Annotated in this window: 48 protein-coding genes and 1 pseudogene; 21 read left to right on the forward strand and 28 right to left on the reverse strand. The window is 66.5% G+C overall.

What is annotated here, in order from left to right; translation table 11 throughout:
* Window positions 1-159: 159 nt before the first annotated feature.
* A complete protein-coding gene (locus tag ACWEWT_RS32750) occupies window positions 160-375 on the reverse strand; it encodes a biotin/lipoyl-binding carrier protein (protein WP_452564721.1) in 216 nt (71 codons plus the stop codon).
* Window positions 376-519: 144 nt separating this feature from the next.
* Here ACWEWT_RS32750 and ACWEWT_RS32755 point away from each other — a divergent pair, with 144 nt between their 5' ends.
* Window positions 520-594 (forward strand): 50S ribosomal protein bL37, encoded by a 75-nt coding sequence (locus tag ACWEWT_RS32755; RefSeq protein ID WP_022597109.1) that lies wholly within the window; start codon window positions 520-522, stop codon window positions 592-594.
* A gap of 95 nt (window positions 595-689) precedes the next feature.
* On the opposite strand, the gene rsrA is transcribed toward ACWEWT_RS32755, so the two are convergent.
* Window positions 690-965: a mycothiol system anti-sigma-R factor gene (gene rsrA / locus ACWEWT_RS32760; RefSeq protein WP_452564758.1), complete on the reverse strand. Its 276-nt coding sequence runs from the start codon at window positions 963-965 to the stop codon at window positions 690-692.
* A gap of 20 nt (window positions 966-985) precedes the next feature.
* Window positions 986-1702 carry a sigma-70 family RNA polymerase sigma factor gene (locus tag ACWEWT_RS32765; protein ID WP_452564759.1) on the reverse strand — a complete coding sequence of 239 codons (717 nt, stop codon included), beginning with the start codon at window positions 1700-1702 and terminating at the stop codon, window positions 986-988.
* Window positions 1703-1960: 258 nt separating this feature from the next.
* On the opposite strand from ACWEWT_RS32765, the gene ybaK reads away from it, so the two are divergent.
* Both ybaK and ACWEWT_RS32775 read left to right on the forward strand, forming a co-directional pair.
* Window positions 1961-2452: a Cys-tRNA(Pro) deacylase gene (ybaK, locus tag ACWEWT_RS32770; RefSeq protein WP_452564722.1), complete on the forward strand. Its 492-nt coding sequence runs from the start codon at window positions 1961-1963 to the stop codon at window positions 2450-2452.
* A gap of 141 nt (window positions 2453-2593) precedes the next feature.
* A complete protein-coding gene (locus ACWEWT_RS32775) occupies window positions 2594-2896 on the forward strand; it encodes a hypothetical protein (RefSeq protein WP_452564723.1) in 303 nt (100 codons plus the stop codon).
* Between the two features lie 50 nt (window positions 2897-2946).
* Here the strand turns inward: ACWEWT_RS32775 and ACWEWT_RS32780 are convergent, their stop codons facing one another.
* Window positions 2947-3801 (reverse strand): SOS response-associated peptidase, encoded by an 855-nt coding sequence (locus tag ACWEWT_RS32780; RefSeq protein ID WP_452564724.1) that lies wholly within the window; start codon window positions 3799-3801, stop codon window positions 2947-2949.
* 160 nt (window positions 3802-3961) lie between these two features.
* Here ACWEWT_RS32780 and ACWEWT_RS32785 point away from each other — a divergent pair, with 160 nt between their 5' ends.
* From ACWEWT_RS32785 to rsgA, 3 genes are all read left to right on the forward strand, one after another.
* Window positions 3962-5494, forward strand: a complete 1533-nt coding sequence (locus ACWEWT_RS32785) for an aldehyde dehydrogenase family protein (RefSeq protein ID WP_452564725.1) — start codon at window positions 3962-3964, stop codon at window positions 5492-5494.
* Between the two features lie 81 nt (window positions 5495-5575).
* Window positions 5576-6886: a 3-phosphoshikimate 1-carboxyvinyltransferase gene (aroA, locus tag ACWEWT_RS32790; protein WP_452564760.1), complete on the forward strand. Its 1311-nt coding sequence runs from the start codon at window positions 5576-5578 to the stop codon at window positions 6884-6886.
* Window positions 6841-7884, forward strand: coding sequence for a ribosome small subunit-dependent GTPase A (gene rsgA, locus ACWEWT_RS32795; RefSeq protein ID WP_452564761.1), 1044 nt, complete (start codon window positions 6841-6843; stop codon window positions 7882-7884). The genes aroA and rsgA overlap by 46 nt, the downstream gene beginning before the upstream one ends.
* A 19-nt stretch (window positions 7885-7903) precedes the next feature.
* On the opposite strand, the gene ACWEWT_RS32800 is transcribed toward rsgA, so the two are convergent.
* Window positions 7904-8275 (reverse strand): TfoX/Sxy family protein, encoded by a 372-nt coding sequence (locus tag ACWEWT_RS32800; RefSeq protein ID WP_452564726.1) that lies wholly within the window; start codon window positions 8273-8275, stop codon window positions 7904-7906.
* 109 nt (window positions 8276-8384) lie between these two features.
* On the opposite strand from ACWEWT_RS32800, the gene ACWEWT_RS32805 reads away from it, so the two are divergent.
* A complete protein-coding gene (locus ACWEWT_RS32805) occupies window positions 8385-9359 on the forward strand; it encodes a hypothetical protein (protein WP_452564727.1) in 975 nt (324 codons plus the stop codon).
* A gap of 4 nt (window positions 9360-9363) precedes the next feature.
* Complete coding sequence (locus ACWEWT_RS32810; protein ID WP_452564728.1) at window positions 9364-9717, forward strand: GntR family transcriptional regulator; 354 nt, start codon at window positions 9364-9366, stop codon at window positions 9715-9717.
* Window positions 9718-9767: 50 nt separating this feature from the next.
* Here the strand turns inward: ACWEWT_RS32810 and ACWEWT_RS32815 are convergent, their stop codons facing one another.
* The 3 genes from ACWEWT_RS32815 to ACWEWT_RS32825 are packed head-to-tail and all read right to left on the reverse strand — an operon-like array spanning window position 9768 to window position 12829.
* Window positions 9768-11117 (reverse strand): LLM class flavin-dependent oxidoreductase, encoded by a 1350-nt coding sequence (locus ACWEWT_RS32815; RefSeq protein WP_452564729.1) that lies wholly within the window; start codon window positions 11115-11117, stop codon window positions 9768-9770.
* A gap of 10 nt (window positions 11118-11127) precedes the next feature.
* Entirely contained in the window at window positions 11128-12006 is an 879-nt protein-coding gene (locus ACWEWT_RS32820; protein ID WP_452564730.1) for an ABC transporter permease, read from the reverse strand.
* Window positions 11999-12829 (reverse strand): ABC transporter ATP-binding protein, encoded by an 831-nt coding sequence (locus ACWEWT_RS32825; protein WP_452564731.1) that lies wholly within the window; start codon window positions 12827-12829, stop codon window positions 11999-12001. Before ACWEWT_RS32825 ends, ACWEWT_RS32820 begins: the two co-directional genes overlap by 8 nt.
* A gap of 310 nt (window positions 12830-13139) precedes the next feature.
* Between ACWEWT_RS32825 and ACWEWT_RS32830 the strand changes: the two genes are divergently transcribed.
* From ACWEWT_RS32830 to ACWEWT_RS32840, 3 genes are read left to right on the forward strand one after another with little or no spacing between them, the layout of a single operon-like run.
* Window positions 13140-15158, forward strand: coding sequence for a hypothetical protein (locus tag ACWEWT_RS32830; protein WP_452564732.1), 2019 nt, complete (start codon window positions 13140-13142; stop codon window positions 15156-15158).
* A 5-nt stretch (window positions 15159-15163) separates the two neighbouring features.
* Entirely contained in the window at window positions 15164-15655 is a 492-nt protein-coding gene (locus tag ACWEWT_RS32835; RefSeq protein ID WP_452564733.1) for a hypothetical protein, read from the forward strand.
* The gene (locus ACWEWT_RS32840; RefSeq protein WP_452564734.1) at window positions 15652-16449 is read left to right on the forward strand and encodes an ESX secretion-associated protein EspG; all 798 of its coding nucleotides are present in this window, start codon (window positions 15652-15654) and stop codon (window positions 16447-16449) included. The genes ACWEWT_RS32835 and ACWEWT_RS32840 overlap by 4 nt, the downstream gene beginning before the upstream one ends.
* A gap of 93 nt (window positions 16450-16542) precedes the next feature.
* Here the strand turns inward: ACWEWT_RS32840 and ACWEWT_RS32845 are convergent, their stop codons facing one another.
* Window positions 16543-16677, reverse strand: a complete 135-nt coding sequence (locus tag ACWEWT_RS32845) for a zinc ribbon domain-containing protein (RefSeq protein WP_452564735.1) — start codon at window positions 16675-16677, stop codon at window positions 16543-16545.
* A gap of 58 nt (window positions 16678-16735) precedes the next feature.
* A pseudogene (locus tag ACWEWT_RS32850) lies at window positions 16736-17431 on the reverse strand (RNA-guided endonuclease InsQ/TnpB family protein); the annotation flags it as partial.
* 25 nt (window positions 17432-17456) lie between these two features.
* Here ACWEWT_RS32850 and tnpA point away from each other — a divergent pair.
* A complete protein-coding gene (gene tnpA / locus ACWEWT_RS32855) occupies window positions 17457-17873 on the forward strand; it encodes an IS200/IS605 family transposase (RefSeq protein ID WP_452564736.1) in 417 nt (138 codons plus the stop codon).
* Between the two features lie 169 nt (window positions 17874-18042).
* Here tnpA and ACWEWT_RS32860 read toward each other — a convergent pair whose 3' ends face one another.
* Window positions 18043-19140 (reverse strand): ABC transporter substrate-binding protein, encoded by a 1098-nt coding sequence (locus tag ACWEWT_RS32860; protein ID WP_452564737.1) that lies wholly within the window; start codon window positions 19138-19140, stop codon window positions 18043-18045.
* Between the two features lie 363 nt (window positions 19141-19503).
* On the opposite strand from ACWEWT_RS32860, the gene ACWEWT_RS32865 reads away from it, so the two are divergent.
* A complete protein-coding gene (locus ACWEWT_RS32865) occupies window positions 19504-19890 on the forward strand; it encodes a hypothetical protein (RefSeq protein ID WP_452564738.1) in 387 nt (128 codons plus the stop codon).
* 82 nt (window positions 19891-19972) lie between these two features.
* On the opposite strand, the gene secA is transcribed toward ACWEWT_RS32865, so the two are convergent.
* Window positions 19973-22819: a preprotein translocase subunit SecA gene (secA, locus tag ACWEWT_RS32870; RefSeq protein ID WP_452564739.1), complete on the reverse strand. Its 2847-nt coding sequence runs from the start codon at window positions 22817-22819 to the stop codon at window positions 19973-19975.
* Between the two features lie 312 nt (window positions 22820-23131).
* Between secA and ACWEWT_RS32875 the strand changes: the two genes are divergently transcribed.
* The 6 genes from ACWEWT_RS32875 to bluB all read left to right on the forward strand — a co-directional run bounded on the left by ACWEWT_RS32875 (window position 23132) and on the right by bluB (window position 30337).
* Entirely contained in the window at window positions 23132-24541 is a 1410-nt protein-coding gene (locus ACWEWT_RS32875) for a WS/DGAT/MGAT family O-acyltransferase (RefSeq protein WP_452564740.1), read from the forward strand.
* A 10-nt stretch (window positions 24542-24551) separates the two neighbouring features.
* Window positions 24552-25055: a DUF6912 family protein gene (locus tag ACWEWT_RS32880; RefSeq protein ID WP_452564762.1), complete on the forward strand. Its 504-nt coding sequence runs from the start codon at window positions 24552-24554 to the stop codon at window positions 25053-25055.
* A gap of 184 nt (window positions 25056-25239) precedes the next feature.
* A complete protein-coding gene (locus ACWEWT_RS32885) occupies window positions 25240-26373 on the forward strand; it encodes a ferredoxin reductase (protein WP_452564741.1) in 1134 nt (377 codons plus the stop codon).
* A 231-nt stretch (window positions 26374-26604) separates the two neighbouring features.
* On the forward strand, window positions 26605-27978 hold the full coding sequence (locus ACWEWT_RS32890) for a fatty acid desaturase family protein (RefSeq protein ID WP_452564742.1): 1374 nt from the start codon (window positions 26605-26607) through the stop codon (window positions 27976-27978).
* Between the two features lie 212 nt (window positions 27979-28190).
* Window positions 28191-29447 (forward strand): fatty acid desaturase family protein, encoded by a 1257-nt coding sequence (locus tag ACWEWT_RS32895; protein WP_452564743.1) that lies wholly within the window; start codon window positions 28191-28193, stop codon window positions 29445-29447.
* 254 nt (window positions 29448-29701) lie between these two features.
* Window positions 29702-30337 (forward strand): 5,6-dimethylbenzimidazole synthase, encoded by a 636-nt coding sequence (bluB, locus tag ACWEWT_RS32900; RefSeq protein WP_452564744.1) that lies wholly within the window; start codon window positions 29702-29704, stop codon window positions 30335-30337.
* Between the two features lie 40 nt (window positions 30338-30377).
* Here the strand turns inward: bluB and hpf are convergent, their stop codons facing one another.
* The 16 genes from hpf to cofD form a co-directional block, all read right to left on the reverse strand.
* A complete protein-coding gene (gene hpf / locus ACWEWT_RS32905; RefSeq protein WP_452564745.1) occupies window positions 30378-31097 on the reverse strand; it encodes a ribosome hibernation-promoting factor, HPF/YfiA family in 720 nt (239 codons plus the stop codon).
* A 190-nt stretch (window positions 31098-31287) separates the two neighbouring features.
* Complete coding sequence (locus ACWEWT_RS32910) at window positions 31288-31920, reverse strand: ComF family protein (protein ID WP_452564746.1); 633 nt, start codon at window positions 31918-31920, stop codon at window positions 31288-31290.
* Window positions 31921-31962: 42 nt separating this feature from the next.
* Complete coding sequence (lpqB, locus tag ACWEWT_RS32915; protein WP_452564747.1) at window positions 31963-33768, reverse strand: MtrAB system accessory lipoprotein LpqB; 1806 nt, start codon at window positions 33766-33768, stop codon at window positions 31963-31965.
* A complete protein-coding gene (mtrB, locus tag ACWEWT_RS32920) occupies window positions 33765-35807 on the reverse strand; it encodes an MtrAB system histidine kinase MtrB (RefSeq protein WP_452564763.1) in 2043 nt (680 codons plus the stop codon). Before mtrB ends, lpqB begins: the two co-directional genes overlap by 4 nt.
* Before the next feature lie 97 nt (window positions 35808-35904).
* Window positions 35905-36582 carry an MtrAB system response regulator MtrA gene (gene mtrA / locus ACWEWT_RS32925; RefSeq protein ID WP_033243239.1) on the reverse strand — a complete coding sequence of 226 codons (678 nt, stop codon included), beginning with the start codon at window positions 36580-36582 and terminating at the stop codon, window positions 35905-35907.
* 79 nt (window positions 36583-36661) lie between these two features.
* Complete coding sequence (locus ACWEWT_RS32930; RefSeq protein WP_452564748.1) at window positions 36662-37336, reverse strand: dTMP kinase; 675 nt, start codon at window positions 37334-37336, stop codon at window positions 36662-36664.
* A 233-nt stretch (window positions 37337-37569) separates the two neighbouring features.
* Window positions 37570-37815: a hypothetical protein gene (locus tag ACWEWT_RS32935; protein WP_452564749.1), complete on the reverse strand. Its 246-nt coding sequence runs from the start codon at window positions 37813-37815 to the stop codon at window positions 37570-37572.
* A 164-nt stretch (window positions 37816-37979) separates the two neighbouring features.
* The gene (gene ahcY / locus ACWEWT_RS32940) at window positions 37980-39461 is read right to left on the reverse strand and encodes an adenosylhomocysteinase (RefSeq protein WP_452564750.1); all 1482 of its coding nucleotides are present in this window, start codon (window positions 39459-39461) and stop codon (window positions 37980-37982) included.
* Window positions 39462-39586: 125 nt separating this feature from the next.
* Entirely contained in the window at window positions 39587-40750 is a 1164-nt protein-coding gene (locus ACWEWT_RS32945; protein ID WP_452564751.1) for an alkane 1-monooxygenase, read from the reverse strand.
* Between the two features lie 221 nt (window positions 40751-40971).
* Window positions 40972-41592 (reverse strand): TetR family transcriptional regulator, encoded by a 621-nt coding sequence (locus ACWEWT_RS32950; protein ID WP_452564752.1) that lies wholly within the window; start codon window positions 41590-41592, stop codon window positions 40972-40974.
* A 41-nt stretch (window positions 41593-41633) separates the two neighbouring features.
* Entirely contained in the window at window positions 41634-41816 is a 183-nt protein-coding gene (locus ACWEWT_RS32955) for a rubredoxin (protein ID WP_452564753.1), read from the reverse strand.
* Between the two features lie 37 nt (window positions 41817-41853).
* A complete protein-coding gene (locus ACWEWT_RS32960; RefSeq protein ID WP_452564754.1) occupies window positions 41854-42027 on the reverse strand; it encodes a rubredoxin in 174 nt (57 codons plus the stop codon).
* Window positions 42024-43259 (reverse strand): alkane 1-monooxygenase, encoded by a 1236-nt coding sequence (locus ACWEWT_RS32965; RefSeq protein WP_452564755.1) that lies wholly within the window; start codon window positions 43257-43259, stop codon window positions 42024-42026. The genes ACWEWT_RS32960 and ACWEWT_RS32965 overlap by 4 nt, the downstream gene beginning before the upstream one ends.
* Window positions 43260-43503: 244 nt before the next feature.
* Window positions 43504-44022, reverse strand: a complete 519-nt coding sequence (locus ACWEWT_RS32970) for an NUDIX hydrolase (protein ID WP_452564756.1) — start codon at window positions 44020-44022, stop codon at window positions 43504-43506.
* Window positions 44019-45389 (reverse strand): coenzyme F420-0:L-glutamate ligase, encoded by a 1371-nt coding sequence (locus ACWEWT_RS32975; protein ID WP_452564757.1) that lies wholly within the window; start codon window positions 45387-45389, stop codon window positions 44019-44021. The genes ACWEWT_RS32970 and ACWEWT_RS32975 overlap by 4 nt, the downstream gene beginning before the upstream one ends.
* Window positions 45386-46363, reverse strand: a complete 978-nt coding sequence (gene cofD / locus ACWEWT_RS32980) for a 2-phospho-L-lactate transferase (RefSeq protein ID WP_452564764.1) — start codon at window positions 46361-46363, stop codon at window positions 45386-45388. The genes ACWEWT_RS32975 and cofD overlap by 4 nt, the downstream gene beginning before the upstream one ends.
* Window positions 46364-46897: 534 nt before the next feature.
* On the opposite strand from cofD, the gene ACWEWT_RS32985 reads away from it, so the two are divergent.
* Together ACWEWT_RS32985 and ACWEWT_RS32990 are read left to right on the forward strand one after the other, a co-directional pair.
* Complete coding sequence (locus ACWEWT_RS32985; protein WP_030523343.1) at window positions 46898-47131, forward strand: WhiB family transcriptional regulator; 234 nt, start codon at window positions 46898-46900, stop codon at window positions 47129-47131.
* Between the two features lie 107 nt (window positions 47132-47238).
* On the forward strand, window positions 47239-47718 hold the full coding sequence (locus tag ACWEWT_RS32990) for a metallopeptidase family protein (protein ID WP_168165638.1): 480 nt from the start codon (window positions 47239-47241) through the stop codon (window positions 47716-47718).
* Window positions 47719-48021: the final 303 nt, after the last annotated feature.

Consider the following 48021-nt stretch of genomic DNA (forward strand, 5'->3'; position numbering starts at 1 on the left):
CGGGTGGGGCCCGCCCCGGTTCTGGAGCGACAGAGCGAAGGAGCGCAGCGACTGAGCGCCGGAGTGAAGAACCGGGGTTAATAGGGCCCCACCCCCGCGGCGCCGAAGGCGACGCCATAAACACAGCCCCACCCCGCGGCGCCGAAGGCGACGCCAAAATTACTGTATGACGGCGATCAGGTCGCCCTGCTGGAGTACTTGGCCGGGGGTGACGGCGATGGAGGCGACTTCGCCGCCGATCTCGGTGATCACCGGGATCTCCATTTTCATGGATTCGAGCAGTACCAGGGTTTGGTCGATGGTGACCTGTTCCCCGATCTCGACTTCGACGGTGAGCACCGTGGAGACCATTTCCGCCCGCACTTCTTCCGCCATGACACCCCGTTCGCTAGGTTCGTTCCGGTCCCGGGGCCGGTGCCCGCTGTACCGCCGTCGGTACAGCCAATCACACGTGGAACAATGGCGGGGATCAACATGTACTCCCCGCAGTCGCGGGATATGTCCCAGGAGGAGCTACCTATGGGTAAGCGTGGCCGCAAGAAGCGCAGCCGTAAGGGAAATGCCGCGAATCACGGCAAGCGTCCCAACGCCTGAGCCGACCGGCTGAGGCCGGGCACAGACCACGAGCGGCCCGCACTTCGTCGAAGTGCGGGCCGCTCGTCGTTCGTGCCGCTCGGTATCGGCCGGGATCAGGCCCGGCCGGGGTCGGCCGGGATATCGCCGGTGCGCAAGGTCACCGATCGGCGGATCTCGACGGTGAGCCGTTCGCGCAGCGAATCGGGGGCCCGGTCGCCGCCGCATTTGCGATGCAGCATGCTTTTGATCTTCTCTTCGATGCCGTAGGCCTCGATGCAGGGCGCGCAATGGTCCATATGATGCTGGAGCCGTTCGCGGGTGTTGTCGTCGCATTCGCCGTCGAGCATGAGCCAGACATCGGCCAGTACGGCCGTGCAGTCGAGCTCCATATCGGGATCGTGCTCGGTGCTCACTGCTTGACCTCCTGGCGCACCGCCGCGGCGGTATCGGAATCGCCGGGCGCGGATGCGGTGCGGTTGAACCCTCGTTCGCGCGCCACATCGGCGAGCAAACCCTTCAGTTGTTTCCGGCCGCGGTGCAGCCGGGACATCACCGTACCGATCGGGGTACCCATGATGTCGGCGATTTCCTTGTACGGGAACCCTTCGACATCGGCGTAGTACACCGCCATCCGGAATTCCTCGGGCAGTTGTACGAGGGCGGCCTTGATGTCGTCGTCGGGGAGTGCGTCGAGGGCTTCGACTTCGGCGGAGCGCAGTCCGGTGGAACTGTGCTCGGCGGTGGCCGCGAGCTGCCAGTCGGTGATCTCCTCGGTCGGGTACTGCGCGGGCTGCCGCTGTTTCTTCCGATACGAGTTGATGTAGGTATTGGTGAGGATCCGGTAGAGCCAGGCCCGCAGGTTGGTGCCTTCTTTGAAGGATTTGAAACCGGCATAGGCCTTGACGTAGGTCTCCTGGACCAGGTCCTCGGCGTCGGCGGGGTTGCGCGTCATCCGCAATGCGGCACCGTAGAGCTGGTCCAGCATGGGTAGCGCGTCCCGCTCGAACCGCTGGACCAGTTCGGCGTCGGTCTCCGGCTGGCCGGCAGGCCGCGCGTCGGCGCCGGTGTCGGTCGCCACGTCGTCCTCGCTCGTCACACGTGTCCCTTCGATCGGCTTACCAGCCAAATCTACCGGGAGTGTGAACCGCGGGAAGAACCGCGTGCGCGCCGGAGCCGGATCGTGGTGGACCGGGCGTGGTTCGACGAGAACGGACACCGTCACTCCTTCACTCTTGCGCGGGTCCGCACCGGCGGAACCCTGGCGGGCCGCTCGATGCGCTGTTTCTGCCGCGTACAACTCACCGAGGTCACGAAGTGTTCCCCGACCACGGGAAAGGCACCTCACAGCCTGGTCGGCAGTCGCGCGGGCGGTAGGGTCCGGCCCATGGCAGCAGCCGCCACTCCGGCGATCCGGGCATTGGTCACCGCCGGTGCCGCGCATACCGTGCACAGCTACGACCACGACCCCAGGGCGGGCACCTTCGGGGGTGAAGCGGCCGCTGTGCTGGGTGCCCGGCTCGGTGTCGAGGCGCGGCGCATCTTCAAGACCCTGGTGCTGGAATTGTCGACCGGCGCCCTGGCGGTAGCGGTGCTGCCGGTGACCGGCACGTTGTCGTTGAAGGCCGCCGCCGCGGCGCTGGGCGCGCCGAAGGCGGCCATGGCCGACCGGACGCGGGCCGAGCGCGGCACCGGTTATGTTCTCGGCGGTATCTCGCCGTTGGGGCAGCGCAAACAGCATCCGACGGTGCTGGACGTATCGGCACTGGACTGGGACCGGATGTTCTGCAGCGCCGGGCGCCGGGGCCTCGAGATCGAACTCGCGCCCGCCGATCTGATCCGGCTGACCGCTGCCGTCACCGCTCCGGTGACCGCCTGAGGGGCCATCCCGCGACAGGATTACCCCATATCACTCGAATCGGGCGTCGTACCGCGCGCCGTGCGGTAATTCACCAGGTCAGGCGGTCTCGTATGCGTTACTTGGTACGACCGATCGTCGACTTCGAGGATGTGATGCGATATGTCCCCGCGCAAGTCCGTGCGTTCTGTGTTCTTCGCGGTATCCGCGGCCGTCGCGCTGAGCGTCGGCCCGGCACTGCTGTCGGCGCCGCCGGCGCTGGCGGCACCGGGTGAGTTCCCGCTCGACGGCCAGGGCGGTTCCGAGAAGAAGCCGGAGGCTCGCACCGAGGACAACGATCCCGGCAAACGCGCCGAGAACGCCGGTGGCGGCATGGTGTCCGAAGTCATCGATCTGAGCGCCGATCTGTTGAAATGCGGTCTGAGTATCGCGACTCCGGCCGTCAAATGCCCGCTGGGCGATTAGCGTCCCGCGGCGAGTGCCCGGGACGTCGGTTCGTCCCGGGCACTCGGCGCTCACAGCAGCGTCGCCTGCTCGGTAGTGCCGTCGGCCGGCGCCAGTAGTTCGGGACCGTTGTTCTTCACGCTGTTCACCAGGGTCGACACCGGGCGGGCCGTGATCTCGGCCACCAGGGCCTCGTCCGGCGGGCCGAGGAGCTCGGCGGGAGCCGGATGGTCGGGGTCCAGCCAGGCTGCCCAGTGTTCGCGGGGCATGGGTAGCGGCATCCGGTCGTGGATCCGGGTGAGGTCGCCGATCGCGTCGGTGGTGAGGATGGTGCACGACAGCAGCGGTTCGGGTTCGTCGAGCGTACGGTCCCGCCAGACCGACCAGAGTCCGGCCATGTACAGCCGCTCACCGTCCGGTCGCGACATGAAGTACGGGTGTTTGACCACCTTGGGTTTCTTCCCGCTGCCGGGCCCGGCGGGATCCGGCTCGACCAGCCATTCGTACCAGCCGTCCATCGGCACCAGGCAGCGCCGATATTTCACCGCGTCCCGGAACGACGGGAGCGTCGCGGCCTTGTCCGCACGCGCGTTGAACAGCGGTCTGCCCTTCACCGGGATGCCCGGTTCGGCGGCTTTCGTCCAGTGCGGGATCAGCCCCCAGCGCATCCGCCGGATCCGGCGGGCGGGGGGGTCGTCGGGGTGTTCGTGGGTATGCCGGTCGACGACGGTGAGGATCCGGGTCGTCGGGGCGACGTTGTAGTTCACCCCCGGTAGCCGGTCGTCGGGGCGGGTGTCCGCGTCCGCTCCCGCCACCGATTCGCTGCCGCGCGCCCCGGAACCGCCGGGGTGCGCTGTCTCGTCGATGGCGTCCAGCTCTACCGCGAGCCGTCCGGGATCCGTCGTCGTCGCATACCGTCCGCACATATTTCCGATACTCGCACCGAATACCGACAGATCAAGACAATTCCGGACTTGTCCGCAACAATGATGCCAGTACTTCGTGACGTGTTGAGAGTTATGTCTTAGCATTCTCTCACCGGGGACGCGGCAGTCACAGGCTGCCCGTTCACGCGCGCAGCTGTCTATGCCCTACTTCCGCAGAGGAGAACCTGTGACAACCACCGAAAACGCTACCGAGAAAGAGTCGGTGCTCACCTCGGTCGATCCGGCCACAGGAGCGACCCTGGCCACCTATCCGATCGCCGACGAGAAGGCGGTTGCCGAAGCTGTCGCGAAGGCGCGCGCCGCCGCGCCCGTCTGGGAAGACCTCGGCTTCGACGGCCGCAAGAAGGCACTGCTGCGCTGGTCGAGCCGGTTGGTGGCCGAATCCGATGAATTCTGCGCGCTCATCCATGCCGAGAACGGCAAAACCCTCGACGACGCCTTCCTGGAAATCATGCTGGCGCTGGAGCACATCGCCTGGGCCGCCAAACACGCCAAGAAGATCCTCTCCCCGCAGAAAATTCCGTCGGGCCCGCTGATGGCGAACTTCTCGGCCCGCATCGAATACCGGCCGCTCGGCGTCATCGGCGTCATCGGCCCGTGGAACTACCCCGTCTACACCCCCAACGGATCGCTGGCCTACGCATTGGCCGCCGGCAACACCGTCGTGTTCAAACCGTCGGAATTCTCCACGGGTATCGGCAATTTCCTCGCGGAGGCCTTCGCCGAGGCCAACCCCGAACTGCCCGAGGGCGTATTCGTCGCGATCAACGGGCTCGGCGCCACCGGTGCGGCACTGGTCAAATCCGGCGTGGACAAGGTCGCCTTCACCGGTTCGGCCGCCACCGGCCGCAAGATCATGGCGTCGGCCGCCGAGAATCTGACCCCGGTCCTGCTGGAATGCGGCGGTAAAGACCCCGTGATCGTCGCCGCGGACGCCGATGTGAAGGCCGCCGCCGATGCCATCGCCTGGGGCGCGACCTCCAACAGCGGCCAGACCTGCGCCGGCGTCGAACGCGTCTATGTGGATAAATCGGTCAAGGAAGAGTTCCTCGCCGAGCTGACCCGCATCCTCAAAGATGTGAAGCCGGGTTCGGACAAGAACGCCGCCTACGGCCCGATGACCATGCCGAGCCAGATCGATATCGTCAAGCGGCATATCGACGCGGCCCTGGCCAGCGGCGGCAAGGCCCTGCTGGGCGGTCCGGAATCGATCAAGGGCCCCTTCATCGAACCCGTCGTGCTGGTGGATGTGGACGAGGATTCGGCGGCGGTCAAGGAAGAGACCTTCGGCCCGACTGTCACCGTCACCACGGTGAACAGCATCGACGAGGCAATCGATCTGGCCAACAACACCACCTTCGGACTCGCCTCGGCGGTGTACTCGAAGAAGCAGGGCCTCGAAATCGCTCGCCGGTTGAAGGTCGGCGCGACCTCGGTGAACTCGGTGCTCGGCTTCGCCGCCATCCCCGGTCTACCCTTCGGCGGCAGCGCCGATTCCGGTATCGGCCGCATCCACGGCGAGCCGGGTATGCGTGAATTCGCGCGCCCGCATTCGATCGCGGTGCAGCGCTTCACCATTCCCGGAATGGCGCTGCAGAGCTACCGGCGCTCCCAGGCGAATATGAAGATGCTGCGCCGGATGGTGCCGCTGCTGCACGGCCGGAACAAGTAACCCGCCCGGCCACAGCACCGGACGCGATCGGTGGTGCTCGACGACACACTTGCGAGCACCACCGACGCGTATGTCACCCCGATGCGCCAAGATGGTCGAGTGAGTTTCTGGCCAGCGCCCCATGTCGATGCCCCCGTGCACGCGACCGTCACCCTGCCCGGATCCAAATCCATCACGAACAGAGCCCTGGTCCTGGCCGCGCTAGCCGACGGTCCCTCGACCATCACCGGTGCCCTGCGCAGTCGGGACACCGGTCTGATGATCGCCGCGCTACGCGCGCTCGGCACCCAGATCATCGGCGACGCCGATACCCTCGCCGTCACGCCCGCTCCGCTCCGGGCCGGGGCGGTCGACTGCGGGCTGGCCGGAACCGTGATGCGTTTCGTACCCCCGGTCGCGACCCTCGCGGCCGGCCACAGCGCCTTCGACGGCGATATCGCCGCACGGGTCCGCCCGCTGCGCACCATCCTGGACGCGCTGCGCGGGCTGGGCGCCGATATCGAGGGCGACGCACTGCCGTTCACCGTGCGCGGCACCGGGGCGCTGCGTGGTGGCACCATCACCATCGACGCCTCCGGCTCCTCACAGTTCGTCTCGGGTCTGCTGCTGTCGGGTGCGCGGTTCGACGAGGGGCTGGAGGTCCGCCATTCCGGTAGTGCCCTGCCCTCGATGCCGCATATCGAGATGACGGTCGAAATGCTGCGCCGCGCCGATGTCGCGGTCGAGGCGCCGGCCGGTGTCCAGGGCGAGCAGACCTGGACCGTCGCCCCCGGCCCGATCCGCGCGGTCGACTGGACCGTCGAACCGGATCTCTCCAATGCCACCCCGTTCCTGGCCGCGGCCGCGGTCACCGGCGGGCGGGTCGCCATTCCGCACTGGCCGCGCCTGACCACCCAGGCCGGCGATGTGATCCGGGAAATCCTGGTCCGGATGGGAGCCGAGGCCGGTTTCAGCGACGGCGCGCTCACCGTGACCGGACCGGATCGACTGGCCGGTATCGATATCGACCTGCACGATGTGGGCGAGTTGACCCCGACCGTCGCCGCGCTGGCGGCGCTGGCGGATTCGGAGTCACGGCTGCGCGGGATCGCCCATCTGCGCGGTCACGAGACCGATCGGCTCGCCGCGCTGTCCACCGAGATCAACCGGCTCGGCGGGCAGGCGTCCGAAACCGAGGACGGTCTGGAGATCGTCCCGGCCCCGCTGCACGGCGGCCGCTGGCATTCCTACGCCGATCACCGGATGGCCACGGCCGGCGCGATCCTCGGACTCGCCGTCCCGGGTATCGAAATCGAGGATATCGGCACCACCGCCAAGACACTGCCCGATTTCGTCGCCCTGTGGGAATCGATGCTCGACCCGCAGACGGCCGGACCGGGAGCGGCTCACTGAGCCGGCGCGGCCGCACCACCGCCTCCTACGACGAATCCGATGTGCGGGTGCGTCCCGGGCGGAGTTCGCGGCCGCGGACCAAGACCAGGCCGCAGCATCTGGACGCGCAGCCGGCGATGGTCGTCTCGGTGGATCGGGGTCGCTGGGGGTGTGTACTCGACGGTGACCCGCAGCGTCCGCTGGTGGCCATGCGCGCCCGGGAGCTGGGGCGGACCCCGATCGTGGTCGGTGACCGGGTCGATGTGGTCGGCGATCTCTCCGGTCGGCCCGATACTCTCGCGCGTATCGTCCGGGTCGCCGAGCGGACGACCGTACTGCGGCGAACCGCCGACGATACCGACCCCTTCGAACGGGTCGTGGTCGGCAATGCCGAGAAGTTGTTCATCGTGGTCGCGCTGGCGGATCCACCGCCGCGTACCGGTTTCGTGGAGCGGGCCATGGTGGCCGCCTACGCGGGTGGGCTGGAACCGGTGCTCTGTCTCACCAAGCACGATCTGGCCGGGGATTCCGATTTCGCGGATGCGTTCGACGATCTGGATCTGACCATCGTCTACGCCGGCGTCGACGATCCACTCGACGCGACCCTGAACCTGATCACCGGCCATATCACCTGTTTCCTCGGCCATTCCGGGGTGGGGAAATCCACGCTGGTCAATCGCCTGGTCCCCGGCGCCTATCGCGCGGTCGGCGAAGTATCCGGGGTCGGCAAGGGTAAGCACACCTCTACCCAGTCCGTCGCGCTGGCGCTGCCGGGCGGGGGCTGGGTCATCGATACCCCGGGCGTGCGATCGTTCGGTCTCGCCCACATCACCCCCGACGATGTGATCGCGGCGTTCACCGATCTGGCCGAGGCGATCGAGAACTGCCCGCGCGGCTGTACCCATCTGGGTCCGCCCGCCGATCCGGAATGCGCCCTCGACGAACTCCCGGATACCGGGCGGCGGGTGGCGGCGATCCGCCGGCTGCTCGTCGCGTTGAATTCCAACGACCAGTGGTGAGCTGGGTGACCGGCGCCGGCTAGCGCGGCAGGGCGGTTCCCGAGTTCCGGCGTTTCGGTTTCTTCGGCGGCAGCGATCCGGCGAATCGGGCGCCGCGGCCGACCCATACCGCGAGTTCGCGATCGCCGGTGACGGCCGCGGCGGTCACTCGCAACCACCCGTCGAGTTCGCGGCCCTGCATCACCATGGGTGTTACCGCGACATCGTCTACCAGCGCGGCGGCCGCCGCGGGTTCCATCCGCACCATCAGCCCGCCCTCCCGGCTGACCGCGACTCCCATATGCCCGCCGAACAAGAAGGCCAGCCCGCCGAACATCCTGCGCTCGGATACCGCGGTGCCGACGCCCAGCACCTCCCGGACCCGCTCCGCCAATTCCTCGTCGTATGCCATGGGCTCAGTGTGCGCGCACCGTCCGACAGGCCCGCGGTCCTCCGACCGAACCGAATGAACCGAACACTAATCCGTTTGTTATGCTTCAACCATAACAATGGAGGTGCCCATGAACACCCTGAGCTCGATCCGGCTCTGCCTACTCGCCGGACTGCCGCCGATCCTGTCCGCCGTTCCCAATATCGTCCTGCTGGCCGCCGCGGCCGATCGATTGCCCGATCCACTGGCCACTCATTTCGCGGCCGACGGCGCCGACGGGTTCACCGGGCGGATTCCGACCATGTTCGTCTCCGCCGGTGTGGGCGCCGGCCTCGCGCTCGTTTTCGCCGCGATCCTGCTGATCGGGGTACGCCGGGGTACACCGCCGCGCCGGGCCGGCAGTGCCGCGGACCCGGTCCGGCTGCTCGTCGGAACCGCCTGGAGCGTAGGCGGATTCGTCGGGGTGATCATGCTGGCCGGTACCGTCGCCAACCTGGACGTGGCCGATCCCGCCCAGGTCACGCTGTCCGGCTGGGCATTCGCGATCGCGGCACTCGCCGGGCTGGTGTTCGGTGCGGCGGGCTGGCTCGCAGCACCGGCGAGCCCGGTCGCGACGGACGTACCGGCGCCGGCCGAACCGATCGCCATCGGGCGTACCGAACGAGTCAGCTGGACGCGGCGAGCGGCATCGCCGTGGATGCTGCTGGCGGGGGTGGTAGCGGTACTCATGGGTGTGGTGCTCGGCGTCGTCGCCCAACCGCTCGCCGGCGTCCTGCTGGTGCTCAGCGGGGTATTGCTCGCGCACCTGGCACTGATCCGGGTGGTGGTGGACCGGCGCGGCCTCACCGTCGGAACCGGACCGCTGGGCTGGCCGCGGTGGCGGCTGCGTCCCGAGGACATCACCGAGGTCTCGGCCGAGGGTATCTCGCCGCTGCGGTACGGCGGGTACGGCATCCGGGTGATCCCCGGGGCCACGGCCGTCGTATTGCGCGCCGGACCGGGAATCGTAGTGACCCGGCGCTCGGGCCGCCGGTTCGTGGTCTCGGTCGACGATGCCGAAACAGGTGCGGGTGTGCTGGCCGGTGTCGTCGCGCGGGCGGACTGAACCGATGCTCATCCGCGTCGATCCGGCACGGCCGGAACCACTGGCCGATCAGATCGCGGCCTGTGTCCGGCGCGCCATCGCCGACGGTGACGCACCGGCCGGCACCCGGTTGCCCGGCGCCCGGGAGCTGGCGGCCTCGCTGGACGTCAGCATCCACACCGCACTCGCCGGATACCAGCGGCTACGCGACGAGGGGCTGATCGAGTTGCGCCGGGGGCGCGGCGCGACGGTCCGCGCCGGAATCCCCGACGGCCGGGCGGCCGTCGTCGAGCTCGCCCGCCAGCTCGTCGACGCCGCGCGACGTATCGACCTCGACGAAACGGAACTGATCGAACTGGTCCGCGCCGCCACACGCTGACCCGCGCGCCCCGGCGCCCCGGCGACCGGGGCGCGCGGGACGCGTCGCGGCTAGGCGCCGACCGCGGCCGAGGTCAGGGGCGGGGCCGGGGCGAAGCGACCGGTATGGCGACCGAGCCCGTAGTGCCCTCGCAGCGTGGTCTCGGTGTACTCGGTGCGGAACAGGCCGCGGGCCTGCAGGATCGGCACGACCCGATCGACGAAATCGTTCAGGCCACCCGGCAGGTACGGCGGCATCACATTGAACCCGTCGGCGGCCCCCGCCTCGAACCATTCCTGCAGATCGTCGGCGATCTGTCGCGGGGTCCCGGCGAGGGTGCGGTGCCCGCGACCACCACCGAGCGCGGCGATCAACTTGCGCACGGTCAGCGCTTCCCGGGCGGCCAGATCCTTGACCAGCTGGTACCGGCTCTGGTTGCCGCGGATCTGTTCGATCGGCGGCAACGGCGGCAGTGGCGCGTCGAGTGGATGATCGGTCAGGTCCAGGCCGAGCATCTGGGAGAGCTGGCGCAGCGAGTACTCCGGTGAGATCAGCTCGGTGAACTCCTGTTCGAGCCGGATCGCCGCCTCCTCGGTATCGGCGATGAACGGCACGATTCCCGGCAGGATCTTCACCTCGCCCGGATCCCGCCCGTGGCCCGCGGCCAGCGCCTTCACCTCGCGATAGAACTTCTGCCCCTCCGGGATCGAGCGTTGCGCGGTGAAAACGGCCTCGGCGTAGCGACCGGCGAAATCCTTACCGGTGACCGACGAACCGGCCTGTACGAGCAGCGGACGCCCCTGTGCCGAACGCGGGACATTGAGCGGCCCGCGTACCTTGAACCGCGCACCGTGATGGTCCACGGTGTGCACTTTGCCGGGATCGGCGAACACCCCTGTCGCGGGGTCGAGGACCACGGCGTCGTCCTCCCAGGAATCCCACAGCGCCGTCGCGGCGTCGACGAACTCGGCCGCCCGGAGATAGCGCCCGTCGTGATCGGGGACCTGGTCGTAGCCGAAATTGGCGGCTTCGTCGGCCGTCCCGGAGGTGACGATGTTCCAGCCGGCCCGCCCGCCGCTGATCTGATCGAGCGAGGCGAATTTCCGGGCGAGGTTGTAGGGCTCGTTGTAGCCGGTGGACGCGGTGGCGATGAGACCGATGCGCTCGGTGACCACCGCCATGGCCGACAGCAGGGTGAGCGGTTCGAAAACCGCCTGGGTGTTGCGTTCGATCCGCGGGCCCACCGCGAGGCCGTCGGCGAAGAACACCGAATCGAGTCTGCCGCGTTCGGCGATCCGCGCGAGCTCCTGGAAATGGCCGACCCGCAGTACATCGCGTGCCTCGGTACGCGGATGCCGCCAGGCCGCCTCGTGGTGGCCGACACCCATGAGGAACGCGTTGAGATGGAGATGGTGCGACATCACTACCTGTCTAGAGAGCAACGCGCCAGCTGGACAGCCGACGCTCGACGAACACCAGGACCGCATTGAAAACGAGGCCGACCAGCGCGATGGCGATGATCCCCGCGTACATCTCGGGAATCTGGAAGTTGAGCTGCGCGGCCGTGATCAGATAACCCAGGCCGGCCTTCGCCCCGACCATCTCGGCCGCGATGAGCACCAGGATCGAGGAAGCCGCGGCCATCCGCAGACCGGTGAAAACAGTCGGTACCGCCGACGGCAGCACCACCTTGTAGACCAGCGCGAGCTGGGAGAAGCCCAGTGAACGCGCCGATTTGACGAGCAGCGGATCGACCGTGCGTACCCCGGAAATGGTGTTGAGCAGGATCGGGAAGGTGCAGGCGTAGATCACCAACGCCACCTTCGAGGTCTCGCCGATACCCAGGATCAGGATGAACACCGGGAGCAGTGCGAGGGCCGCGGTATTGCGGAACAGTTCGAGGACCGGGTTGAGGAAATCGGCCACCGGCCGATACCAGGCGATCGCGACCCCCAGCGGTACCGCGATCGCCACCGCGATCACGAATCCGGTGAGCGCGCGGGACAGGCTGGTCGATACGTGTTCCCACAGTTGCCCGTTGGCGATCAGCTCGAAGAAGGTCGCGGCGACCTCGGTGAACGGCGGCAGGAAAACCTTGTCGACCAGGCCCGCCCGGGGCGCGACCTCCCAGAGCGCGAGGAAGGCCAGGATCGCGACCGACGGCTTCACCAGTCGCCAGGCCAGACCGGCCCAGCGCTGTCCCAGGCGGCGGACAGGCGAGTTCACCGGTGCCACTGGCCGCGCGCGGACGGGCTCGGTCCCGGCGCCGCGAGGGGCGTCCAGGGTGCCGGTGGCGAGAGCGCTAGACATGCTGAACCTCTTCGGTCGTCGAGATATCGGCGAGTTCGAGCGTGCGGGCGCGTTCGACCTCGTCGTGCAGCAGGGACCAGATCCGGTGGCGCAGCGCCCGGAACTCCGCACCGGAACGGATGTCCTCGGCGGTGCGGTCGATATCGATATCGACCACCGTTTTGACCCGGCCGGGCCGCGAGGTGAGCACCGCCACCCGCTGCCCCAGGTAGATCGCCTCGTCGATGCTGTGGGTGATGAACAGAACCGTCTTACCGGTCCGCTCCTGGATGCGCAGCAGTTCGTCCTGCAGCGATTCCCGGGTCTGCGCGTCGAGCGCGGCGAACGGTTCGTCCATCAGCAGCACCTCGGGATCGAAGGCGAGGCTGCGCGCGATCGCCACCCGCTGCTTCATTCCGCCCGACAGTTCGTGCGGGTACCGGTCCCCGAACCCCGCCAGGCCGACCAGCTCCAGGTAATGCTCGGCGCGCTCCCGGCGTTCGGCGCGCGGCACTCTTTTGGCTTCGAGACCGAATTCGATATTGCGCCGGGCCGTCCGCCACGGCAGCAGAGCGTATTGCTGGAACACGATTCCGCGATCGAGACCGGGACCGCTGATCGGGACACCGTCGAGCAGGATCTGTCCCGAGGTCGGGGTGCTGAGACCACCGAGCAGGTCGAGCAGGGTGGATTTACCGCAACCACTGGGGCCGACGAGCACGAGGAACTCCCCCGCGGCGAGGTCGAGGGTGATGTCCTCGACGGCGGTCAGCTCGGTCCGCTGACCCCGGATCGGGAATCTCTTGGTCACCTGAGCCAGGCGAAGTTTGGGTGTGCTGCTCATTTGTCACCGGCCAATGCTTTTCTGTCAGGTGCTGGGGCTCCCCGTCATGGTGCGGCCGTGGATACGAAGTCTGAACCGTTTACCTCAGTGCGAGTCGAACACGCCGGTCGGCACCCGGTGCACCGCCGGCACCGTCCGCGCGGTGATCAACGAAGCGGGCCGCAATACCCCGATGGCATCGAATTCACTTGTGCGCCATGGGGTATTCACGGGTCCGCGATGTAATACCGGGGTGTGTTCGGCGTGCTCTCCGGACCCACACGTGGAGCGCTTCGCGGCGGTCCGGTAACCGAGGGGAAGGTCAGTTCCGATGGTTCAAGAGCCGGGCACCTGGGCTGGTCTGAAACAGGACGCATCCCAGGACCTGCTGTATTTCGATCCCGCTGCCGCGGTCACCGGCGCCGAAGCCGCCAAACGCCTGGTCGACCAGTTGCTGCGCGCGCGAGAGGCGATCCAGAACGAGAAGCTCGACGATATGGTGAATATCGCCGGGAATTTCCTGACCTCGGGTACCAACCTCACCGGAATTTACGAACAGCGCGCCGAACGCCTGTACACAGTGCTGCAGGATCACGTCGATATCGCCCGGGAAATGGGTGAGGCGTTCGTTCAGGCCGGGCTGTACTACCGCAGAACGGAGTCGGAGAACGCGGACAACCTGGCGCTCGACGAGCTCGCCGACTTCCACATTCCGTACGAACCGACATCGGAGGATCTGAGCCTGGACAGTGGCGGTACCCGGTACGACGATCTCCCCCGGCCCGAGGGCGTATTACAGGACGCGGGCCGGGACGGAACAGCCGACGATATCCATGTGCAATCCGCGTACGGCCTGCCCAGCGAGCTCACGAACTACGAGGGCCGCCAGGAGTCGATCTCACCGGACACTGTCGGGCTGGAGGAGAGTACCTCGCTCGGCTTCACCGTTTTCCGCGGACTCGCTCGTGACCTGCCCGGCGATGTGACGAATACGTACAACGCGGCCCTCGCGTGGTGGCGGCTGGCCGGCCATGTGAAATCCGAACTGGAGAAGTTCGACGGGGCGATCGAGGGTATCCAGGACAAATGGCTCGGCCTGGCCGCGGACCGGGCCCGCACGGCGACCGAGAACTACGTGGACTCCATAGGCCCACTGTGGAATTCGATGTTCTCGATGAGCGAGAACCTGCACTACACCTCGGAATGGTTGCGTCGTACGCAGCTGTCGATGCCTCAGGAAGATTTCACATTCCGCAGTCTGTCGGTCGAACAGACCGTACTCACGCGGTATCGCGAGGAGTGGGTCAAGCACTACGCGAACGGCATGACCAACACCCTGGCGGAGATGCCGGTGATCGAAGGCCCGATCGCCGAACCCGAACCACCACCCCCTGGCGACAACAACGGCGAAGGGGACGGCACCAGCAACGGCAGCAACGGCGAGGGCGAGGGTAACGGCGAAGGCAGCGGCAACGGCGAAGGCAGCGGCAGCGAACAAACCCCCGAAGAGGCATACGACGAGGGCTACGACGACGGGTACGAGAAGGGCTTCGAGGAGGGTTCTCAGCAGGGCGAAGGGCAGGGCGAAGGCCAAGGCCAAGGCCAAGGCCAAGGCGAAGGCCAAGGCGAAGGCCAGGGTCAAGGCGAAGGCGAAGGCGAAGGCCAAGGTCAAGGCGAAGGCGAAGGCGAAGGCGAAGGCCAAGGCGAGGGCGAAGGCCAGGGCCAGGGCGAAGGCCAAGGGCAGGGCCAAGGCGGCAACCAGGGTGGTGGCGAAGAGACGCCTCATGTGCCCAGCTACGACGAAGCCGAATACGGCTCCGGCGACCAGCCGGCCGGCGACACCCAGCAGGAATCCACCGAGGGCCAGGACGGCGGAGAACCCATCACGGGGATCCCGACCCCGGTCACCGGTACCACCATGCCGAAGAACCCCACAGCCGCCGATATCCTCAGCAAGCTCACCGGAATTCCCAAATCGCAGCTGCCCGATGCGCTGAAGGACATCCCGATCACCGGTCAGAACGGCAAGCCCCCGACCCTCGCCGACGCGTTGTCGAAGATCACCGGCATCCCGGTCGACGAGATGCCGCAGGAATTGCAGGACACCCTGCTGGAGGAGCTGTACTCGGAGGATTCGCCGTACGGGTCGGACTCCACGCTGTTCGGCGACGAGGCAGTGCCCTCCGGAGTCGAAGGGCTGCTCCCCGCCGGAACCGAAGGGCTGGTGCCCGACGGGGACGGAAGCGGCACCGATCCGGAATCGGCGCTCACCGCCCTGCTCGGCGGGGACCCCGGCGCGATACCGGCCGGGATCCCAGCGGGCAGAGCCAGAACGCCCTGGACCGGTTGATCAATATGCTGACCCAGGGAATCCAGGCGTTCTCGTCGAGTGGCGCGGGCACGATGCCCGGGATGGACGAGTTCGCGCAGATGCTCGATCCGGCTCAGCTGCAGGAGCATCTGAGCGCGATGGTGGAGCCGCAGCCCACCCAGCCGGCGATGGGCGGGGTCCCCGGCGGTGCCGGTCTGCCGGCCACCGACCCGGGACCTCCTCCCCTCGCCGCGCATCCCGGTTCCGAACCCGGCCACAGCGCTTTTCCCCGGGCTTCCATCCCCAGCAGCCCGGGTCTCGAACTCGCCGGGTACTCGGGGTCCACGGGTGGCTCGAATCCTGGTGGAACACCGGGTATGCCGATGATGGGATCGCCCGGCGCGGGGGCCGGCGCGGCCGGCACACCCGGGCAGACCGGTGACCACGCTCCGGGTGAGTTCCTCACCTCCCGCGAGAATCTGGACGAAGTCTTCGAGAACACGCCGTCCAAGGTGCGCCCGGTGATCGAACAGTGATTCGTTCCTGGGAATTGACCGATCTGGAATTCGTCGTGCTGTGTGAGGAATTCCGCCAGGGCGGGCTACCGGAGCCCTTCACGTACACCAGCCGGACCCGGCTCGCCGCGGACTACCGCATCGAGAAAGCCGAAGCGCTACGCGCGCTACGCGACCGCGACGATTCCGATCTCTACGCGATGGCCGACGCCATCTCGCGTCCGGATGTCACTGTCACGGCGAAGGCCTGGAACGATCAGGACACCGAGGAACCCGCCGACTGGATTCGGGTGCACGCGGTCCGGCAGCGGGCACGTGGTTTCGTGATCGCCCAGCGCCCGGGCGAAACCGTCTGGCACAGCGGCGGTTTCGAGGTGACGAGCTGCGATCCGCATGCCCTGGCCGAAGCCGTCCTGGCCGTGCTGCCGGAGGCGACGGCCGGCCGGATGCCGCAGATCACGCTCGTCGATCCGGAGACCGCACCGGATACCCGGCCGTACATCCCGCTGATCTCCGACGACGACGAAGCCGAGGACGACGAGGCATACCGTAGCGCGGCCTTCCTCGCGGCACCCGCGACCGCGGCCGGGACAGTCCAGGTCTTCCAGGGCCGCTCCATGTTCGGGCCGCGCGGCCGGGTCGATATGGGGATGCGCTGGCGGGATCTGCCCGATGACGGACGCTATGTGATTCCGATGCACCAGGACGTCGAGGTGGCGACCGGGATGGGCACCAAACGAATGATCGAATGGGCCCAGGAACAGGTCGCCGAGGTGCTGCTGCGGTTGGACCGGAATCTCGAACACGAGGATTGACGTCCTCCCCCCGCCCTGAAGGGCGAGGATTCCTACCAGCGCCCTGACGGGCGCTCTCGGTGGGTTCCTGTTTCACAGGGGCGTGCCTTCCGCTTACGCGGCCGGTCTTACAGCCCCTCCGCAGGCGTTTGAACTCTCGGCGCGTCCCGCCGCGAGAATATTCTTGGCCGCATTCAAATCGCGGTCGTGAGTGACACCGCATGTGCAGGTCCAGGTTCGGACATGCATCGGCCACCCGCGCGTGTGCACGAGCGACCCGGATCCGGGCTTTCGCCCGGTTCTTCGACCCTTTCTCTTTGCGGGAAAGGGCCTGTTGAGCTTTCTTCAACCGTCGTTCGGCCTGCCGCAGGAACCGCGGTGACGCAATTGTCTTGCCGTCCGACAGAACCGCGAACGTCGTAAGCCCGAGGTCGATACCGACCTCGGAATCCACCTCGGGCAACGGTTCCTGGTCGACCTGGACCACGAACGATGCGAAATACCTGCCCGAAGCGTCCTTGATGATCGTCACCGATGACGGCTCGGATGGCAGATCCCGAGACCAGGAAACTTTCACATCCCCGATCTTCGGAAGCCGCAGCTTCCCGCCTGTAGTGACCGTGAACCGCGCATTCTTCGTGAACCGGATCGCCTGCCGACTGTCCCTGCGCGACCGGAAACGCGGCGGCCCGACTCGTGCGCCCCCGCGTTTCCCGGACATCGACTGGAAAAAGTTCCGATAGGCGGTGTTCAAGTCGGCGAGCGCTTGTTGCAACACCACCGACGACACATCGCCCAACCATGACCGGCCGGGATCTTTCTTGACCTCGGTCAACGTCTTCGACAGTTCGGCGTTCTTGATGTAGGGCAAACCGTTGCGCCGCGCTGCTTCTCGTGCGGCGAGTGCGTCGTTGTACACCACCCGCGCGCAACCGAACGCCTGAGCCAGCTTGATTTGCTGGCCAGGCGTCGGATAGACGCGGAAGTTGTACCGAAGCTGCACAAGACCAAGTGTGACATATTGGTTTATGGCCGAATTTCAAGACATACGTACTGGCAGATACTGCGTTTTCGTGCTTCATGCTCACTTGGTTTTTGTCACCAAATACAGGCACAGGGTGTTCACCGACCGTCACCTGGCCAGGCTGGAAGAGATCATGCGGACGGTGTGCACCGACTTCGAAACCGAACTGGTCGAGTTCAACGGCGAACCCGATCACGTGCACCTGCTGGTGAACTTCCCACCCAAGGTCGCGATATCGAAACTGGTGAACAGCCTCAAGGGTGTGTCCTCGCGCAGGATGCGCCAGGAGTTCCCCGAACTGGCCCAACACTATTGGCGAGCAAAGCGCTTGTGGTCGGGTTCCTACTTCGCGGGCTCGGTCGGTGGCGCTCCGATCTCGGTGTTGCGGCAGTACATCGAACAGCAGCAACGTCCGGTTTAGGGCACGCTCGGGCCTTGGCGGCCGCCCGCGTGGGCTTTCACCACCGCCCTGAAGGACGGCGCACTAGCCCACATTTTGGTAGCGCGCGGCGGATGGGCCGCCCCGGTCTGCCGGCCACGGCATCCGGGACTGCTCGGTCAACCGTTCCGGGCGAAGTCGGGTCCGATACTCATTTCGCACCGGCCAGAGCCTGTCCGTCGGGACCGCCGTCGGCGGGGTAGGTGCCGTTGGCGTACGGGTTGTACTCGTTGGTGTAGAGATCGCGGGCCGCGAGTTCACCCTCGTCGAGTTCGCCGTTGCGGACCAGCCAGTCGATCCAGATCTGCAACTCGCGTTCGGCGATCACCGCGCCCGGTACCGGGATCCCGGGACTGCGCCAGTACTTCACGGGTTCGGCGCTCTCTGTACGGCCCCGCTTGTGGATGATGTCCAGGAAGCGGGCCACCACCTCTTCCCGCGGATGGACCTGGGTCCAGCGGACGGCCCGCGCGGTGCCCTGGACGAAATCGCGCACTGCCTCGGAGTTGGCGGCGATGAAATCGTCGCGCATCACGTACGTGCCGTAACTGAACGCGCCGAACAGATCCCGGTCGGTGAACAGGGCCCGGATACCGCCCCGTTCGAGGGCGCTCTCCCGCTGGATCGAATTCAACGTGCCGATATCGATCTGTCCCTCGCGCAGCGCCTGCTCGGTGTTCACCGGCGGGACCACCACCAGCTGTACCGACTCGATCTCGTCCGGGGTGAGTCCCTGCTGGGCCAGCCATTCGCGGGTGAGGAATTCGTGATGCGCACCGAGAGTGTTCATCCCGATCTTCTTGCCGATCAGGTCGCGGGCCGACCGGATCGGGCTGTTCTCCAGTACGTAGTACCCGGTGTACTCGTGCGCGTCGGCACCGTAGGAGCTGAGCACCGAGGTGATGGGCGCGCCGGCCGCGTTGAGCTTGACGACGGCACCGTTGAATGCCGACCCGAATTCGATATCCCCGGTAGCCGCCGACTGGATGTCCTGCGGACCGCTGGTGGTATCGCCGACCCACTCCAGCTGGATCTTGTCGAAGTAGCCGAGATCGGCGGCCAGTTCGTGGAATCCCACCTTCCCGGCCCAGCCCTGATAGCGCAGGACGGTCTTCCCGTCGGCCGTCCGAGCGGCCTCGCCGCCCGCACCGCACGCACACAGCAGCATCAGTAGGGCGGTGACCGCCGCGACGCGCGCGACGGCACTCGGCCGTCGGTGACTCCGTGTCGTATCCGGATGTACTGGCATGGGTTCATCCCCTGTGATGTGGTGGCGCTGCCCGGATATCGTGCGGTCCGCGAGCGCGGCTGCGAACCCTTTGCCTCGAGTCGAGTCCAACCGTGCGCCCGCCACCACGCCCGGCCGCGGGTCGCGCCGGGATACCGGAACACGCCTGGTCAGCACATATTCCCGGGCGAATTGATGGGATGTTCGGCGACGCACGGCGAATCAGCGAACCGCCGGCTTCGCGCCGCGTTAATATGCGGCGCACACCGAAGTTATTCGGCCGAGACGGCACCGAGACGTCGGCGCGACAGTCCGGGTCCGAGCCGTCGTGGCGGGCCGCGCGGCCCCACATCCCGTCCCGCACCAACGAACACAGAAGGAACGATGCTCAAAACTCTGGTCATCGGCGCGGCCACTGCCGCGCTCGTGTTCGGCAGCTTCTCCAGTGCCTCGGCACACCCGCTCGGCGCCTCGCAGCCGGGTTCGGCGGGTGCGCACCGCCCGGCGGGCAAGGACGACTCCGTCGCGCAGCGACCTTTCACCGACCGAGAGTTCCTCCGGGCCAGCGCGTTCGACGACGAGCCCCGGCAACTCCAGGACGCGGCGATCGCCCTCGCGAACGCCCAATGCGAATACCTCGGTACCTCCGGTAACACCGCGGCCGACCGCACCTATCTGGCAGAGGAAGCGCGGCCGTTCGTGGAGTACCCCTACCTGTTCCTGGAAGCCGCGGTCACGTCCTACTGCCCGCAGCACACCGTGCTGAGCTGAGCCCGAGCCCCACGGAATTCCGGAATCCCTACGAACAGACGGTGCCGCTCCCCTTCAGGGGAGCGGCACCGTCTGTTCCGGGTCAGTGCTTGCGGCGGGTCTTCGGACCCCGGCCCTGCTTGGTCTGCGCCCGCGCCGCCTCACGGCGTTCCCGCCGGGTGCCCTGTGCTTGGCCGTCGGCGCCGTACTCCTCCGCGTCGCTGTGCACCGCGGTACGACCGCCTTCGTCCGGTCCCGAGTAGCTCAGGCCCCGCGGCCCCGAATCGTCGATCCCGCGAGCGCGCAAGGCCGGCGGGGCGCCGTTGATGATCGGCAGCTTCTCCGTGGGGTACTGGCTGCTCGGCGGTACCGGCTGCGACCCGATCGGGGAACGCAGATTCGGATCCACCGCCACCCCCTCGGGCTGCGGCTGCTGGACCTCCACCTGGACGTTGAACAGGATGCCGACGGCGTCCTCCTTCAACCCCTCCAGCATATTGGCGAACATATCGAAACCCTCGCGCTGGTATTCCACCAGCGGATCGCGCTGGGCCATGGCACGCAGGCCGATACCTTCCTTCAGGTAGTCCATCTCGTAGAGATGCTCGCGCCATTTCCGATCCAGCACCGACAGCAGCACCTGCCGTTCCAGCGTGCGCATACTGCCCTCGCCCGCCATCCCGTCGATCTCGGACTCACGCTGCTCGTAGGCGGCGTGGGCGTCGTCGAGCAGGGTGTCGAGCAGATCGTCGCGGGTGAGCTCACCGGCTTCACCCACCTCCGTCTCCCCGGTGACATCACGATGCTTCAGGCTCACCGGGTAGAGCGTTTTCAGTGCGCCCCACAGCTTGTCGAGGTCCCAGTCCTCCACATAACCCTCGGCCGTGGCGCCGTCCACGTAGGCGGTGATCACATCGGTGACCATGCTCTGGACCTGGCCCTCCATATCCTCGCCGCGCAGGATCTGGTTGCGCTCCTCGTAGATGACGGTGCGCTGCTGGTTCATCACCTCGTCGTACTTGAGCACGTTCTTGCGGATCTCGAAGTTCTGCTGCTCGACCTGGGTCTGCGCGCTCTTGATGGCCTTGGAGACCATCTTCGCCTCGATCGGCACATCGTCGGGCAGATTGAGGCGCGTCATGATCGACTCCAGCGCCGCGCCGTTGAAGCGGCGCATGAGTTCGTCACCGAGCGAGAGGTAGAAACGGGACTCACCGGGATCGCCCTGCCGACCGGAACGGCCGCGCAGCTGGTTGTCGATACGCCGGGAATCGTGACGTTCGGTACCGAGCACGTAGAGCCCGCCGGCATCCTTGACCGCCTCGGCGTCCTCGGCGACCTGTTTCTTGACCTTCTCCAGCGCGTGGAACCAGTTGGCCTGGTATTCCTCGGGGGTGTTCACCGGGTCCAGGCCCTGCTGACGCAGCAGGGTGTCGGTGATGATGTCGGGGTTGCCGCCGAGCACGATATCGGTACCGCGACCGGCCATATTCGTCGCCACGGTCACCGTGCCGGGGCGGCCCGCCTCGGCGATGATCTGCGCTTCCTTCTCGTGGAACTTCGCATTGAGCACATTGTGCGGAACACCGCGCTTGGTGAGCTGCTTGGACAGATATTCCGAGCGGTCCACGCTGGTGGTACCGATCAGCACGGGCTGGCCCGCCTCGTGCCGCTCGACCACATCGTCGACCACGGCGTTGAACTTGGCCTCTTCGGTCTTGTAGATGAGGTCGGCCTGATCCATCCTGATCGGCGGCTTGTTCGTCGGGATCGGGATGACGCCCAGGCTGTAGATCTGGTGCAGCTCGGCCGCCTCCGTCTCGGCCGTACCGGTCATACCGGAGAGCTTGTCGTAGAGACGGAAGTAGTTCTGCAGCGTGATCGTGGCCAGCGTCTGGTTCTCCGGCTGGATCTCGACCTCTTCCTTGGCCTCGATCGCCTGGTGCATACCCTCGTTGTAGCGGCGGCCGACCAGGATGCGCCCGGTGAACTCGTCGACGATGATGACCTCACCGTCACGGACGATGTAGTCCTTGTCCTTGGTGTAGAGCTCCTTGGCCTTGACCGAGTTGTTCAGGTAGCTCACCAGCGGCGAGTTGGCGGCCTCGTAGAGATTGTCGATACCGAGCTGGTCCTCGACGAATTCCACACCCGCTTCGTGCACACCGATGGTGCGTTTCTTGATATCGACCTCGTAGTGGAGATCCTTTTTCAGCAAAGGGGCGATTCGGGCAAATTCCGCATACCACTTGCTGGAGGCGTCGGCGGGACCGGAGATGATGAGCGGAGTACGCGCCTCGTCGATCAGAATGGAGTCGACCTCGTCGACCACGGCGAAATTGTGGCCGCGCTGAACCAGATCGTCCAGCGAATGGGTCATATTGTCGCGCAGATAGTCGAAGCCGAATTCGTTGTTGGTGCCGTAGGTGATATCGGCGCCGTAGGCCTCGCGCCGCTGCGGCGGCGTCATACCGGACAGGATCGCGCCGACCTCGAGACCGAGGAAGCGGTGCACCCGGCCCATCCACTCGGAGTCACGTTTGGCCAGGTAGTCGTTGGTGGTGACGATATGCACACCGTCGCCGCCGATCGCGTTCAGATAGGCGGGCAGGACCGAGGTCAGGGTTTTACCCTCACCGGTCTTCATCTCCGCGATATTGCCCAGGTGCAGGGCGGCGCCACCCATGATCTGCACTTTGTAGTGTTTCTGCTGCAACACGCGCCATGAGGCCTCGCGCGCCACCGCGAACGCCTCGAGCAGCAGATCGTCGAGCGATTCACCGTCGGCGTAGCGTTCGCGGAATTCGTCGGTCTTGGCACGCAGCTCGGTATCGGTGAGGTCCTCGTAGTCGCTCTCGAGACCGATCACCTCGTCGGCGAGATGGGACAGCCGCTTGACCATGCGACCCTCACCAAAACGTAGCAACCTCGTCAGTGTCAGCGCAGGCACGAGTCTCGTCAGTCCTCTGGGTCGGTCGGTTTCGGCTCCGATGTTCACGGCGGCGCGATCGGTGTCACGGACCACGTAGCCGCAGCTTGCTTCATGGTAATGCGGCTCCCATGGTAGGCGCCGCCGCGTACCCGGCCAGTGTGCCTCGGTCACATTCTGCGGCCGGTGGGGCCCGACCCGGGTATATCACCGCGGTCCCCCGCGCAAGCCCTCGAATTACATATCGGAATATCACACACAATGGTGCGGGAACAGGTGTCACCTGGTCACAATGGAGATCGTATTCCGGACTCCGAAGGGGCAGAGAGCAGGGTGATAGCGAAGCTGACGCCGCAGGACGCGGACTTCTTCCGGCTGGAATCGACCACGCATCCGGTACACATCGGGTCGCTGGCCGTTCTGGACAACACCGCCGAGGACGGCGGTCGCGTCCTCGGCTACCAGGAGCTGGTCGATCTGGTCGAGTCCCGCCTGCCCCTGGTACCCCGTTACCGGCGCAAGATCCGCGAGATCCCGCTATCGCTGGGCCGGCCGGTCTGGGTCGAGGACAGTCGTTTCGATATCACCTATCACCTGCGCCGTTCCGCGCTGCCGTCACCGGGCAGCGACGAACAGCTGCACGAACTGGTCGCCCGGCTGGGTTCGCGGCCGCTGGACCCCGGCCGGCCGCTGTGGGAGATGTACCTGATCGAGGGCCTGCGCGGCGGGCGATGCGCGCTGTACACCAAATCCCACGCCGCGCTGATCGACGGACACGCCGCACTGGAGATCGGCCATGTCGTCGTGGACGGGGCCGAGTCGCCGCGGGAGATCGCCGACGACGCGTGGATCCCCGGCCGCGAACCCAGCGATACCGATCTGCTGCTGAGCGCGCTCGGGCACCTCATCGCCCAGCCCGGTTCGGCGGTCGAAGTGCTGCGCGAGGTCGGCGCCGGTACCGCCGGACTCGTCGGCGCGGCGAGCAGAACGCTGGACAGCGTGGCGACGGCGGTCCGCTCGGCGGCCAGCGGAACGCCGGACAGCCCGCTGAACACGCGCACCTCCCGGCAGCGCCGGTTCACCGTCGCGGTGACCGACCTGGCCGACTACAAACGGGTCCATCAGCACAACGAGTGCACGATCAACGATGTCGTCCTGGCGGTGGTGACCGGCGCACTGCGCAACTGGCTGCTGTCCCGGAACAAGGGCCTCACCGAATCGAGCGTGCTGCGCGCGGTGGTCCCGATGTCGGGCTACGGCGGCGATCCCGGCACCGGACGTACGCTGCCCAGCGGGATCACCCCGTTCCTGATCGACCTTCCGGTGGGTGAACCCAGCCCGGTGATGCGGCTTTCCCATATCGCGCACGCCACCGCGGAGGATCCCCGCGGCCGGCACGGCGTCCGGGCCTCGACCCTGGTGCATCTCGCCGGTTTCGCTCCGGCCAGCCTGCACGCGATGAGTGTCCGGGCGGCGAGTACGTTCGCAGACCATACGTTCAATCTGGTGATCACCAACGCGCCGGGCCCACAGACGCCGATGTTCGTCGGCGGGGCCCGGATGCTGGAGATGTACCCGGTTTCGCCACTGCTGCGCAATCAGGCGACGAGTATCGGGATCACGTCCTACGACGGGCGGGTCTGCTTCGGACTCAACGCCGACCGCGAGGCAATGGCCGATATCGGGGTTCTGGCCGCGTCGGTACCCGAATCGATGGAGGAGATACTCGGTGCCTGCCTCTGACCGCAAGACCATGCGGGTGTACGTACCGGCCACGGTGCCGATGCTGCGCGAGCTCGTGGACACCCGCGAATTGCACGCCGTCGGCGGGACGGCCTTCGCGTTGACCCCGGCACTACGTGAGGCCTACGCGTCGGGAGACGACGAGGAGCTGGCCGAGGTCGCCATGGCCGAGGCCGCGCGGGCGGCACTGCGGCTGCTGGCCGAGGAAGTGCACGGCGCCACTCCCCCGATGTATCGCCGCGCGGTGATCGCGGTGGACGTCACGGGTGCGACCCTGCGGCCGGACCTGGACGACGCGGTGGTGAAACTGGACGGGCCGATCCAGTACAAGCGGATCGCCTCGGTCCATATGGACCTGGCCGAGGCCGAACCCGCGGTGGCCAAAGCGGTCGACATCATCGATGCCGCCGATCTGGGCGACGAGGACGCCGAGTTCGTCCTCGGCGACGCCGAGGACCATCAGCTGGCCTGGTACGCCACCCAGGAGCTGCCGTTCCTGATCGAACTGTTGTGAGCTCGGCGCTTGTGACCGAGGACGTCCACCGCCCACAACCGCTGTGAGCCGCAACCGGGTCCCCGGATGCCGCTCGGCTGCGCCCCCAGGGCAACCTACGATGCCGTAACCTGGTGCTACGGCGCGCCCCGGGCGCGGAGAACACAGGAGAAGAACAGCACAAATGGGCAGGAAACCGAACGCGATGACGGTGCGCGGAGTCAAGAACTGGCTGGAGGCACCGGCGGCCGGCATCGCCGAACGCGGCGGCAAACTGAATCTTGTGCGAGGGGCGGTGGCCCGGGTCACCACACCGCTGCTGCCCGACGACTATCTACACCTGGCCAACCCGCTGTGGTCGGCCCGGGAGTTGCGCGGTCGCGTCGTCGACGTGCGCAAGGAGACCGCCGATTCGGCGACGCTGGTGATCAAACCCGGGTGGGGTTTCGACTTCCGGTACGAACCCGGGCAGTACATCGGGATCGGGATCCTCGTGGAAGGCCGCTGGCACTGGCGTTCGTATTCGCTGACCAGCCCACCCGATTGGAACGATCCCCGCTACGGCAAGAAGGTCATCGCCATCGCGGTGAAGGCGATGCCCGAGGGTTTCCTGTCGAGTCACCTGGTCAACGGAGTATCGCCCGGGACCGTGGTCCGGCTGGCCGCACCACAGGGGGCGTTCGTACTACCGTCTCCGCCGCCGCCCAAGGTGCTCTTCCTCACCGCCGGCTCCGGGATCACGCCCGTCATGTCGATGCTGCGTGCCATGGACCGGCGTGACGCGGTGACCGATGTGGTGCACATCCACTCGGCACGGACCGCCGAGGACGTGATGTTCGCCGCCGAACTGGACGAGCTGCACACCCGGCATCCCGGATTCGTTTCCCATGTGCACCTCACCGGCGAGAAGGGCAAGTTCGCTTCCGAGGCGCTGGACGAGCTCTATCCGGACTGGCGGGAACGCCAGACCTGGGCATGCGGCCCCCTGGGCATGCTCGACGAGATCGAGAAGCACTGGCATGCGGCCGGTCTCGAATCGGCACTGCATGTGGAACGTTTCGAGGTCGAGCGATCGGCGACCACCGAGGGGGGCACCGTGACCTTCGGTAAGAGCGGCCGCACGGTCACCGTCGACGGCGCCACCACACTGCTGGAAGCCGGTGAATCGGCCGGTGTTCAGTTGCCGTTCGGCTGCCGGATGGGTATCTGCCAGACCTGTGTGGTCACCTTGAGCTCGGGACATGCCCGCGATCTTCGCAACGGGACCGAACGGTTCGAAGGAGAGAAGGTGCAGACATGCATTTCGGCCGCGGCGGGTGACTGCACGCTGGAGGTGTGACCGGACACGTTCGCCCCGAGACCAGCGCATAGCGGTACCCTCGAGGTGAACGTAGGCTGCTTCCCATTCCGGGAAGATTCCCGAACGCCTCTTCCGGTGTCCGCCCCGGGCCCAGCACGGGCCAGCAGTGCGGACGGAGTGTCGGCATACGAACGCGCACGGCCGGAGCCAAGGCAGAGGTAGGCCTTCCCGATCTCGTCTTCGCATACAGCGCCTACAGAAGGGACGCCGGTGGCCATCACCGACATCAGAGCCTTTGCCCACCTGACGGCCGGGGATGTCGAGACGTTGGGGCAGGAGCTCGACACGATCCGCCGGTCGGTCGAACAATCCCTGGGTGAGCGGGACGCACGGTACATCCGGCGCAGTATCGCCGCCCAGCGTGGCCTGGAACTCGCCGCCCGGGCCGTACTGTTCGGCAGCCGTAACCGCTGGGCCTGGCTGGCCGGCACCGCCATGCTGTCGGTCGCCAAGATCATCGAGAACATGGAGCTCGGCCACAACATCAGTCACGGCCAGTGGGACTGGATGAACGATCCGGAGATCCACTCGACCAACTGGGAATGGGATATGACCGGCCCGTCGGCGCAATGGCGGCGGGCTCACAACTACTCCCATCACACCTATACCAATGTGCTGGGCAAGGACGAGGACCTCGGCTTCGGCATCCTGCGAATGACGCGGGACGAACCGTGGCGACCGCTACATCTGGTGCAGCCGTTCGCCAATATCGTCCTGGCCGCGGCCTTCGAATGGGGCATCGCCCTGCACGACTGGACGATCGACAAAGAACTCTCCGGTACACCGCGATACCAGGTCCTCTCCGAGCCCAACAAACTGTTCGCCCGCAAGATCGCCCGCCAGGTGGCCAAGGATTTTCTGCTGTACCCGGCGGTCACCGGGCCCGCTTTCTTCTCGACCCTGAAAGCGAACGCCACCGCGAACCTGGTCCGCAACCTGTGGGCCTATGCCGTGATCTTCTGCGGTCATTTCCCCGACGGCGCGGAAAAGTTCACCGAGGAACAACTCGAGGGCGAGACGCCCGGTGAATGGTATCTGCGGCAGATGCTGGGCAGCGCGAACTTCTCCGCCGGTCCCGTCATGGGTTTCATGAGCGGCAATCTCAGCTATCAGATCGAACACCACCTGTTCCCGGACCTGCCCAGCAATCGGTACCCGGAGGTCGCTGTCGGCGTACGCGAACTCTGCGAGAAATACGATCTGCCCTACACCACCGGATCACTGGGTAAGCAGTACCTGCTGGCTTTCCGTACCATCCACAAACTGGCCCTGCCGGACCGGTTCCTGCGGCGCACGGCCGACGATGCGCCGGAAACCTCGTCAGAACGCAAATTCGCCGGGGTCACGTTGCACGCGGGCTCGGAGAACCTGCCGTGGAGTATCGATCCGGCGACCGGAAAACGCCGCGGCCTCCGCTGGGCGATGCACGAGGCGAAAGTCGCGCTGCGCGCCAAGGCCGAGCACGAAAAAGAAGTGCTGCGCGGCGCCGAGCGCACTTTGCGGGCCAAAGCCCGGCAGGAACGGGATCTGCTCCGGCGGGCCCGGCACGCACTGCGCAAATCGCAATCCTCCTACTCCACCTGACCCGGGTACGGATCGGGAGAAAATCCCACTGCGGGTGTAACGCGTCCGCCGCGGCGGGCGATCATCCACTTCGAGGCCCGAGTGTGACGCACGGCCACGGCGTTTGCGCTCGACTTATCATCCGAATTTGGGACGCGCAATAGGGCGCACACCACATTTTCTGCGTAAATCTCCAAACCTACGGTGCCGTAACTTACGGTAGGGTAGCCGCCATGGCTATCTCGGATGTCAAGGAATACGCGCATCTCACCGAAGCGGACGTGGAGGCTCTCGGAGCAGAGTTCGACGCGATTCGCCGGGACATCGAATCGACCCGGGGCGAGCGGGATGCCCGATACATTCGCAATGTCATCAGACTACAGCGCGCCCTCGAAATCAGCGGCCGCACCGTATTGTTCGCCAGTTTTCTACCCCCGGCCTGGCTGGCCGGCGTGGCGCTGCTGGGCACCGCCAAGATCATCGAGAACATGGAGATCGGGCATAACGTGATGCACGGTCAGTGGGATTGGATGAACGACCCGGAGATCCACTCCTCGCATTGGGAATGGGATAACGCGGGCCCCTCCAAGCACTGGAAGCACACCCACAACTACCTGCACCACAAGTACACCAATGTACTGGGCATGGACGACGATATCGGCTACGGCCTGCTGCGCGTCACCCGCGACCAGCGGTGGAAGCCGTTCTACATCGGTAACCCGGTCTACAACCTGGTGCTGCAATCACTGTTCGAATACGGCGTCGCGATCCAGCACCTCGAACTCGGCAAACTCGCGGCCGGAAAGTTCCCGGCGGGGACTCCGGAGCGCGCGGAATTCGATCGTAAGGCCGGCGAGGTGAAGGCCAAGATCAAAAAGCAGGTGCTGAAGGATTATGTCGTCTTCCCGCTGCTGACCGGCCCCTCGTTCTTCCACACCCTCACCGCCAACCTCACCGCGAACGTGGTCCGCAATGTCTGGACCAACGCGGTGATCTTCTGCGGCCATTTCCCCGACGGCGCGGAGAAGTTCACCAAAGCCGATATCGACAACGAGAGCCGGGCCCAGTGGTACCTGCGGCAGATGCTGGGCAGTGCCAATATCTCCGGTGGCAAGGTCATGCACTTCATGACCGGAAACCTCAGCCATCAGATCGAACACCATCTCTTCCCCGATCTGCCCAGCAACCGGTACGCCGAGGTCGCGGTCCGGGTGCGCGAACTGTGCGATAAGTACGACCTGCCCTACACGACGGGTTCGCTGCCGGTCCAGTACTTCAAGGCCTGGCGCACCATCGCGAAACTGTCGCTGCCCAACAAGTACCTGCGGCACACTGCCGACGATGCCCCCGAGACCGCCTCGGAACGGAAGTTCAACGGCCGGGCCGTATCGACGTTCGATCCGGTCACCGGGCAGCGGCGCGGCCTGCGCACCGCGATCGCCGAAGGCCGGCGCCGGCTGCGCCGACGCGCCGTCGCCCTCGCCGGCTGACAAGCTGAGCAGCCGCCCGCTCCGCGCCGGAAACCACCGGCCGGGGCGGGCGGATCACCGCTGTACCGAACCGCTCGGCCCGCTGGTCCCGGGATCGACGGAGTGCGGCCGTTCGCGGGGCGGCAGACCATCCGATCTGCTCGGTGGCCGAAGGCGGACCGAGCTTGCCGAAGCCATGCAGTGCGGCGACCGACCACGGGTACCGGGCCCCGGTCGCCGCCGGCCCCGGACCGGGCATTCACAATGGCGCTGTGATGAGCGTTTACGAGGCTATTCGGACCCGGCGCGACGTGCGGGCCGAGTTCACCGGGGAGCCGATCGACGAGCCCACACTGTGGCGGATTCTGGAGGCGGCGCACTGCGCGCCGAGTGTCGGTAATTCACAACCGTGGGATTTCGTCATTGTGCGCGAACCGGAGACACTGCGTGAGTTCGCGACCCATGTAGCCGGACGGCGGCTCGATTTCGCGCGTTCGCTGCCCGCCGAGCGGGCGCGCACCTTCGCGCCCATCAAGATCGAGGGTATCGAGGAGAGCGGTACCGGCATCGTGGTCGTCCACGACGATTCGCGGGGCGGTCCGCAGGTACTCGGCCGGGCGACCGTCCCCGAAACCGGTGTGTATTCGACAATTCTCGCGATCCAGAACCTCTGGCTGGCCGCCACCGCCGAGCGGATCGGAGTGGGCTGGGTGTCGTTCTACGACGAAAGTTTCCTCGCCGGCCTGATCGATCTGCCCGCGGGTATCCGGCCGGTCGCCTGGCTCTGTATCGGCCCGGTCACCGAATTCCAGCAGGTGCCCGATCTGGAACGTTTCGGCTGGCGTGATCGGCGTCCGCTGAGTGCCGCCGTGCACCGGGAGCGGTACACCGATCCCACCGGGAAACGATAAAGCCGACCGGCCCTCGCGGACCGGTCGGCTGCAGTGTCGGCTATGCGAGCCTTATCAGACCGTAGTCGAAGGCATGCCGGCGGTAGACCACCGACGGCCGATCGGTTTCCTTGTCCTGGAACAAGAAGAAGTCGTGGCCCACCAACTCCATCTGGTACAGGGCGTCATCGACCGTCATCGGGATGGCGGAATGCACTTTCGTCCGCACGATATGACCGGGCCCCTCGTACTCGGGGTAGTCGGCCGCGAAGTCGGAACGCTTGCGGCTGTGCGGAGAATGATCGTGTGGGAGGTCGGAGAGATCGGCGAGAAGCGCGTCCTCGGCCAGTTCGGCGGTGGCGTCGTGCACGGAGACCGGGGTCTTCTCGCCGTAGTGGACGCGACGCCGGTCCTTGGTGCGCCGCAGCCGACTCTCCAATTTGGCGGTCACAGCCTCGAACGCGGCGTAGAAACTGTCCGCGCAGGCCTCGGCACGGACGATCGGACCCTTGCCGCGGGCGGTGATCTCCACCCGCTGGCAGCTTTTGCGTTGACGACGGTTGCGTTCGTGGAAGAGTTCCACGTCGAAGAGAAAGATCGATGGATCGAAGCGCTCCAGACGGGACAGCTTCTCCGACACATAGATTCGGAAATGGTCGGGGACCTCGACATTGCGTCCCTTGACCACGATATCCGCCCGGGTATCCCGTGGGCGGTCGAGCTGGTCCTCCGGCTCCGTCCGGTCTGTGTCCTGTACTGAAGGTCGTGAAGTAGTCGTCACGCGTACCTCCCGGATCTGGCCGCACACTTGTCGTCGCATGCGGCGGGATGAAACGGTGCCGGCCATGTCGGATCCAGTCGGCCGGCACATGGTGTACGAGGCCCACCTCCAAACTCCCGGATCGGGTGTGTGAACGCGACGCTAGTACGAGGATCGAAGGTTCGCCACTGTTCACGCAAATTTCCCGGATTCACCCGGCACACGTCACGAATACGCCATCCGGGCGTGTTCCCGCGGCAACGAGCGCCCGAGCGCAGGCCGATACCGTGGCACCCGTCGTCAGCACATCGTCGACCAGGACCACCTGCGCGTTCGCCGTGTGGGCAGGCAGCACCGCGGCAGTCACCCGGCCGCGCAGGTTGCGGTCACGTTCGCGGGCCGTCAGACCGGCCGAATCGCGAACTCCCCACCAGACTCGCAGACAGGGCATGACCTGGCAACTGCGCAGCGACCGCGCCGCGATCCGCGCGCATCGCAGGACCGGGTCGCCACCGCGGCGCCGGGCCGCCGCGCTCCGGCTCGGCGAGGGTACAAGTATCAGGGGGCGATCCGGCGCTCGCAACTCGGCCAGTCCCGCCGCGAGGGCAGAACCGAGCGGCCGGGCGAGATCGCGTCGATTCCGTTCCTTGGCCGCGAGCACAGCCTGCCGGGCGGGGCCGCGGTAGCGGCTCAGCGCCCAGCAGGGCACACCGGGGTCGAACCGCGGATACACCCGGATCGGTGGGCCCGTGACACTGCGCGCGCAGCCGGCGCACCACGGTGTTCCCGGTATCCGGCAGCCGGCGCATTCGGACGGTACGACCAGATCCAGCAGGGTCCGCATCTGCGCAGTGTGCCGGTGGGGTCCGACACGGCACGGGAGCGATCAGCCGGGCAGCACCGGTACGGCGTCCGCGCCGAGTCCGGGAACCTCTCGCCAGTAGGGGTCGCCGCCCTCGGGAGTGCGGGTGAATTCCAGGACCGCCCGGGAATCGGCGACATACTGACGTTCGATGGAGGCGGTGACCTGCCGGACCGGCGGAGTGAGGTTGCGGCCACCGAGCGAGGCCATCCCGGAACCGTCGATCTTCACCGTCCGGACGGGGTCGACGTTACCGGCGGTCGCCAGGATGACGGTATCGTCGCTGAACCAGTCGACCGAGGTCGCGGCGGTACTGAGATCCATCGCGATCTGCCGCGGCGCGGTCAGCGCGAAGGTCCCGTCCGGGCGGCGCAGCACCATGGAGAGGTACACCTTTCCGTCCGCGATCAGCACCGCGCTCACCCCGTTCCGGGAGATCCGCAATTCGGTGATCGGTAGTTCGAAGGCCGGCCCGGAATCCGGCGCCATCAGCTGGGCGGTATCCACGTCCTGGACCGAGACCGTGCCGGTATCGCGGTTGGTGACCGCCCGGATCACCCGGTTCCCGTCGATGACGGCCCAGGCCGCACTACCGTCGGAGGTCCAGGACGGACGGGTGATGGCACCACCCTCCGCGACCGGGAAAGCATTGCCCCCGTAGCTGCCCACCATCAGCGTGCGCTGCGGTTGCGGCGGCTGGCGGCCCGCGTCGGCGACAGCCGCGACCAGTTTCCCGTCCGGTGACAGACCCACCGATTGCAGGTTCTGCACCTCGCCGAAATATCCCGGGGCCGGAGCGGGAGCTCGATCTTCCTCGACCTTGACCAGCTTGCCGTCGCGGAGCGCGTGCAGACCGATCAGCGCGTCCGGCTCCACGGAATCGGCGATGGCGCCCAGATCGTCGACCGACCAGCCGTTGCCCGCGAACCGTTCGTCGAGGGGACGGCCGTCGTCGAGCAACATATAGGGACCCAGTACATCGGCGCGTGCGAGAGTGAGTACCACCTGGGCGGCGAACAATTCGCGGTCACGGGGGCTCAGCTCGCCGATCCCGGTGAAATCGATCCGCACCCCGCCCAGACCCACTCCGACGCCGACCGGATCGCCGTTGGCCTTGGTGACGGTACCGCGCACCGCCACCGGCGGAGCCAGGTAATTGCGCACGACCGGATCGATGTACGGTTGCGGGCCCGCGATCAGTTTGTTCACCAGCTGCTGAGCCAGTTCGTCCGGGCGGCCCGCGACCCAGCGCAGATCCGGGGCCACGCGCTGGCCGTCGGTGGTGACGAAGTACAGGGCGTGCCGCCGATAGGACTGTGTGAAGGCGCTGTACTCCATCATCACACCGTCGGGCAGTTCGTCGATCCGCCATTGGCCGTCGATCCGGGTCATCTCGATCTTGTTCTCGATGATCCCGTCTACCGCGTGATACGACCCGTCCCCGGCGAGTTCCCCGACCTTGCGCGCGCGCAGCACATAGGTCGCGTCGTTCTCGGTCCGTGATTCGCGTAGGGTGTCCGCCCGTTCCACGATCACATGGGATTCACCGTCGTTCCACTGAGTGGAGGCCGCGGGGGTCATGTACTGCCGGGCAGCGAGATGACCGTCGGTGGGGTCGGCGGTCGCCTGCAGGAAATCCCGCAGCAGTAGATCGGGGTCCCGATCCTTGGTCGGAGCCGGGGGCCCCTCGACAGTGGGTTCCTGGTTGATCGTGCCGAGGGCCTGGGGCTGCGAGGAATCGGGCAGATTCGCGCAACCCGCGGTGACGGCCAGACCGAGTACCACGGCCACCACGACGAGTAGCCGCGACCGCCGTAGCTGCGCGGTCATGATTTCTGGTCTCCGCTGTCGGTGATCACAGAGCCTCCGTCCGCCGGATCCGGTGGCTCCGGTTCTCCGGAATCGCCGCGATCCGGGTCCGAATCCGGCACGGGCCTATCGGAATCCGCACCGGCCGCCGCGGATTCGCTCGCCGGCACATCGCCCGGCGTAGCACCGTGCTCCGGCGCTTCGGTGTCCGGAGCCGCACCGGCCGCCGGAACGCTCGCTGTCGGCGGAGCCGATTCCGAGGTGCCGGAATCGTTGCCGGCGCTCCCGGCCGACGCCCCCGGCTCCGTGGGAGAGGCTGTCCCGGACGTGGTGGTCGTATCCGTTGCCGAGGTGGGTTCCGCGGTCTCGGAGGAGGTCACCGGGCGGGGCGCCCAGGGTTCGGTCTCGGTGACGGGCGGGCCGAGTTCCACCCGCTCGCCGGCGGCTCGATCGTCACCGTGCGGCCGCCGCGGTGCACGGCGCATACCCGGCTCCAGGGGAAGCGGGCTCTTGCCCAGCTTCTGACCACGGACCAGCGGCAACGTCAACCGGAAACTGGCGCCGACCCCCGGGCGCCCCCACGCCTCGAGTTTGCCGTCGTGCAGGTTGGCGTCCTCGACACTGATCGACAGACCGAGCCCGGTACCGCCGGAGCGGCGCATCCGCGAAGGGTCGGACCGCCAGAACCTGCTGAACACCAGTTTCTCCTCCCCCGGCCGCAATCCGACGCCCTGGTCCCGCACCACCACGGCGAGGGCATTGGCCTGGGTATCACCGCGCATCCGGATCAGGACGGGTTTGCCCTCGCTGTGGTCGATGGCGTTGGCGAGCAGATTGCGCAGCACCCGCTCCACCCGCCGCGGATCGACCTCGGCGACCACCGGTTCCTCGGGCAGATCGATGACGACCTCGATCGCGGCATCGCGCGCCAGATGCCGCACCGTGGAGATGGCCGCGCGGACGCACATCCGTACATCCAGCGATTCGACCTGGAGTTCGGCGACACCGGCATCGTGGCGCGAGATCTCCAGCAGATCGTTGAGCAGTCCTTCGAACCGGTCCAGTTCGGTGACCAGCAGTTCGGCACTGCGGGCGAGCGCGGGATCCAGATCGTCGCTACTGCCGTGGATGAGATCGGCCGCCATCCGCACGGTGGTCAGCGGGGTACGTAGTTCGTGGCTGACATCGGAGGTGAAGCGCCGCTGCAGGTTGCCGAATTCCTCCAGCTGGTTGATCTGGTTGGACAGACTCTCGGCCATTTCGTTGAAGGCCTTGGCCAGCCGGGCGATATCGTCGTCGCCGCGCACCAGCATGCGTTCCTTGAGCCGCCCGTCGGCGAAGCGACCGGCGATCCGGGCGGCGGAGCGAATGGGCAGCACCACCTGACGGGTCACCAGGGCGGTGATCGCTGCCAACAGGATCAGCAGCACCACACCACCGACCAGCATGGTCCCGCGCATCAGCGCCAGGCTGCGCTCCTCGTTGCTCAGCGGGAAGATCAGATAGATCTCCAGGGTGGGCACCTCGGAACTGGGGCTGCCGATGATGAGCGCGCGGCCGTGATAGCCGTCCGGGTCCGCGACCGTGGCGAACTGGTAGCTGACCTGATTGCGCTGGACGAACCGCCGTAGCGCGTCGGGCACCTCTTTGATCGGCCCGACCGCGATCACCTGCTGCGGTGTTCCACCGATCATGCTCAGCGCCGAGTCGAAACTGCCGGCCGCGCCGCCGGTCCGGTTCGAATCACGCCGGTTGGACAGCGAATCACGGGCATCGTTGAGCCGCTGCTGCTGGCTGGTGATGTCGTGGACACCCGTCAACTGCGTTTCGACCGTATTGCGGACACGGTCCATCTCCTCGACCCCGGCGCTGATCTTGGCGTCCAGCAGCCGGTCGGTGATCTGGCTGGTCAGCACGACACCCAGCACCGTGATGACGATCAGGGACAGGGTCAGGGTCGAGACGATGACCCGCAGCTGCAACGAGCGTCGCCAGAGCAGACCCAGTGATTTGCCGACGTGCTGGAACCATTCGTTGACCGGTGCCAACGCCTGCCGCACATCGGCGAGACGTCCGGATCGTCCGGCTTTCCGACCGGCGCTCGACCCTATTTGGTCGGGCAAGGTAGCGCCTCCGGACCCGAAAACTCGAGCCGGATCACGGCGGACCGGCCTTGTACCCCACACCGCGTACGGTCAGAACGATCTCGGGATTCTCCGGATCCTTCTCGACCTTCGCTCGAAGTCGCTGCACATGGACGTTCACCAGGCGGGTATCCGCGGCGTGCCGGTAACCCCAGACCTGTTCCAGCAACACCTCACGGGTGAACACCTGGCGGGGTTTGCGGGCCAATGCCACCAGCAGGTCGAATTCCAGCGGCGTGAGCGAGATCTGCGCGCCTTCGCGGGTGACCTTGTGCGCCGGCACATCGATCACGATATCGGCGATGTTCAGCAGCTCGGCCGGTTCTTCCTCGGTGCGGCGCAGCCGGGCCCGTACCCGGGCCACCAGTTCCTTCGGCTTGAACGGCTTGACGATGTAGTCGTCGGCCCCGGATTCGAGGCCGAGCACCACATCGACGGTATCGGTCTTGGCGGTGAGCATCACGATCGGCACACCGGAGTCGGCGCGCAGCACGCGGCACACGTCGATACCGTTCATCCCGGGCAGCATGAGATCGAGGAGCACCAGATCGGGGCGGATCTCACGAACTGCCGACAGGGCCTGGGTGCCGTCGCCGACCACGTGCGGATCGAACCCCTCGCCCCGCAGGACGATGGTGAGCATCTCCGCGAGCGCCATATCGTCGTCGACGACCAGAATCTTCGGCTTCATAGTTACTATGTTGTCATCTCCCGCGCTCGTAACGGGCCGCCACGCCACACAGTGGCGCGTTCCCGCCGGATATCCAACACTAATTCGCGACCAATGCGGCGAGCCGCGTGGCCAATGAGTTCATTTCCTCGGCGAGCCGGCCGGAACCTTCTTCTTCGGTGGACCGGAAAACCCACCAGGTTCCATACCAATCACGCCGAGCAAGATCACGGTACACCTCGGCGGTACGTTTCTGTAATCCGCCGTCGCGTTCATAGGCGTCGAGCGCACGGGACTCGTCGAGTTCGCCTCGCCGACGCGCGCGTAGCGCGGCCACCTCCGTCGGTACGTCGAGGAGTACCTGCACCCGCGGCACCGGAAGCTCGAAGCGGCCGAATTCCAATTCACCGACCCAGCGCACTATTTCCGCGTCCGCGGACAGGCCGAGCCGCGCGGCGTTGTAGGCGGCATTGGAAGCCACATAGCGGTCCAGCAGAACCACATCATTACCGGCGAGTAGCTTTTCGAGTTCGTCGACCGCCCCCGCCCGGTCGAGAGCGAACAGGACCGCCATGGCATTCACCGATTCGGCCAGATCGCCGTGTTCGCCGCGCAGGGCTTCGGCGGCCAGGTCCGCGTGCACGGACCGGCCGTATCGCGGAAATGCCAGGGTGTCCACGCGGAGTCCACGCTGTTCGAGCGCCGCCGCCAGATGGCCGATCAGCGTCTGTTTACCCGCACCGTCGAGACCTTCGACGGCTATCAACACTCCCATATCCAGGGAGAATACCCCCGTCTTCCGCGGATCTTCGCGCCGGTCGCACCGACCGGACGGGACGAGGTTCGACGCGCACGCCGACCACTACTTCACGCCCGGTTCGTGCCGGACCGCAATCCACCGGAATCGGGTGCTCGGTAGCGACTCACCCGCTCATATGCCCCCGGAGCGGCACGAACAGCCGGAGTGACACCGTGCCGCCGCACCCGCGACGGCACGGCCAGCGCCACCTACGCGCAGGAGACCTGCCGTGTCCGGCCGTAGTCGTCCTCCAGCATGTAGGCCACCCCGTCGCCGGTCACGCCGACGACCTTCCACTTCTGGCCGTTCAGATCCACGACCGCGCCGTACTGGTACCCGTGGCCGCACACCGCTTCCTTGACATAGGGCTCGTCGGCATGCGCCGCCCCGGCCGATACCGCACAGCCGATTCCCACCGCGGCAACGGCGATACCCATGCGAAAGAGAGCTTTCACAACCCCACCCCTCATATCTGTTTCGAGCCCAATTATGAACGGACTCAACGCAATCCTAGCACGGGCGAGGGTCCGACCGGCTCGACTGCGGACACCGAACCCGGCGGGAACGGCGGAGGCCGCCGATGCCTCCCGGCGTCGGCGGCCTCCCGCGAAAGATTCGATCAGTACCGGTAGTGCTCCGGCTTGAACGGACCCTCCACATCGACGTTGATGTACTCGGCCTGATCCTTGGTGAGCTTGGTCAGCGTGCCGCCCAGCGCCTCCACATGGATCCGGGCGACCTTCTCGTCGAGCACCTTGGGCAGGCGGTAGACCTCGTTGTCGTATTCCTCCGGCTTGGTCCAGAGTTCGATCTGGGCGATCACCTGGTTGGAGAAGCTGTTGCTCATCACGAACGAGGGGTGGCCGGTGGCATTGCCGAGATTGAGCAGGCGCCCCTCCGACAGCACGATGATGGACTTACCGGATTCACCGAAGGTCCACAGATCGACCTGGGGTTTGATATTCAACCTCGTCGCGCCGGAGCGTTCCAGGCCCGCCATATCGATTTCGTTGTCGAAATGGCCGATATTGCCCAGAATGGCCTGGTCCTTCATCGCCTTCATATGTTCGAGGGTGATGATGTCCTTGTTGCCGGTGGAGGTGATGACGATATCGGCGTCGGCGATGGCCTGCTCCACGGTGACCACGTCGAAACCGTCCATCAACCCCTGCAGGGCGTTGATCGGGTCGATCTCGGTGACCTGGACACGGGCGCCCTGACCGGCCAGCGATTCCGCGCAACCCTTGCCGACATCGCCGTACCCGCAGATCAGCACCTTCTTACCGCCGATGAGGACATCGGTGCCGCGGTTGATGCCGTCGATCAGCGAATGCCGGGTGCCGTACTTGTTGTCGAACTTCGACTTGGTGACCGAATCGTTGACATTGATCGCCGGGAAGGTCAGTTCGCCCGCCGCGGCGAACTGGTAGAGCCGCAGGACGCCGGTGGTGGTCTCCTCGGTCACGCCCTTGACGCTCTCGGCGATCGCGCTCCACTTGCCCTTATCCGTTTCGAACCGCTCCCGCAGCAGGTTCAGGAAAACGGTGTACTCGGCGGAGTGCGCCTCGTCGGCGGGCGGAATGACACCCGCCTTCTCGAACTGGGCGCCGCGCAGGACCAGCATGGTGGCGTCACCGCCGTCGTCGAGGATCATATTGGCCGGTTCGTCCGGCCAGGTGAGCATCTGTTCGGCGGCCCACCAGTACTCCTCCAGCGTTTCGCCCTTCCAGGCGAAGACCGGGGTGCCCTGCGGCTCGTCGACCGTGCCGTGCGGGCCCACCACCACGGCCGCGGCCGCGTGATCCTGGGTGGAGAAGATATTGCAGGAGGCCCACCGCACCTGCGCGCCCAGCGCGGTGAGGGTTTCGATCAGCACAGCCGTCTGCACCGTCATGTGCAGCGAACCGGAGATACGCGCGCCCTTCAGCGGGGCGACATCGGCGTACTCGCGGCGCAGGGCCATCAGCCCCGGCATCTCGTGCTCGGCCAGCCGGATCTCCTTGCGGCCGAAATCGGCCAGCGCCAGATCCGCGACCTTGTATTCGACGCCGTTGCGGGTATCGGCGCTCAGCGAGGTTCGAGGCAGTTCGGAGGTCGTCATCAGCGTGGATCAGCCTTCTCTCGGTATCGGTCTCGACGGCAAGGCTAGTCGGTTACCCGGCACCGTGGTGCGGGCGTGCCGGTCGGCACGATAGCCGGTCGATAACGCCGCGGCAGGCCCGGTGATCAGGCCGCGACCGGCCCCTGTGTGGCCGCGAGCACCCGCTCCCGCTTCCGGGGCGCGAGGTTGGCCCGGGAGATATCACCGTCGTAGTGCGCGAGTACCCGCTTGTCCATGATCCGCCGCCACAGCGGTGGAATCACCGCGAGCACCACCATCGCCGCGTATCCGGCGGGCAGTTGCGGCGCCTCGTCCGAACTGCGCAGTGTCTGATAGCGCCGCCCCGGGTTGGCGTGGTGATCGCTGTGCCGCTGTAGATGGAACAGGAAGATATTGGTCACCAGACGGTCGCTGTTCCAGCTGTCACGCGGGGTGCAGCGGCGGTACCGGCCGTTGGGACGGCGTTCCCGCAGCAGCCCGTAGTGCTCGATGTAGTTCACCGTTTCCAGCAGACCCGCGCCGAGCACGGCCTGCACCAGGAGATACGGCAGGATCTGCCAGCCGAAGACGAGCATCAGCGCACCGAAGAGCACGGCGGTCATGGACCACGCCTGCAGGATGTGGTTGCGCACGCTCCACCAGCCGCTGCCGGAGCGCCGCAGCCGGTCCCGTTCGAGGGTTATCGCGGAGCGGAATCCACCGGCCACGCTACGCGGCAGGAATGTCCACAGGCTCTCGCCGAGCCGGGCGCTGGCGGGGTCCTCGGGGGTCGCGACCCGGACGTGGTGGCCGCGGTTGTGCTCGACGAAGAAATGGCCGTATCCCGACTGCGCAAGGGCTACCTTCGCCAGCCAGCGTTCCAGGTGTTCCACCCGGTGACCGAGTTCGTGCGCGGCATTGATACCGATTCCGGAGACCAGGCCCAGAGTGGTGGCGAGCCCGATCTTGTCGACGATGCTCAGCTCCGTACCGGCCCACAGGTAACCGGCGAGGGTGAGCCCGATCAGCTGAAAGGGCAGGAACAGATAAGTGCACCAGCGGTAGAAGCGGTCACCGGAGAGAGTTTCGTAATCCTCGTCGCGCGGATTGGTGCCGTCGTCGCCGACCAGCACGTCCAGCAGCGGAATGATCACCAGCACAACCATCGGCCCGAGCCACCAGAACACCTCGAGGCCGGTGTGCAGCACCAACTGTGAGGGCAACAGCGCGCAGGCCGGGGCGATCAATCCGAGAATCCAGAGATGGCGTTTGGGATCGGCCGAGCCGCCCGACTTACCGACCAATTGCACTTTTGCCCCGCTATTGAAAACCGAACCGACAGCGGCCTACATCGTTGCAGAACCGGCGTTACTGATGCGTCCTTGTTCGCCCCGAACGTGGGCACCGTTACACGGAAGTACCGTACCGGCGGTGCGCCGCGATGGCATCCCACCCATCGAGCACGCCGTCAGCTACCCGATCAGCTGCTCGAAGTCGCCCGGAACGGCCGATACCCGGCAGCCCCGCGAATTCATCGCAACTCACGCTCGGCGAGCACGGCGGCGACATAGGGGCTGAAGACCCGCCCGAGTTCGGCCGGGGCATCATGACCGGCCGGCGGCGGGGTGGGGATATAGCTGATCGCCAGCCGCACCAGCGCATGCGCGAAGGTGAGGGCCTGAGCCGGGGTCAGGGCGATCCAGCTGCGCTGCACCACCGCCGACAACCGCTCGGTGGCGTGGGCGATCAACGTACCGGCGTCGAGTGTGATGAGCCGGAGCAGGTCGAGTTTCACCTCGCCGAGCAGTAGTGACTGTACGAGCGGATCCTGCGCCGCATCGTGGAAGTAGCTCGCGAGGCCGTCGCGGATGGATGCCTGCGCATCGCCGATATTGGCGGCCAGCGCAGTTTCCACATGGTCCACCAGGTCATCGGCGAGCCGGATGGCGTACGCCTCGGCGAGGCCACCGCGGGAGCCGAATTCGTTGTACAGGGTCTGCCGGCTCACCCCGGCCCCGGCCGCCACATCGGTGAGCGTGATCTTCGACCAGTCACGCTGCAGCAGAAGGTCTCGCATCGCGTCGAGGATGGCTGTGCGCAGCAACTCACGCGCAGACCCCTGGTTCGCATTCCGGGATCCGGTGCTCGGCATATCAGCGACACTTGCACGAACGCACCACGTGAGTCAAAGTTTCAAGTTCGCTCGATTTCGATCATGGCGAAATCCGACTTGGCCGCGCCGCAATCCGGACATGTCCAATCGTCGGGGATATCGTCCCAGCGTGTCCCGGCCACGATCCCGTCGTCGGGCCACCCCAGGGCCTCGTCGTATTCGAATCCACACTGGGCGCATTGGTACAGCTTGTATTCGGTCATGGGCGTACCGGCCTTCCGGTCGATCGGACTCCCCGGCTCACGGCGGGGCGGACGACGGCTCGAAATCGATCTTCTCCCGGACCGCGCAGTCCGGGCAGCACCAGTCGTCGGGTACCGCCGACCAGGGCGTACCCGGCGGGAAACCCTCACGTGGGGCACCGGCGGCCTCGTCGTAGACGTAGTCGCACACCGGACAGCGGTACTCGCTCATTCGGCCACCTCCGCCGCCCCGGCGCCGTATCGCGCGAGTACCCGGCCGCGCACCGGAGGATGGATATTGACGCGGGCGATATCGCCGCTGTAGTGCGCGAGAACCCGTTTGTCCATCACGCGCCGCCACAGCGGTGGGATATAGGCGAGCACGATCATGCCCGCGTATCCCGCGGGAAGCGCCGGCGCCTGCTCCCAGGTGCGCAGCGACTGATACCGGCGGGTCGGAAACGCGTGATGGTCGCTGTGCCGCTGCAGGTGGTACATGAAGATATTGGTGACCAGATGATCACTGTTCCAGCTGTGCTCCGGGGTGGGGCGTTCATAGCGCCCGCCGGCCGTACGCTGCCGCGCCAGACCGTAGTGCTCCATATAGTTGACCGCCTCGAGGAAGCCGAAACCGACCACCGCCTGCAACAGCAGATAGGGCAGCAGTGCCGGCCCGAACGCCAGGACGAGCGCGCCGAACAGCACCACGGTCAGCAGCCACGCGGTCAGGACGTCGTTGCGCCGGTTCCACGGCCGGCATCCCAGCCGCTCCAACCGAGTGCGCTCCAGCGCCCAGGCCGAACGCAGACCACCCCAGACCGATCGTGGGAAGAACGCCCAGAAACTCTCCCCGAACCGGGCGCTGGCCGGATCCTCCGGCGTCGCGACCCGCACATGGTGACCACGGTTGTGCTCGATATAGAAATGGCCGTACGCGGTCTGCGCGAGCGCGATCCTGGACAACCGGCGTTCCAGCCCCACTTTCTTGTGGCCGAGTTCGTGGGCGGTGTTGATCCCGATCCCGCCGATAACCCCCAGGGTGACCGCCAGCCCGATCTTGTCGGCCGGGTTCAGCCCCGCGTCGGCCGTCGGCACCGGGGGGTGGTCCGCGGTGATCAGGTAGGAGGCCGTGACCAGGGTCGCGTACTGACACGGCAGGTAGAGGTAGGTGAGGTAGCGGTAGTACCTGTCGTTCTCCAGAGCCGCCAGAACCTCGTCGGGCGGGTTGGTCCCGTCCGATCCGACGAGCCGGTCGGCGATCGGGACGACGAGATACAGGACTATCGGGCCGAGCCAGAAAACGATGTGGACGAGACCGGGCCGGCCGACGGCGTCGAACGCCCAGACCAGCGGCAGCCCGATGGTGAACAGGCCGGTGGGCGCCAGCAGGCCCCACAGCCAGAGGTACCGTTTGGGATCACGCCACGCTTCGGGCGGAGTGGATTCGTCGGGCTCGGCAGACATTGCTGTCTCGCTTCTGGTAGGCAGACTGCGCTGCTGGTCTCAATTCCTCACGCCGGCGCACCGTGTACGTGCGCGACTCCCTCACTTCCGACGGTAAGCGCGGGGAGGCTCTGAAGCAGAGACGTTTATAAATTCGGTAGCGAACGGATTCGGGTTCACGCATACGTTATGTAAGCGTCGGCCCACGATCCGCCCGGGTCACCGGATCCGCTGCCCGGCCGTGAGCGGCCGAGCAGCGGCGAACTCAGCGGATCAGTACATCGGCGTCCGGCGGCAACGCGTCGACCGCCCACCAACGCAGGTCGGCGGATTCCGCACTGCGCACCGGGACCGCGTCCGGCGGCGCGGTGATACGGAACAGCAGATCCAGGTGCCGGGTCGGCGTACCCAGCGAACACGTGATCGGATGGGCCTGGGCACCGTAGAGTTCCGGTTCCAGCCGCAGTCCCGGGATACCGGATTCCTCGTTCGCCTCGCGCAGCGCGGCATCGGCCACGGTCTCGTCACCGGGTTCACAGTGCCCACCCAACTGGATCCAGCGGCCGACCCGTGGATGCAGGGTCAGCAGTACCTCCCGGCCGTCGTGCGAGAAAACCACCGCGGAGGCGGTGATATGGCCGGGTACGTGCTCACGCAGACAACCGCGGGGAGCCGAACCCAGAAAGGCGAGCATCGCCTCCCGCAGCGAGGCCTCGGGGCCGGTATCCGGTTTCCATACCGTCAGCAGTTCGGTGGCCGACGCGTGCAGCGATTCCGCGGTCACAGCTCGACCAGGCCGGTCTCGTGGTCGCGCGGCGCCCGCGGCGCGAGTTCCTCGGCCGGATGCCCGATCGCGACGGCCCCCAGCGGAATCCATTCGCCGTCCAGGCCGAGAACCTCCCGGGTCACCTCCGGGGCGAAGATCGTCGACCCGATCCAGCAGCTGCCCAGTCCCTCGGTCGCGAGCGCGACCAGCAGGCCCTGTACCGCGGCGCCCACCGCGACGGTGAACATGGTGCGTTCGGCGTCCCGGCGCCGTTCATCGGGATAGTCGTGGGCCCCGTCGGGGACGCAGAAGGGGATGATCACCTCCGGGGCGTCGAAGAGGAGGCGGCCGCGTTGCACCCGCCGCTCGATCCGGTCGGGCTCCAGGCCGTCCGCCGCCAGATCGGCCCGCCATTTCGCGGCCATCGCGTCGAGCAGCCGTTGCCGCCGGTCACGGTCACGTAACCAGACGAACCGCACCGGCCGGGTGTGGTGCGGAGCCGGCGCGGTGAGAGCGACCGAGACCGCTTTGCGTACCTGTCCGGGATCCACCGGATCCGGCGTGAAGGCCCGGACCGACCGGCGCATCAGAACCGCTTCACTCCGACCCAGCGCGATCGCCTCGGCGGTACCGAGCCAGAACAGATCATCGGTACCGGCGCGCACCAGATCGGCCGCCGTGGAACCGTTGTCGGCCGGGGCCAGCCCTCGCACGACCGCGATCGGCACCCCGCCCAGCTTCCCCTTGACCAGATCGGCGGCCGCGGCCAGTTCGTCCGCGATCGCCACCTGGGTGACCTGGAGTTCGTTGCCCTGCCCGTCGAGGGCTCCCGCGTAATCGTGCAGCACCGGCAATCCCGCCGAACCGATCGCCACATCCGTCTGGCCGTTGCGCCAGGCCCGGCCCATGGTGTCGGTGACCACCACCGCGATCTCCACACCGAGCCGGCCGCCCAGCGCCGACCGCAATCCCTTGGCACTCCCGTCGGGATCGGCCGGCAGCAATACCAGCTCGTCGTGTTCGACATTGGACCCGTCCACCCCGGACGCGGCCTGCACTATGCCGAGCCGGTTCTCGGTGATCAGGGTGCGACCGCGGCGGGCCACCACACGCACCGCCTCCTGCTCGACCAAGCGGCGCCGCGCGGTATCGCGTTCCTCCGGATCGGTGGGGGCCGCGACGATCCGGCCCTCGGCCTTGGCGACGATCTTGCTGGTGACCACCAGAATATCGCCGTCGGCCAGCCAGGGTGCCCGGGCGGCGATATGTTCGGCCAGATCGTCACCCGGCCGGAATTCCGGTAATCCGGTGATGGGCAGGATCTGCAATCGCGCCGCGCCGTGATCCGCGAACTTGTTCTCTACCACCGGGTCTGCGCTGCTCACGGTTTCACTCCTGCCAAATCGAGGGCCTCACGCACCATCTCGGCGGTGGTGGGCGGATCGGTCATCAAAAGGGGGACACTGCGCACCTGCACACCCGGCACCTCCGCGGTATCGGTGGTGTGGATCAGCCATCCGTCGAGAATCCCTGTGGCCGAACGTGCTCCGTAGTGTCGGCCGACCGCCTCGGCCGAAGTCTCCACGCCGATCACCGATAGGCACTCGTCGGCCATCCCGCGCAGCGGCTTCCCGTCGATCACCGGCGATACTCCGATCACCGGGGCCGTGGTGGTGCGCAAGGCGCCCCGTATTCCGGGCACCGCGAGGATCGATCCGACGCTCACAACCGGGTTCGAGGGAGCGAGTAATACAACATCCGCATCGGCTATGAGTTCAGTCACATTAGGGGCCGGTTTGGCGTCATCCGCCCCGATTGTGGCGAATCCGTGGGTTTCGACGTCGGCGCGGTAGCGAACCCACCACTCCTGGAAATGGATCGCGCGACGTTCGCCAGGACTCTCCGGGTCGCTGATAACAACATGCGTTTCACAGCGATCGTCGGTTGCCGGGAGCAGTTTCACACCCGGTTGCCACCGATTGCAGAGAGCCTCGGTAACCGCCGAGAGGGGATACCCGGCGCGCAACATTTCGGTACGAACCAGGTGGGTCGCGATATCCCGGTCCCCCAGTCCGAACCAGTCGGGCTGCGCATGATATTTCGCAAGCTCCTCCTTCGCGTGCCAGGTTTCACCCAACCGGCCCCAGCCGCGCTCCGGATCGATTCCGCCACCGAGCGTATACATGCAGGTATCGAGGTCGGGGCAGATTCGCAGCCCGTGCATCCAGACATCGTCGCCCACATTGACGATTGCGGAAACCTCCGCCTCGGGGAGCAGCTCCCGAACGCCCAGCAGGAACCGCGCGCCACCGACTCCGCCGACCAGGACGACGATACGGGGACCATTGGCGGGTGCGATGTCCGCTTGTTGTGAAGTCACATCTGTACACCCTATGCCGCACCGGAAATAGTGCGCGTTCCGCTATATTTGCCGCTCATTTGCTATTCGGGTCACAAGATCGACTCGGAATGCCGCGCGGGATAGTAACGGAATAGTGACGGTGGCTTGACCATCACTACTGGCGGCGTGTCTAATCACAGACATGTCATTCCGGGTCGCGCGGGAAGTGCAAGGCGCGGACGGAAACTCGAACAGATGTTCGAATTGGAATGACAGGCTCGGGGAAGTCCGCGAGACAACGTCGCGGAGTTTGGCCGTCGGTATGCGCGTTGATCGACGGAAATGAATTCATTCTGCGCTAACACACAGTGAGGAGGCGGAGCGATGGCCGATGATCTGGCCCCGACCGGCATTCCGGTGGGTGTATCGCGAACCGATTCCACAGCAGGCGCAGCACGAGGCGTCGCTGCTGACAACGGCTGGTCCGGCCCTGATCGGAGTGAGCGTGAATCGACTCCCCGGCTCAGCCTGATCGTGACCGGTTTCGACGAAATGTTCGGCTCCATCGAAGAACAGTGGCAGGAACGCGCGCTCTGCGCGGAGACAGACCCGGAGGCCTTCTTCCCGGAGAAGGGTGGCTCCACCCGCGAGGCCAAACGCATCTGCTTGGGATGCGAGGTCCGCGACGAATGCCTGGAATACGCGCTCGCGCACGATGAGCGCTTCGGAATCTGGGGCGGCCTGTCGGAGCGGGAGCGCCGGCGCCTCAAGCGCGGTATCGGCTGACAAGCGGCAACTCCGCATGCGGCCACACCGCTTGCGTCGGTGCGCCCCGGAGCATGTGGCCGGGGCGGGCCGTCGCAGTCGGCACTCACTGACTAACGTTGGCGGTCATGGCACGATCCCGTAACCGCAGACCCCCGACCGCCCGGTCGGTCAGCCGTCGCGGCCGCGGTGTCCGCGGCCCGATGTTGCCGCCGACGGTCCCCGCCTGGCGTACCCGGGGCCAGAAGTTCGACCGGCTGGTGCTGGAGGCGTTCGCGCCTCTGGACACCCGCTGGCACGACCGCCTCACCAAACTCGATATAGCGGTGGACGATGTGCCCAAAATTCGCCCGCTGCACCCGGATTCGGTCACCTGGCCGGACGAGGTGGTCGCCGACGGCCCGGTCCCGCTGTCGCGTCTCATCCCGGCCGGTGTCGACCGGCACGGCACCCCCATCCGCGCCCGCGTGGTGCTGTTCCGCAAACCCCTCGAACTCCGCGCCGGCGACCCGGACGATCTGGTGGAACTACTACGCGAGGTCCTGGTACAGCAGATCGCGACCTACCTCGGAGTCGACCCGGACGTGATCGACCCGGAACCGGAATAGTCGTCTCTGCACCGCCCTTCCCCGGTCCCGAACCCCACTACGACCCACCACTTCCACCTGTTCCGGATGGACTACCTCGGTCGACGTGGGCCCGCCCCGGCCTCGTCGAGCGCACTTCCACTCAACACTCTGGGGGGTGGTGGGGTTATTCCGCAGGCCGGCCGGATGGTGTGGTGGCGACGAGTCCGGATCATCTGCTCCGGATGGCCCACCTCACCGGGTGGGGCCCGCCCCGGTTCTGGAGCGACAGAGCGAAGGAGCGCAGCGACTGAGCGCCGGAGTGAAGAACCGGGGTTAATAGGG

It is taken from the genome of Nocardia sp. NPDC003963 (genome assembly GCF_053605105.1).

Coding starts and splice junctions, on each gene's coding strand:
- lpqB (WP_452564747.1), bottom strand. CDS start 33,768: ATGACCGCGCAGCTACGGCGGTCGCGGCTACTCGTCGTGGTGGCCGTG.
- ACWEWT_RS32965 (WP_452564755.1), bottom strand. CDS start 43,259: ATGTCTGCCGAGCCCGACGAATCCACTCCGCCCGAAGCGTGGCGTGAT.
- ACWEWT_RS32785 (WP_452564725.1), top strand. CDS start 3,962: ATGCCCTACTTCCGCAGAGGAGAACCTGTGACAACCACCGAAAACGCT.
- ACWEWT_RS32865 (WP_452564738.1), top strand. CDS start 19,504: ATGCTCAAAACTCTGGTCATCGGCGCGGCCACTGCCGCGCTCGTGTTC.
- ACWEWT_RS32960 (WP_452564754.1), bottom strand. CDS start 42,027: ATGAGCGAGTACCGCTGTCCGGTGTGCGACTACGTCTACGACGAGGCC.
- mtrA (WP_033243239.1), bottom strand. CDS start 36,582: ATGAAGCCGAAGATTCTGGTCGTCGACGACGATATGGCGCTCGCGGAG.
- tnpA (WP_452564736.1), top strand. CDS start 17,457: ATGGCCGAATTTCAAGACATACGTACTGGCAGATACTGCGTTTTCGTG.
- ACWEWT_RS32750 (WP_452564721.1), bottom strand. CDS start 375: ATGGCGGAAGAAGTGCGGGCGGAAATGGTCTCCACGGTGCTCACCGTC.
- rsrA (WP_452564758.1), bottom strand. CDS start 965: ATGGAGCTCGACTGCACGGCCGTACTGGCCGATGTCTGGCTCATGCTC.
- aroA (WP_452564760.1), top strand. CDS start 5,576: ATGCGCCAAGATGGTCGAGTGAGTTTCTGGCCAGCGCCCCATGTCGAT.
- ACWEWT_RS32830 (WP_452564732.1), top strand. CDS start 13,140: ATGGTTCAAGAGCCGGGCACCTGGGCTGGTCTGAAACAGGACGCATCC.
- ACWEWT_RS32930 (WP_452564748.1), bottom strand. CDS start 37,336: ATGGGAGTGTTGATAGCCGTCGAAGGTCTCGACGGTGCGGGTAAACAG.
- ACWEWT_RS32780 (WP_452564724.1), bottom strand. CDS start 3,801: ATGTGCGGACGGTATGCGACGACGACGGATCCCGGACGGCTCGCGGTA.
- ACWEWT_RS32985 (WP_030523343.1), top strand. CDS start 46,898: ATGTTCGGCTCCATCGAAGAACAGTGGCAGGAACGCGCGCTCTGCGCG.
- bluB (WP_452564744.1), top strand. CDS start 29,702: ATGAGCGTTTACGAGGCTATTCGGACCCGGCGCGACGTGCGGGCCGAG.
- ACWEWT_RS32775 (WP_452564723.1), top strand. CDS start 2,594: ATGTCCCCGCGCAAGTCCGTGCGTTCTGTGTTCTTCGCGGTATCCGCG.
- ACWEWT_RS32860 (WP_452564737.1), bottom strand. CDS start 19,140: ATGCCAGTACATCCGGATACGACACGGAGTCACCGACGGCCGAGTGCC.
- ACWEWT_RS32990 (WP_168165638.1), top strand. CDS start 47,239: ATGGCACGATCCCGTAACCGCAGACCCCCGACCGCCCGGTCGGTCAGC.
- ACWEWT_RS32955 (WP_452564753.1), bottom strand. CDS start 41,816: ATGACCGAATACAAGCTGTACCAATGCGCCCAGTGTGGATTCGAATAC.
- ACWEWT_RS32910 (WP_452564746.1), bottom strand. CDS start 31,920: ATGCGGACCCTGCTGGATCTGGTCGTACCGTCCGAATGCGCCGGCTGC.
- ACWEWT_RS32835 (WP_452564733.1), top strand. CDS start 15,164: ATGCTGACCCAGGGAATCCAGGCGTTCTCGTCGAGTGGCGCGGGCACG.
- ACWEWT_RS32885 (WP_452564741.1), top strand. CDS start 25,240: ATGACGGTGCGCGGAGTCAAGAACTGGCTGGAGGCACCGGCGGCCGGC.
- ybaK (WP_452564722.1), top strand. CDS start 1,961: ATGGCAGCAGCCGCCACTCCGGCGATCCGGGCATTGGTCACCGCCGGT.
- ACWEWT_RS32815 (WP_452564729.1), bottom strand. CDS start 11,117: ATGTCGCACCATCTCCATCTCAACGCGTTCCTCATGGGTGTCGGCCAC.
- ACWEWT_RS32800 (WP_452564726.1), bottom strand. CDS start 8,275: ATGGCATACGACGAGGAATTGGCGGAGCGGGTCCGGGAGGTGCTGGGC.
- ACWEWT_RS32895 (WP_452564743.1), top strand. CDS start 28,191: ATGGCTATCTCGGATGTCAAGGAATACGCGCATCTCACCGAAGCGGAC.
- ahcY (WP_452564750.1), bottom strand. CDS start 39,461: ATGACGACCTCCGAACTGCCTCGAACCTCGCTGAGCGCCGATACCCGC.
- ACWEWT_RS32950 (WP_452564752.1), bottom strand. CDS start 41,592: ATGCCGAGCACCGGATCCCGGAATGCGAACCAGGGGTCTGCGCGTGAG.
- ACWEWT_RS32810 (WP_452564728.1), top strand. CDS start 9,364: ATGCTCATCCGCGTCGATCCGGCACGGCCGGAACCACTGGCCGATCAG.
- ACWEWT_RS32820 (WP_452564730.1), bottom strand. CDS start 12,006: ATGTCTAGCGCTCTCGCCACCGGCACCCTGGACGCCCCTCGCGGCGCC.
- ACWEWT_RS32880 (WP_452564762.1), top strand. CDS start 24,552: ATGCGGGTGTACGTACCGGCCACGGTGCCGATGCTGCGCGAGCTCGTG.
- ACWEWT_RS32845 (WP_452564735.1), bottom strand. CDS start 16,677: ATGCATGTCCGAACCTGGACCTGCACATGCGGTGTCACTCACGACCGC.
- ACWEWT_RS32825 (WP_452564731.1), bottom strand. CDS start 12,829: ATGAGCAGCACACCCAAACTTCGCCTGGCTCAGGTGACCAAGAGATTC.
- ACWEWT_RS32805 (WP_452564727.1), top strand. CDS start 8,385: ATGAACACCCTGAGCTCGATCCGGCTCTGCCTACTCGCCGGACTGCCG.